Annotated in this window: 49 protein-coding genes and 1 pseudogene (2 of these 50 running past the window's edge); 38 read left to right on the top strand and 12 right to left on the bottom strand. The window is 64.9% G+C overall.

Annotated features, from left to right (window positions below; genetic code table 11):
- The 7 genes from ACIA76_RS20805 to ACIA76_RS20775 form a co-directional block, all read left to right on the top strand.
- Positions 1 to 22: the 3' end of a pyridoxal-phosphate dependent enzyme gene (locus ACIA76_RS20805; RefSeq protein WP_397153472.1), read on the top strand. Its footprint begins 1,415 nt before the window's first position; 22 of the gene's 1,437 nt are visible here — the last part of the coding sequence; its start codon lies off the left edge, out of view; the stop codon is at positions 20 to 22.
- Positions 23 to 51: 29 nt separating this feature from the next.
- Positions 52 to 1,242, top strand: a complete 1,191-nt coding sequence (locus ACIA76_RS20800; RefSeq protein WP_397153471.1) for a phophatidylserine decarboxylase associated domain-containing protein — start codon at positions 52 to 54, stop codon at positions 1,240 to 1,242.
- A gap of 75 nt (positions 1,243 to 1,317) precedes the next feature.
- Complete coding sequence (locus ACIA76_RS20795; RefSeq protein ID WP_397153470.1) at positions 1,318 to 2,046, top strand: hypothetical protein; 729 nt, start codon at positions 1,318 to 1,320, stop codon at positions 2,044 to 2,046.
- A 121-nt stretch (positions 2,047 to 2,167) separates the two neighbouring features.
- Positions 2,168 to 3,439, top strand: a complete 1,272-nt coding sequence (locus tag ACIA76_RS20790; protein WP_397153503.1) for an ATP-grasp domain-containing protein — start codon at positions 2,168 to 2,170, stop codon at positions 3,437 to 3,439.
- A 60-nt stretch (positions 3,440 to 3,499) separates the two neighbouring features.
- Positions 3,500 to 4,654, top strand: coding sequence for an MFS transporter (locus ACIA76_RS20785; RefSeq protein WP_397153469.1), 1,155 nt, complete (start codon positions 3,500 to 3,502; stop codon positions 4,652 to 4,654).
- Between the two features lie 122 nt (positions 4,655 to 4,776).
- Complete coding sequence (locus ACIA76_RS20780; protein WP_397153468.1) at positions 4,777 to 5,922, top strand: ParB N-terminal domain-containing protein; 1,146 nt, start codon at positions 4,777 to 4,779, stop codon at positions 5,920 to 5,922.
- Positions 5,828 to 6,118, top strand: coding sequence for a hypothetical protein (locus ACIA76_RS20775; protein ID WP_397153504.1), 291 nt, complete (start codon positions 5,828 to 5,830; stop codon positions 6,116 to 6,118). Before ACIA76_RS20780 ends, ACIA76_RS20775 begins: the two co-directional genes overlap by 95 nt.
- Here the strand turns inward: ACIA76_RS20775 and ACIA76_RS20770 are convergent.
- Positions 6,064 to 7,329: an ATP-grasp domain-containing protein gene (locus ACIA76_RS20770; protein WP_397153467.1), complete on the bottom strand. Its 1,266-nt coding sequence runs from the start codon at positions 7,327 to 7,329 to the stop codon at positions 6,064 to 6,066. The genes ACIA76_RS20775 and ACIA76_RS20770 overlap by 55 nt on opposite strands.
- An 89-nt stretch (positions 7,330 to 7,418) precedes the next feature.
- Positions 7,419 to 8,177 (bottom strand): iron-containing redox enzyme family protein, encoded by a 759-nt coding sequence (locus tag ACIA76_RS20765; protein ID WP_397153466.1) that lies wholly within the window; start codon positions 8,175 to 8,177, stop codon positions 7,419 to 7,421.
- Positions 8,178 to 8,806: 629 nt separating this feature from the next.
- On the opposite strand from ACIA76_RS20765, the gene ACIA76_RS20760 reads away from it, so the two are divergent.
- Genes ACIA76_RS20760 through ACIA76_RS20745 form a run of 4 tightly spaced genes read left to right on the top strand, consistent with a single transcriptional unit; the run spans position 8,807 to position 12,916 of the window.
- On the top strand, positions 8,807 to 9,985 hold the full coding sequence (locus ACIA76_RS20760; protein WP_397153465.1) for an MFS transporter: 1,179 nt from the start codon (positions 8,807 to 8,809) through the stop codon (positions 9,983 to 9,985).
- A gap of 39 nt (positions 9,986 to 10,024) precedes the next feature.
- The gene (locus ACIA76_RS20755; RefSeq protein ID WP_397153464.1) at positions 10,025 to 11,275 is read left to right on the top strand and encodes an ATP-grasp domain-containing protein; all 1,251 of its coding nucleotides are present in this window, start codon (positions 10,025 to 10,027) and stop codon (positions 11,273 to 11,275) included.
- Positions 11,276 to 11,309: 34 nt separating this feature from the next.
- On the top strand, positions 11,310 to 12,128 hold the full coding sequence (locus ACIA76_RS20750) for a class I SAM-dependent methyltransferase (protein WP_397153463.1): 819 nt from the start codon (positions 11,310 to 11,312) through the stop codon (positions 12,126 to 12,128).
- On the top strand, positions 12,125 to 12,916 hold the full coding sequence (locus tag ACIA76_RS20745) for a cysteine hydrolase family protein (protein ID WP_397153462.1): 792 nt from the start codon (positions 12,125 to 12,127) through the stop codon (positions 12,914 to 12,916). Before ACIA76_RS20750 ends, ACIA76_RS20745 begins: the two co-directional genes overlap by 4 nt.
- A 688-nt stretch (positions 12,917 to 13,604) precedes the next feature.
- Here ACIA76_RS20745 and ACIA76_RS20740 read toward each other — a convergent pair.
- The 4 genes and pseudogenes from ACIA76_RS20740 to ACIA76_RS20725 form a co-directional block, all read right to left on the bottom strand.
- Positions 13,605 to 14,834 (bottom strand): MFS transporter, encoded by a 1,230-nt coding sequence (locus tag ACIA76_RS20740; RefSeq protein ID WP_397153461.1) that lies wholly within the window; start codon positions 14,832 to 14,834, stop codon positions 13,605 to 13,607.
- On the bottom strand, positions 14,831 to 16,099 hold the full coding sequence (locus tag ACIA76_RS20735) for an acetyl-CoA carboxylase biotin carboxylase subunit family protein (RefSeq protein WP_397153460.1): 1,269 nt from the start codon (positions 16,097 to 16,099) through the stop codon (positions 14,831 to 14,833). Before ACIA76_RS20735 ends, ACIA76_RS20740 begins: the two co-directional genes overlap by 4 nt.
- 60 nt (positions 16,100 to 16,159) lie before the next feature.
- Positions 16,160 to 16,804, bottom strand: a pseudogene (locus ACIA76_RS20730) (transposase).
- Complete coding sequence (locus ACIA76_RS20725) at positions 16,708 to 17,190, bottom strand: DUF6444 domain-containing protein (protein ID WP_397153502.1); 483 nt, start codon at positions 17,188 to 17,190, stop codon at positions 16,708 to 16,710. The pseudogene ACIA76_RS20730 and the gene ACIA76_RS20725 overlap by 97 nt, the downstream one beginning before the upstream one ends.
- 382 nt (positions 17,191 to 17,572) lie before the next feature.
- On the opposite strand from ACIA76_RS20725, the gene ACIA76_RS20720 reads away from it, so the two are divergent.
- The 13 genes from ACIA76_RS20720 to ACIA76_RS20660 are packed head-to-tail and all read left to right on the top strand — an operon-like array spanning position 17,573 to position 31,382.
- The gene (locus ACIA76_RS20720) at positions 17,573 to 20,080 is read left to right on the top strand and encodes a dCTP deaminase domain-containing protein (RefSeq protein ID WP_397153459.1); all 2,508 of its coding nucleotides are present in this window, start codon (positions 17,573 to 17,575) and stop codon (positions 20,078 to 20,080) included.
- Complete coding sequence (locus tag ACIA76_RS20715; RefSeq protein WP_397153458.1) at positions 20,077 to 21,312, top strand: hypothetical protein; 1,236 nt, start codon at positions 20,077 to 20,079, stop codon at positions 21,310 to 21,312. The genes ACIA76_RS20720 and ACIA76_RS20715 overlap by 4 nt, the downstream gene beginning before the upstream one ends.
- Entirely contained in the window at positions 21,309 to 22,085 is a 777-nt protein-coding gene (locus tag ACIA76_RS20710; protein ID WP_397153457.1) for an HAD-IIA family hydrolase, read from the top strand. The genes ACIA76_RS20715 and ACIA76_RS20710 overlap by 4 nt, the downstream gene beginning before the upstream one ends.
- Complete coding sequence (locus tag ACIA76_RS20705; protein WP_397153456.1) at positions 22,082 to 23,770, top strand: alkaline phosphatase family protein; 1,689 nt, start codon at positions 22,082 to 22,084, stop codon at positions 23,768 to 23,770. The genes ACIA76_RS20710 and ACIA76_RS20705 overlap by 4 nt, the downstream gene beginning before the upstream one ends.
- Complete coding sequence (locus ACIA76_RS20700) at positions 23,755 to 24,855, top strand: DUF6001 family protein (RefSeq protein ID WP_397153455.1); 1,101 nt, start codon at positions 23,755 to 23,757, stop codon at positions 24,853 to 24,855. Before ACIA76_RS20705 ends, ACIA76_RS20700 begins: the two co-directional genes overlap by 16 nt.
- Positions 24,852 to 25,409 carry a DUF6031 family protein gene (locus ACIA76_RS20695; RefSeq protein ID WP_397153454.1) on the top strand — a complete coding sequence of 186 codons (558 nt, stop codon included), beginning with the start codon at positions 24,852 to 24,854 and terminating at the stop codon, positions 25,407 to 25,409. The genes ACIA76_RS20700 and ACIA76_RS20695 overlap by 4 nt, the downstream gene beginning before the upstream one ends.
- A gap of 2 nt (positions 25,410 to 25,411) precedes the next feature.
- Complete coding sequence (locus ACIA76_RS20690; protein ID WP_397153453.1) at positions 25,412 to 25,852, top strand: type II toxin-antitoxin system RatA family toxin; 441 nt, start codon at positions 25,412 to 25,414, stop codon at positions 25,850 to 25,852.
- Between the two features lie 47 nt (positions 25,853 to 25,899).
- The gene (locus ACIA76_RS20685) at positions 25,900 to 26,958 is read left to right on the top strand and encodes a hypothetical protein (protein ID WP_397153452.1); all 1,059 of its coding nucleotides are present in this window, start codon (positions 25,900 to 25,902) and stop codon (positions 26,956 to 26,958) included.
- The gene (locus ACIA76_RS20680) at positions 26,958 to 27,506 is read left to right on the top strand and encodes a hypothetical protein (protein WP_397153451.1); all 549 of its coding nucleotides are present in this window, start codon (positions 26,958 to 26,960) and stop codon (positions 27,504 to 27,506) included. The genes ACIA76_RS20685 and ACIA76_RS20680 overlap by 1 nt, the downstream gene beginning before the upstream one ends.
- The gene (locus tag ACIA76_RS20675) at positions 27,503 to 28,054 is read left to right on the top strand and encodes a dCTP deaminase domain-containing protein (RefSeq protein WP_397153450.1); all 552 of its coding nucleotides are present in this window, start codon (positions 27,503 to 27,505) and stop codon (positions 28,052 to 28,054) included. The genes ACIA76_RS20680 and ACIA76_RS20675 overlap by 4 nt, the downstream gene beginning before the upstream one ends.
- Before the next feature lie 7 nt (positions 28,055 to 28,061).
- A complete protein-coding gene (locus tag ACIA76_RS20670) occupies positions 28,062 to 29,366 on the top strand; it encodes a cation:proton antiporter (RefSeq protein ID WP_397153449.1) in 1,305 nt (434 codons plus the stop codon).
- Positions 29,366 to 30,616 (top strand): ATP-grasp domain-containing protein, encoded by a 1,251-nt coding sequence (locus ACIA76_RS20665; protein ID WP_397153448.1) that lies wholly within the window; start codon positions 29,366 to 29,368, stop codon positions 30,614 to 30,616. The genes ACIA76_RS20670 and ACIA76_RS20665 overlap by 1 nt, the downstream gene beginning before the upstream one ends.
- Positions 30,617 to 30,632: 16 nt before the next feature.
- Entirely contained in the window at positions 30,633 to 31,382 is a 750-nt protein-coding gene (locus tag ACIA76_RS20660; protein ID WP_397153447.1) for a metallophosphoesterase, read from the top strand.
- Positions 31,383 to 31,833: 451 nt separating this feature from the next.
- On the opposite strand, the gene ACIA76_RS20655 is transcribed toward ACIA76_RS20660, so the two are convergent.
- The gene (locus ACIA76_RS20655) at positions 31,834 to 32,025 is read right to left on the bottom strand and encodes a hypothetical protein (RefSeq protein WP_397153446.1); all 192 of its coding nucleotides are present in this window, start codon (positions 32,023 to 32,025) and stop codon (positions 31,834 to 31,836) included.
- Positions 32,026 to 32,074: 49 nt separating this feature from the next.
- Between ACIA76_RS20655 and ACIA76_RS20650 the strand changes: the two genes are divergently transcribed.
- From ACIA76_RS20650 to ACIA76_RS20640, 3 genes are all read left to right on the top strand, one after another.
- On the top strand, positions 32,075 to 32,338 hold the full coding sequence (locus tag ACIA76_RS20650; RefSeq protein ID WP_397153445.1) for a hypothetical protein: 264 nt from the start codon (positions 32,075 to 32,077) through the stop codon (positions 32,336 to 32,338).
- Positions 32,339 to 33,429: 1,091 nt separating this feature from the next.
- A complete protein-coding gene (locus ACIA76_RS20645) occupies positions 33,430 to 36,975 on the top strand; it encodes a hypothetical protein (protein WP_397153444.1) in 3,546 nt (1,181 codons plus the stop codon).
- Positions 36,976 to 37,032: 57 nt separating this feature from the next.
- Positions 37,033 to 38,358, top strand: a complete 1,326-nt coding sequence (locus ACIA76_RS20640; RefSeq protein ID WP_397153443.1) for a bifunctional folylpolyglutamate synthase/dihydrofolate synthase — start codon at positions 37,033 to 37,035, stop codon at positions 38,356 to 38,358.
- A 3-nt stretch (positions 38,359 to 38,361) separates the two neighbouring features.
- On the opposite strand, the gene ACIA76_RS20635 is transcribed toward ACIA76_RS20640, so the two are convergent.
- Positions 38,362 to 39,831: a benzaldehyde dehydrogenase gene (locus tag ACIA76_RS20635; protein ID WP_397153442.1), complete on the bottom strand. Its 1,470-nt coding sequence runs from the start codon at positions 39,829 to 39,831 to the stop codon at positions 38,362 to 38,364.
- 538 nt (positions 39,832 to 40,369) lie between these two features.
- Between ACIA76_RS20635 and ACIA76_RS20630 the strand changes: the two genes are divergently transcribed.
- On the top strand, positions 40,370 to 40,984 hold the full coding sequence (locus ACIA76_RS20630; RefSeq protein ID WP_397153441.1) for a TetR/AcrR family transcriptional regulator: 615 nt from the start codon (positions 40,370 to 40,372) through the stop codon (positions 40,982 to 40,984).
- A gap of 39 nt (positions 40,985 to 41,023) precedes the next feature.
- On the opposite strand, the gene ACIA76_RS20625 is transcribed toward ACIA76_RS20630, so the two are convergent.
- From ACIA76_RS20625 to ACIA76_RS20615, 3 genes are all read right to left on the bottom strand, one after another.
- A complete protein-coding gene (locus ACIA76_RS20625) occupies positions 41,024 to 41,965 on the bottom strand; it encodes an SDR family NAD(P)-dependent oxidoreductase (protein WP_397153440.1) in 942 nt (313 codons plus the stop codon).
- A 100-nt stretch (positions 41,966 to 42,065) separates the two neighbouring features.
- Positions 42,066 to 43,484, bottom strand: a complete 1,419-nt coding sequence (locus ACIA76_RS20620) for a cytochrome P450 (RefSeq protein WP_397153439.1) — start codon at positions 43,482 to 43,484, stop codon at positions 42,066 to 42,068.
- Complete coding sequence (locus ACIA76_RS20615; RefSeq protein ID WP_397153438.1) at positions 43,468 to 45,060, bottom strand: flavin-containing monooxygenase; 1,593 nt, start codon at positions 45,058 to 45,060, stop codon at positions 43,468 to 43,470. Before ACIA76_RS20615 ends, ACIA76_RS20620 begins: the two co-directional genes overlap by 17 nt.
- Positions 45,061 to 45,559: 499 nt before the next feature.
- On the opposite strand from ACIA76_RS20615, the gene ACIA76_RS20610 reads away from it, so the two are divergent.
- From ACIA76_RS20610 to ACIA76_RS20575, 8 genes are all read left to right on the top strand, one after another.
- Entirely contained in the window at positions 45,560 to 46,351 is a 792-nt protein-coding gene (locus ACIA76_RS20610) for an acyl-[acyl-carrier-protein] thioesterase (protein WP_397153437.1), read from the top strand.
- 209 nt (positions 46,352 to 46,560) lie between these two features.
- Positions 46,561 to 49,014 carry an FAD-dependent oxidoreductase gene (locus tag ACIA76_RS20605; protein WP_397153436.1) on the top strand — a complete coding sequence of 818 codons (2,454 nt, stop codon included), beginning with the start codon at positions 46,561 to 46,563 and terminating at the stop codon, positions 49,012 to 49,014.
- A 4-nt stretch (positions 49,015 to 49,018) separates the two neighbouring features.
- Complete coding sequence (gene solA / locus ACIA76_RS20600) at positions 49,019 to 50,167, top strand: N-methyl-L-tryptophan oxidase (RefSeq protein ID WP_397153435.1); 1,149 nt, start codon at positions 49,019 to 49,021, stop codon at positions 50,165 to 50,167.
- Positions 50,164 to 51,303: an aromatic ring-hydroxylating dioxygenase subunit alpha gene (locus tag ACIA76_RS20595; protein ID WP_397153434.1), complete on the top strand. Its 1,140-nt coding sequence runs from the start codon at positions 50,164 to 50,166 to the stop codon at positions 51,301 to 51,303. Before solA ends, ACIA76_RS20595 begins: the two co-directional genes overlap by 4 nt.
- Complete coding sequence (locus ACIA76_RS20590; protein WP_397153433.1) at positions 51,300 to 52,781, top strand: aldehyde dehydrogenase family protein; 1,482 nt, start codon at positions 51,300 to 51,302, stop codon at positions 52,779 to 52,781. Before ACIA76_RS20595 ends, ACIA76_RS20590 begins: the two co-directional genes overlap by 4 nt.
- Positions 52,782 to 52,812: 31 nt before the next feature.
- Positions 52,813 to 54,351, top strand: coding sequence for an APC family permease (locus ACIA76_RS20585; RefSeq protein WP_397153432.1), 1,539 nt, complete (start codon positions 52,813 to 52,815; stop codon positions 54,349 to 54,351).
- Positions 54,344 to 55,903 (top strand): GMC family oxidoreductase, encoded by a 1,560-nt coding sequence (locus ACIA76_RS20580; RefSeq protein WP_397153431.1) that lies wholly within the window; start codon positions 54,344 to 54,346, stop codon positions 55,901 to 55,903. The genes ACIA76_RS20585 and ACIA76_RS20580 overlap by 8 nt, the downstream gene beginning before the upstream one ends.
- A 12-nt stretch (positions 55,904 to 55,915) precedes the next feature.
- Positions 55,916 to 56,731 carry an IclR family transcriptional regulator gene (locus tag ACIA76_RS20575; RefSeq protein ID WP_397153430.1) on the top strand — a complete coding sequence of 272 codons (816 nt, stop codon included), beginning with the start codon at positions 55,916 to 55,918 and terminating at the stop codon, positions 56,729 to 56,731.
- A gap of 96 nt (positions 56,732 to 56,827) precedes the next feature.
- Here ACIA76_RS20575 and ACIA76_RS20570 read toward each other — a convergent pair whose 3' ends face one another.
- Positions 56,828 to 57,016, bottom strand: coding sequence for a hypothetical protein (locus tag ACIA76_RS20570; RefSeq protein WP_397153429.1), 189 nt, complete (start codon positions 57,014 to 57,016; stop codon positions 56,828 to 56,830).
- A 235-nt stretch (positions 57,017 to 57,251) separates the two neighbouring features.
- Here ACIA76_RS20570 and ACIA76_RS20565 point away from each other — a divergent pair, with 235 nt between their 5' ends.
- Together ACIA76_RS20565 and ACIA76_RS20560 are read left to right on the top strand one after the other, a co-directional pair.
- Positions 57,252 to 57,584: a hypothetical protein gene (locus ACIA76_RS20565; protein WP_397153428.1), complete on the top strand. Its 333-nt coding sequence runs from the start codon at positions 57,252 to 57,254 to the stop codon at positions 57,582 to 57,584.
- Positions 57,565 to 57,671, top strand: the start of a protein-coding gene (locus ACIA76_RS20560; RefSeq protein WP_397153427.1) for a DUF6879 family protein. 412 nt of this gene lie beyond the right edge of the window; the window shows 107 of its 519 coding nt (coding positions 1-107); its start codon is at positions 57,565 to 57,567; its stop codon lies off the right edge, out of view. The genes ACIA76_RS20565 and ACIA76_RS20560 overlap by 20 nt, the downstream gene beginning before the upstream one ends.

Raw genomic sequence — 57,671 nt, 5'->3', positions numbered from 1 at the left:
GTCGGAGGATCAATTCAGTTGAGGATTTCCGGACACCCACCACACCATCGAATGCAGATCGATTCATTTCTTGCCGATACAAGAGAAGAACTTCACGATGCGCGCACCGTCACAAGCCACTGGTCTGCACCTGTCCAGGCGCTTTCCGGCTTACTTCGACGTGACCCGATTGTTCGTATGTACGCGTTGGAGATGTTCCAGCAAGTACCGCGACAGCACCGCGTCGTTTCCAGCATCGCAGAACTACTAGAGGCTCTCGAGTTACTTTCCACTCGCGCACCCGAGTACAGCAGCGACCCTGAACGCGCCAATTTCTTTCCCGTCTCAACGCTATTCGTCTACATGATGGCTACACCGGCCGGCCAGGCGCTCTTCCGAAACCACGACTTCAATGACTGTCTACGGGGGATCCTCAAGAGCTGGTGCCTCTATCTTGACTCCCCGGAATCCAGGGATGTGCTCCACGAAAACGACAACGGATGGCTATGTGAGTCCTCCTGTGAGCGTCACAACCTGGACGAGTATCTCATTCCAGATGCCTCGGATCCACATTGGGGCTTCAAATCGTTCAACGATTTCTTCCATCGCCAGATCAGGCCGGAATGTCGCCCGATTGAGGAGCCTGGCAATTCGAGTGTCATAGTTTCGCCCAACGATGGAACGCTTTACAAGGTGGCACTAGGCGTCAAGAGCGCCGATCTATTTTGGATAAAGAGTCAGCCCTACTCCCTCCATGACATGCTTGCTGGAGATACGTCGGCCAATAAATTCGAGGGCGGGGCGGTGTTCCAAAGCTTCCTCGATGGACGAAACTACCACCGTTTCTGGTCCCCAATCTCTGGGACCGTCAGCAAGCTCAAAACAATCGAAGGGCTGATGTTCAGCAACGCCGAATCAATTGGCGAAGACTCGACCGCCGGTACGTACTCGCAGGGGTATATGTCGTGTGTCAATACCCGGACCTTGGTGTTTATTGAGAGTGACGATCCCGGTATAGGTACGGTCTGTCTAATTGCCGTCGGGATCTCGGAGGTGTCATCGATTTCGACATTTGTTGAAGTTGGACGGCACGTCGACAAGGGAGAGGAGTTGGGCTATTTCAGCTATGGCGGTAGTAGTGTCTGTCTGATCTTTAAGCCCGGCGCCATTCGAGAGTTCACCATAGATTCCGGTAAAGCCGGGACAGAGGTCGGCACCCGGGGGGTTGTTCTGCGGGCTGGCCAAAGAATTGCAGAACATTAGAGCGTGATACTCACGACCGGTATCAACCGAATATCACACTTCTGGATCAGGTCTCTGGAGAGATTGGGAATAGTTATGGCGAACGAGCGTGACTGGGCGACAGAGGTGAAGATGCGTCTAGCAGCTTATGATGTCGACCTACTGGGTACAGCGTTACGGAACAATGGTGTAGTTCAGTTAGACGAGTTCCTGCCGAGCGTGCTCGAGCAAGAACTTACCGAAGAAGCTGACCAGTTGCTGCGATTGCACGGCAGACGCGTGAATGCTCTCATTCCGTCTACATCAAATACACCAAGAAAGTACGTCAGCGTGTCTCGGGATAACATCTTCGATCACGCGCTCACAATCACACAGCTCTATCACGACGCGGAGCTGATCCGATTCTTAGCAGACCTGACAAAAAGCGACGTGATCACCTGCCCGTACGAGCCAGAACAAATCGTCGTCAACCGGATGAGCGAGACCGGAGACACCCATGGTTGGCACTGGGACGACTACAGCTACTCCCTCGTGTGCATTCTCGAGGCCCCGGAGCGGCAAAATGGGGCTCAGGTCGAGTACGTCGATGGAACGTCTTGGAACAAGGGTTCCGCCAACGTTCAGCAGTATTTGGACACCCTGACAGTCGAATCTCTCGATGTTGCGCCTGGTTCGGCGTACGTGCTCTTGGGGAAGCGGGTGATGCACCGAGTCGCCCCACTATTGCGTGCGGATACTAGGAAAATCGTCTGCTTCTCTTATGCTACCGAGGAGGAGCGCCACACCTCCGTGGACCACGGAAGCATGGAGGATATTTACGGTTGATTACTTGCCACTATTCTTACATTCGATATCCAGTCGGCAAATGCATTGCGCAGGCTGAACTCGTCATATGTGCCCTTGCTGTAAATCATCCAATCCCAAGAGGAGGCAGATCTTGCCCAATGTGAATGTCGCTGCGATAGTCGATCCGCTCTCAACTGGGGCCTTCTTGGCGGATGAGTTCGCGAGCCGCGGCTGGCGAGTAATCGCGGTGATGAGCACCCAAACAATCCCCGACGCCTTCGTTTCGAGCTTTCGTCCGAGCGACTTCGACGAAATAGTCATACACGAGGGGGACCTAGACAAGACGCTTGCAGTTTTGAGTTCGCATACCATCGTCGCAGTAGTGGCCGGCACAGAGCTGGGCGTGGAGCTCGCTGACGCCTTGTCGGAAGCACTGGGCTGTCCAGGGAATGGAACGGCGCTCAGTTCCGCAAGGCGTGACAAGTTTGAAATGGTCGAGCGAGTACGGGCCGCAGGTCTTCTGACCGCGAAAAGCATTGTGACGGACGACGTCGAGAAACTCGTATCGTGGGCGTCGGACAATGGACTGTCCTCCATTGTTGTCAAGCCCGTTGCAAGCGCAGGCTGTGACAGCGTCTCATTTTGCCACGACTCGCAGTCGATCAGAGACGCCTTCGCGATTATTCAAGGTAACGTTAATTCACTCGGAATGTACAACTCGACGGTCCTCGGCCAAGAGCTGCTGATCGGTGAGCAATATTTCGTAAACTCGATCAGTCGAAATGGACGCCATTACATTAGTGAGATCTGGCACGATCGGAGGCAGGCCCTCGATGATCGCAAGATCTTTGACTACGACGACTTGCTTCCTGCGGATGGCGACGTGCAACACGCACTCGTCTCCTATGTAAAGGACGTTCTAGACGCGCTTGGCATCGGTCACGGTCCAGCTCATACGGAACTGATGCTGACAGAAGCTGGGCCCGTGTTAATTGAAACGGCAGCACGAATGCAAGGCGCGATTATTCCGTCCGCTCACATCGCGGCCACTGGGCACAGTCAGGTCTCGCTTACTGTCGACAGTATCGTCGACCCAAGCGGTTTCGACGAGATGCTCGAGCGGCCCTATGCAGTAGAAAAGCATCTTCGTGTCGTTTGGATGCTGGCCCCGTTCGATGGAGAAATCGCCGAGGGTCCGGCACTCGCGGAACTATTGAGCTTGCCGACTGTAGTCGGCAGCGGACGAGAACTCCGTCCTGGCACCCCGGTTCGTCGGACCCTTGACTTGTTCACGACGGCCGGGTATCTATATCTCGCGGCGACGGCGATTGCGGATATCGAGAGAGACCTCCTGAGAATTAGGCAACTAGAGAGCGACGGCCTTTACCGGGAACGGGAACTTAAGATTGTCAATTCGGCAAATTCTCAATAGGCCAGGGTAAATCAATTGATCACAAGATCGGGCGCGTCCTCCACACGGGATCTCCGGACGTTGGTTTTTGGCCAGTCAGCTATCGGCACGGCAAGCTGGGCGGCCCTGATTGCCATCCAATCAGCAGCGTCATACAAGTTTAATGCCGATCCGCTCTACATGTCGGCCATTGCACTCGCATGGGCTTCTCCCACGCTGCTGTTCAGCCCGGTGATCGGGAGGGCGATCGACTCGTATGGGCCGCGCCGGGTTGCCTGTATTGCGGCCATTGCCAACATCGTCGTCTCTTGTGCGTTTGTGTTTGTCGCCTCACTGCCAGTCTTGTTTGCCGTTACTCTGCTTGCCGGGGGCGCCCGAGCCTTTGCGCAAACGGCTATCGATTCAATGCCCAGCCATCTGGCAGACGGAGTCGAGCCGGTTACGGCTAGTATTTGGCTTGGATTTGCAACGAGCATACCTGTCGTTGCGGGTCCGATTGTGGCCGCCTCCGCTCTCGCTGTGGTCGGGATATCGGGTATATTCCTAATAAATGTCGGAACCTACGCGCTCGGCTTAGTAATCATTCTTCGACTCCGTACTACGCGAATCACACTCTCGAGCCAGGGCTCTGACAACCGTTCTGCTCACACCGCTGGTTTTCGTGACGCATTGTTGGTGTTGGGTGTGACCCTTGCTGTATGGGCTTCCTACGGCGCGTTCAGTCCACTCGAAGTATTGTATGTGAGATTGGTTCTGAATGAGCCGGCGACCAGTTACGCAATAATCGACGTGTTCTTTGGTGCCGGCCTCATTCTCGCCACCTTGGTTATTCGGTGGAAGTCATGGCTTCTGTCGCAGGCCTATTTCTTGCAATTCTCGGTGGTCTTGGTGGGTATCACGGAGTGCATCTACATCGGCACGAACACCTTCGCAATTGCCATCGTGGGATCCACACTTTGGGGGATCGCCGTGGGACTCTTCGGGCCCGCGTGCAGGGTGTTGATCCTGCAACGCACACCTCGCTCGGAACATGGGCGCGCAATGGCGAGATGGCGCGCGGTACAGTCATTCGGCGGCCTGATCCCTCCTGTCGCATCCGGTGCAATCGCTAGTCGGGTCGGAATACAACCGACCTTGCTTGGTTTTGCGTCTGCGGTGGTGGTCGTAGGGCTGTTCGTGGCCGCGCTCGAACGTCGTCGCACGGGGTCTACTGCACGTACCGGTGATCGACAATGAGGGCTTCATTATAAGCATTACCTAGCCTATCCTGCCGCTGCTCGGAGGGAGCGAAGTAAACCGACAAGGGATATCCGACGCGTCACGAATTGTCGTGTGAGCACGGATCAGGGAGGTCGTTCATGGAAGAGGTTGCTGGAGCGGGGCTGGAATCGCTCGTAAATGGCGATCGGATGTTTGAGTCAATACCAGATATCGATCCGACCAAGGTTGTGCAGATCCCGATCGAGCAAGTTTGTGTACGGGATTCTCCCAGGGTCGCAGGGGAAGACGCTCTACATGTGCAGGCGTTGTCCGAGGTAGGCGGCCGTCTGCCGCCGATTCTCGTTCACCGGCAAACGATGACCGTTGTCGATGGTGTTCATCGACTTCGCGCGGCGCAGCGTATCGGGGCCAAAGTAATCGATGCGGTGTATTTTGACGGCGATGCGCGAGAGACATTCGTGGCAGCAGTCCGTATGAACAGCACGCATGGGCTGCCGTTGTCACTGCCTGATCGGAAGGCAGCGGCTGCACGGATACTGTGTGACTACCCCGAGTGGTCGAACCGGAGAGTGGCCGTGGTCGCCGGGTTGTCCGACAAGACGATCGCGGTCATCCGGAGGGGGATCAGTGCGGAAAATCCGCACCGACCCAAGGAGCGGATGGGCCGTGACGGTGTCATGTATCCGACCGGGGTGGGAGAGAGACGTCGCCTTGCGTTGGCGTTCTTGGATGCGAATCCCGAGGCATCGGCGAAAGAGGTGGCATCGGCTACAGGTGCTTCGCTCGCGACCGCCAAGAGGGCGCAGCGCGCCGTTCGTGATGGTTGCGCGACCGTGGCTGGGCGACGCAAGGGATCCAACACGACAGTCGGAGAGGACGGTGTTCATCGCACCGCGCCGCCCGATAGCCATGGCAAGCTGAAGGATCCGGGCATCATTATCCAGAGACTGCGCGCGGATCCATCGTTGCGTTTCACCGAAAACGGGCGCAGGTTGCTGCGGATGCTGGATATTGTCCCGGTAGAGCCGACGATATGGAAGTCGATCGTGGACAGTCTTCCGATCCATTGTGCGCTCGGGGTTGTGGAATTGGCGCGGCAGCATTCACAGAACTGGCAGAACCTTGCAGACTCATTAGCGCAGCGGGCAGATTCGGGGCGTGTTAGTGGAGCGACCACTCATCGTGTCCATGGTGCTCAAGTCGACCGACCCCGAGTACCACCTCATCGACGAGACCGGCCAGATGTCCTACGCCAAGACCCGGGACTGGCTAGCCGACGTTAGCGGCCTGACCGCCGAGATCCCCGACGACGGCTGGCACGACATCGCCAGCGCCTTCCGGCAGGACACGCTGGCCGCCTCAAGTGTGTACGCCGCCGCGCTGCGCGCCGACAGCCCCGTGCTGGACGTCCCGGACCGTATCGATCAGCCCAGCATGCTGAGGTATAGCTCGTCCTCCAGCCGCCGAAGTTCCTCGTAGTCGCGGACGACGGCCTGTTCGTCGTCGTCGGCGAGATACAGGTTGCCGGGGCAGACGGCAAGGCTGGTGGTGCGGGTGAGACTGGTGGCCGTGTCCAGGGTGCTGTCCATGCTTATCAACGTGGGCAGCGCCAGGATGCGGTCCCACACTGGCGGGTTCACTACAGGCCCCTCGTATCGGGAGAGCAAGTACACGTGCCGGGCGCGGCGGGGGATGCGAACCTGGTGCGTGACGGCGTGCAAGAACGCGTCCGGGTCGAGATAGGCGGCCGGTAGCAGGGAGCTCTGGCTATGGCCGAGCAGTTCCTGCACCGTGGCCGGGTTGCAGGCGCCTTCGATGCGCGAGCTCGTCTCGATCAAGACCGGGCCGGTGGGGCGCAGCATGATCTCGCTGTGCGCCGCTCCGTTGCGTGTGCCCACAGCGTCGAGGACCGCCGCGCAATAGTCGGACAGCGCGGCGTGTCGCGGGTCGGACGGCGGCACAAGTTCGGAGTACACGCAGATCGCTGTGGCATCGACCATTTGCCGCAGCATCCGCCACACCTCGGTGATATGGTGCCGACCGCGCGAGCTCACCGAGTTCACTGTGTACTCCACGCCATCCACGGCGATGTTTTCCTGGACCAGGACCTCGTTGTTGACCCGGCCGAACAGATCTACGCTGCCCAGCAGCTCCGTCGTCGCCGCGCGTAGGCCGCTCTCGGAGTCGACAAACCGTACGCCGTCGGCCGCGGTGCTGGCCAGCGGCTTCACCACCGCAGTCGGGGCGTCGAGATCGCGATAGAACTTCACGGCGCTGTCCACGTCGGACACCTGCTCGCCCTCGATCGCGGCCAGCCCGTGCTCGCGCAGTCGTGTGGCCATCGCAAACTTGTCCCGTCGAGCGAGGCCAAGCGCCGGGTCGTTGCCGGGCAGCTGCAGGTAGTGCCCGGAGAGCCGGTCCGCGAGCAGCACTCCGGACTCGCCGCCCGGCACGATGCATAACGGGCGAAATCGCCGTAGTCCGTCGAGGACGGTGTCGATGCCGTCGGCCTCGTCCAGCACCGCCACGAAGTCGTTCGGGCGCAGAGAATCCCGCCACCACGCCGTCGGGCTCTCAGCGCTGAGCACGCAGACGCAGCTGTAGCCCAGGCCGTTGAACAGCTGCGGCAGCTTGATGCCCGCTCGCAGCGGATCAACGAGCACAACAACCTGCTTGGGTACCGCGGCCATTGTCGTCATCTCTTTCGTTTGGGAGCGTGTGCCATTGGCGGGTTCCGGCGGTGTCGTGGAACCCGCCTTGGCGAGGGGATTTGGTCGCCCTAGGCGACGGACAGGGCCTCGTAGAGACCGTCCCAGTATTCCGCGAGCAGGTCCAAGTAGCTGGTGTAGCCATGCTCGAGCAGGTCGACCTGTTCTTGCGTTTGGCACATCTGGGCGGCAGTAGATACCGAGTGGATCTTGTGCTCCTTCTCGGTTGCGCCGATGTGCAGGTAGAAGTATTCCGAGTTGATGTGGAAGTCTTCGAGCGAGTAGTGGTCCATGTAGTTGCGCATGCCTTCGTACACGTTCACCAGTTGCGGGTAGGCGTGCCACTCCTGGGCGAGCAGCGCTCCACAGCCGACCTCGGGTCGTTCGTCGCCGAACAGTGCCAGTCCCTCGCGCACCAGCTTGCGTGTCTGCGGCAGCACAGTGGGGCTGATGTCGTCGAAGGTCACGGTCCGGCCGTGCAGCCTGGACAGCAGGTCCTCCAACATGTTGCGCAGTAGTACGGCATGCACCTTGCCGGCGTCGCCGTGTCCCAGTTCGTCGCTGAGGTTCTCGATCGTCTCGGCACGGGCGCGCTCGTCGGTGAGCCGGAGGAAGAGCGTTGCCAGGCGGTCTGCGGTCGGTGCGACGTGCTCGTAGAAGTTGCGGGCGAACAACTCGACATCGGCCACGGGCAGCGCGCCGGTGCGCCAGGTCCGGTAGAAGCGATTGTTGAGGGCGGTGTGGTCGTAGCAGCTCTCGGCGATGGCCGCGATGCGCTGGTGCGCGTGCTCGACGGTTATGAGCACGCGCTCTTCCAGCAATTCCGACATTGTGACTCCTCCGATACGTAGTTCTGACCGCGCCCAGTGGCATCTACCGCAGCAGGCCTGGCGCGGTGTTCGACTGTTACAGGAATAGGTATTTTGGTCGTGGGCGCGCCAAGATGTCGGCTCGATTCGGATTCGAGTAACACGAATTCACAACCTCTTGGCCCATCACAGCCCTCCCCCTGATGAGCGGCGCTGCGAAATCATCACCCATGCGCAGTATCCGTGTCAAGGTTTGTGCGTCGTATCAATAAATGGGAATACAGCTCTTGTTGCGGGTGGCGGAGTGCCTCGGCAAGGTTGCGTTTCAGCAGGTGAGCGGTAGTTCGACAGGTTGGCTGAAGTCGCGGGAATGATGGTGCAGAGCGGCGGCGATATTGGAGTGGCCGGCGAACCGGAGCGCAACCCATCACCGCAGATAAACGCCCTAGGCCGGACAACACCGGGGCACTGGTCAGGGGTGAACCCCTGATGGTGCGGTGGCGTCATAGGCACGCCGTGAGGTAATTTTCGAGAGATGCTCGGTCATTCCCGGCTGCGGTATGCGCCGATATTCCGCTCGACCATCCAGGATTTCTCAACGTAATTCGACCTGACCGACTGATTCCGTGTTCTAAAGGGAGGGGACGCCAATGCGACGCTACTGGCGCGTGCTGAGGATCGGAGGCGTCAGACCCACGCTGCTGTTCGGCCTGTTCGCCAAGTTCCCAATGATCGCGATCCCGATCGTGATGACACTGCACGTCTCGCTGGGGCTCGGCCGGAGCCTCGCCGAGGCTGGCCTGGCCACTGGCGGCTGGCTGTTGGGCGTGACTGTCGGCTCCCCGTTGCAGGGCTGGACCATCGACCGCTGGGGCGTCCGCCGCGTTCTGCTGGTCAGCGCCTGCGCCCAGACGGTGTTCTGGGCCATGGCCGGTACCCTCAACTACCAGCTGCTCGTGCTATTTGCTGCAGTGTCCGGCCTGCTGTTGGTACCCGGTTCCACGCCGATCCGGCTCGTGCTGACCGCCGTGGTGCCCGAGGGGGATCGGCAGGCAGCGTTCGCCATCGACTCGATGCTGACCGAGCTGTCGTACATGGCAGGTCCGGCGCTCGGCGTGCTGCTCGCCACTCAGTTCTCCACGCAGATCGCCACCCGAGCTGTCGGCTGCAGCCTCGTGCTCGGCTTGGTGCTGCTCGCGGTCGCTGCCTCTGGAACGGCGCCAGCGCCAGCACCCGGTGGTACCCCGCGCGGCCGGATGGGCTTCGGAATGATCGCAGCGCTGTCGTGCGCGTTCATTGCGGGCACGCTGACGTCGGGTTTCGAAGTATCGGTCGTCGGCCTCATGAATTCACATCACGCCGTCCACTGGGTCGGCCTGGTGATTTTGGCATGTGGCGGGTACGCCCTGCTCGGTGGCCTCATTTTTGGGGCATTGCGCGTGACCTTTCCCGCGTGGCTGGTCACTGCGTTGCTCGGCGTGGTGACGATACCGATCGGGCTCGTTCCTGACTGGCGATTTCTGTTGCTCGCAGTCGGGCCGGCCGCCGCGTTGTCGGCCGCCGCGTTCATCGCCACCGCCAATACCGTCAGCCAAGCGGCGCCGCCAGATAGGAGGGGCCGGACGATCGGGTTGTACGGCACCGCGCTGTTCGGCGGAAACGCGGCGGGCGCACCCTTGGCCGGCGCGGCCAATACCGTCGGCGGCGCGGAGGCTGGCTTTGCCGTCGTCGGCGTCCTCGCAGTCCTTGTCGCGCTGGCCGCTTCCCGTGCTCACCGGCCCCCATCAGCCGCCGATCCCACTGTTGTAGCCGCTATCGCTGGTGAGTAAATCCATCAGTAGACAGAGTATTTCCCCTGGAAGGTGCCAATGTCAGCCTCACCGCTCGTGGTCATCGTGGACTCCTACGCCCCGACCGCAGTGCTCGTTCGCGAATTCCACAAGGCGGGCGCCGCTCTGGTGCGCGTGCAGAGCACACCCGAGGTGCCGCGGTTCTATCGGGCGCCGTTCGACCTCGATTATTACGTGGACAATATTGTCCACGACGGTGATTTCGCCGAAACCGCACGCCGCGTGGCCGCCCACGACCCGATGGCGATCGTCGCCGGTGGTGAGATCGGAGTCGAATTCGCCGACACGCTGGCAGCCGAACTTGGCCTGCCCGGCAACGGTGTCGAGCTCAGCTCCGCGCGACGCGACAAGTACATCATGATCGAGACGATCAAGCGCGCCGGGGTCGCGGGCGCGCGCCAGAAACGCATCGACTCCGAGGCTGAACTGGTCGACTGGCACGAATCGATCGGCGGCCGCATCGTGGTCAAACCACTGCGTAGCGGTGCCGGGGACAGTGTGTTCTTCTGTGACACACCAGCGGAATCCGCCACCGCGTTCGCCAAGATCGTCAATTATCAGAACGTATACTCTCAGTTGAACATTGGCGCCGTGGCACAGGAGTATCTGCGCGGCACCGAATACATGGTGAACACGGTCAGCAGGGACGGTCGTCACCGCGTCTGCGAGATCTGGCGCACGGCACGGATTTCTGCCAACGGGGTGATGGACCTTTCCGAGACCGCGTACCTGATGCCGCGCCGCGGACCGGTGCAGGACCGCATTGCCGCCTACACCTTCGAGGTGCTCGACGCACTGGGCATCGCGTACGGACCGGCCCATGTCGAGGTCAAGATGACCGCAGACGGGCCGATGCTTGTCGAGGCCGGAGCACGCATCTCCGGTGCGAATCTGCCGCACTACGCACAGGTTGCGCACGGTCGGTCTCAATTGGACTGGGCCGTGGAGGCGTACCTGAACCCGGACCGCTATCTTGCGTCCTATCAGGACGACTTCGACGAGCCGTCGTTCTGTGCGTTCGTCGGCCTGATCAGTCCTGTGAGCGGTGTACTCAGGGGATACCGGCACTTGGATGCCTTGCGCGAGCTGGAGAGCTTCCACGAGATGCGCGTCTTTGTGCAGACCGGCGGGAGCATCGTGCCCACCGTGGATGACGTGACCTATCCTGCCGCCGTCATTCTCATGCACGAGTCGGAGGAGACGGTCCTGCGCGACGCCGGGACCATCCGATACCTCGACGGCCCCGACTTCTACGACTTGCTGCCGTGAAGCTGTTCCTACCCAAGCCATACCGGAGGTGTCTATGTCGTCAGTTCACAGCGAACTCGCACGTGACTGGATTAAGCGCTGGGATCGCCAGCAGGAGAGTTTCCTGCCGGAGCGGGACGCTCAGTTCGAAGCGCTGATCGACGCCGTCGAGCTGACATGTGGCCAGCATGGTCCGCTCGTCGTCGATCTGGGCTGTGGGCCGGGCTCGGTCGGTTCTCGGCTTATCGACCGCATTCCGGGCGCAACCGTCGTCGGCATAGACGCCGACCCGTTGCTGCTCGAACTCGGCCGCGCCGCACACGCCGACCTGCCAGGCCTGCGCTTGGTCGACGCCGACCTGAACGCCCCTGACTGGCCCGACGCCCTCGGCCTGGACCGTCCCGCCGACGCGATCGTGAGCATCACGGCGCTGCACTGGTTGGATCCGGCGGCCCTGGCCGAGGTGTACGTGCACGCCCTACGTCTGCTGCGCCCTGCGGGGCTGCTGGTCAACTGTGACGAGTTGGAGCGTGACGGTCGTACATCGCCCGCGTTGACTCGGCTTGATCGCGCGATGCTCGAGCGCCAGGCACAGCGCCGGTTCCGTGACGGCAACGATGAGGGCTGGGGTGACTGGTGGGAGCACGTGCTGGCGGACCCGCACTTCGCCGACGCCGTCGCTGAACGCAAGCGGCGCGGCTTCGTCGGCGAAAAGCACGGCTGCCCGTCCGGTTTGCTGTCCGTCCACGTCGACGCCCTACACGCCGCCGGCTTCGTAGAGGTCGGCACGGTGTGGCAACGCGGCGAGGTAAAACTGCTCTGCGCCGTCGCCGGTCCGCTGCAGGAGGCTGAGCCGAGGGGGAGCCACGGATGATGACGCACCTAGGCCCGACACCGCGCAACAGCTGGCTGGTCAGCGCCAGGGAGGTGGATCTGCGTCGGCCAGTATCGCGGCCGCTGCCGGCGACCTTCGAGGCGCAGCCGCAGCGGCTTACCGTGGACTTGGCCCGCACCGCCCTGCTCGTGATCGACATGCAGAACGACTTCTGTCATCCGGGCGGCTGGTTGGCCTCTATCGGCCTGGACGTCTCCGGTGTCGGGCCGGTCGTCGACGCGATCGCCAGCCTGCTGCCGCCGCTGCGCGCAGCAGGAGTGCCGGTGATTTGGTTGAACTGGGGGAGCCGTCCGGACCGCGCCAACCTTCCGCCGAACGTCCTGCATGCCTATGACATCGCCGCAACAGGCCGTGGCATCGGCGCACCACTGGCTGGTTCCGGCTCGCCCGCGCTGCAGGCCTGCTCATGGTCGGCCCAGGTGGTCGCTGGGCTCGCACCGGCGGACGCCGACGTCCACGTCGCCAAGCACCGGATGAGTGGCTTCTTCGATACGCCGCTGGACTCGATCCTGCGCAATCTGTGCGTGGACACCGTGCTGTTCACCGGGGTGAACGCGGACCAGTGCGTGCTCGCCACGCTTACCGACGCAGCCTGTCTCGGCTACGACGCGGTGCTGCTCGAGGACGCGGTCGGGACCACGTCGCCAGAGTTCTGCATGCAGGCAACGGTGTATAACGTCCGCCACTGCTTCGGCTTCACCGCCTCCGCACAGAGCCTGCTGTCCGCCCTTCCGGCGGAAACCGGACAGCCCGCTTCGGTGCCGTAGCTGCCGCTTTTGTTCCTCAATACCATCTGGGATCCTATGTGTAGGTGTCGACCCGCGCATCCTCGCCGAGGATGGTTTCGGTGGGGATGCGCTCAGCCAAGACTTTTGTTCGCGTCATTCTTTCTGCAAAGAAATATCCAATCCATCATTCGTTGAACAAATGAAACTATCCGAGCGGCGCTGTTCATGGCGGTTGTGCGAGGTTCGGGTGTGATCACGGGTTCTCCTCCGGGTCGGCGCGTACTGGAGAACTCCGGAAGAACACAGCGAAGTTGACAAGCTCACGAATAACAAAAGGTGTCGATTCGCCGCCGGCGGGATAGGGCGTGCATGCCTGCGTCCGCGATCTGATGCACATCGGAGACCAGCCGCAGCCGGGATTGGCCGAGTTCGCACGACGCGCCGGCATAGAGGCCTAGCAGGAGATCGCGTCCGACGCAGGACAATTCGCGGCGAAGCCGTTCGCCTTCTGGTCCTTCGACATATCTCACGTCGTTCGTGAAGTTCTATTGTCGGCCTGGATGTTTGCTGGACTGATGCTGACTTTGTGGACGCATGCACTCAGGTTGTCGAGCCATCAGGTCGTCGAACGGTGCGCATCCAGCTTTCCTGGACTTTCGCTCTTATCGCAGATCGAGGCAACGCCACTACCCAAGTTTCGATCCACTGCGATCACGCTGAGTGAAGATCACCGGCGGTCGGGGGCGACCCTGGTGCCAAACCAACCCGGCAGCAAGGCCAGAATAGAGGCGAGACCGCAGACCAGCCAAACCTGGCTGCCCATGCCGGTCCACAATGCGACGCCAATGATGGGTCCGAGCGCCGATCCCACTCCGAACATCGCGTGCGCGGCGGCGATGTAGCGACCGCGCAGGTGCTCGGGACCGGCCTGCGCGGGGTAGGCGAACATTGTGGGTCCCTCGATGATCTCGGCCAGTGACCAGATCAGCGTTCCGATGGCAAACACGGCCAGCCCGCCGGGCAGGGCGTAGAGCGCGAGGCCTGCGCCCAGCATGGTGAATCCGACTGCGAGTACCCTGCGCACCGGCCAGTGCTGCACGACCTTGGTCATCAGTAGTTCGAAGGTGACCACCACGACACCGTTGATCGTGACCATCACTCCGTACCAGAACACTTCCAGGCCTGCCTGCCGCATGGCCAGTGGCAGCGTGCTGAGGTATTGCACGTAGACTGCGGCGTTGATGAGCATCGCGACCAGGTACGCGACATACCGGCGATCGGCGAGGACCGCGAGGTATCCGCGGCCGGAGGTGGTGTCCTGCGTTTGCTCGTTCGTCGTTCCGGTCGCCGCGCCCGCCCGCGCGGGCAGGGCACACAGGGCGATCACCGCGTATCCGACCGACGTCGCCGCCTCTCCCCAGAACAGCAGCTCGTAGGACATCGACAGCAGCGCGGCACCCAGTAGAGGGGCTAGCGTGGTGCCGATATTGAATGCTAGGCGGTACAGCGCGAAGACCATGACTTGACGATTGGCGGGAATTAGCTCGGCTAGCAGTGTCGCCGACGCAGGTCGGTAGAGTTGGCTGATCGCACCGACGATGACGACCGTGGCGAGTAAGGCCGGGTAATTGGTCAGGTAAAGCAGGCAGAGTAAGAGCGCGGCGGTGCCCGCCATGCCACTGACGATGGTCCAGCGTGGCCCCATGCGGTCGGTGAACATCCCGCCGGCGAGCACGCCGAGCACTGAGCCCGCGCCATAGGCGCCGAGCGCGAGGCCGGCCTGTACTTCTGAGAATCCTCGCACGGTCAGGAAGAGCACTAGGAAAACCTGTAGGAATGCGCCCAGCTTGTTCACCAGCACGCCGAGCAGCAACGCTCGGACTGCGGGCGGCGCTTCCCGCATGGTGACGAGGATTCCGCTGGCCTGGGCCGACTCTTCGGTGCTCGCCGCGCTCATCGTTGTGCTCCCGCGTGCGCGATGCGGACTGTCAGCGTCGTCGCAATCTGGTCGAGTGCCTGTATGCAGGCTTGTGGAGTATCGGCGACGACGGTGGCGAAGGCGATCCGCCCGGACACCAGACCGTTGGGCGGCGGCGACACGACACTGCCGGGCTCGGCCAGCGGCACGACCTGGTCGGTTTGCGGGGGCAAGGTGCCTGCGTCGAATTCCACCGACTCGATCACGGTGTCGTCGTGTTCGGGGTAGAAGAACCTCACCCCACCCACCTTCGCGCGTTGCGCGGTGGTGCCAGGCTTCCGACCGCAGGCCACGTCGGCCGCCGCGAGGCTGGGGTCGATACCCGAGGCGAGCATGCCCAGGTAGGGGATCAGGTCGCCGCCGAGTCTGCCGTTGACCTCGATTACCTTGAGTCCCTGCGGGGTGAGCTTGAACTCCGCGTGGGTCCAGCCGCTGGTGAAACCGAGCGCGGCGTGGGTGTCGTGCAGCACCTTCAGGGCGTCGGGGTCGGCGAGCACGGGATCGGCGTTGCTCACCCGGTGGCCGATCTCCTCGAAGTACGGGGCGAAGCCGATTTCCTTGTGCGCGACGAAGAGCGGTTCGACGCGCCCCTGGAACACGACCGAGTCGATGCTGATCTCCGGCGCGTCCAGGTACTCCTCGACCAGCACTGCTTGGGGGTAGCGGGGCGCGTGCGGCACGGTTGCCTCGTCGGCGAAGGTGAATCGTGCGGCGAGCTCGCCGGCGTCGCGCACAAGCACCACACCGTAGCTCGCCGCGGCCGCCCGTGGTTTGAGCACGACGGGGTAACCGATCTTCTCGGCCGCTGCCAAGGCTTCGTCTACCGTGCCGACCACCGCGAAGGCCGGCTGCGGCACGCCAGCGGCGGCCAATGCGAGTCTGGTCTGGTGCTTGTCCCGGCAGCGCAGCACGGTCTGTGATCCCGTTCCCGGTAGGCCGAGGTCCTCAGCGACGAGCGCGGCTTGCAGAATCCGCGCTTCGTCCCAGCTGAGCACGCCAGACACCGGCAGTTGCGCGGCGAGGTCCCGGGCAGCGATGATCAGCACGTCGGCATCGGTGCTTGGGACGACCGTCCAGCCAGTCAGGTAGGGCTGCTCCCAGGTTGGCGCGGCGGTGTTGAGCAGGTGTATGCGGTACCGGGCGGCCATCGACGCGAACACGTACTCGCGGTAGCGCTGCGGTCCAGTGGCGATCACGAGCAGCAGTGGCCGTTCGGCCGGCTCCGCCCCCTGCGTCTGTACCATCTGATTCTTTCCCTTTCAATGCCAGAACTATTCCCCACAACGCTGGAGGAGTGGACCCGCCTAAGTACGTCTAATCGGGCGGCAAGTCGACATCGCCCCCGGGAGTAGTGCAGGACTGTAGCGGCTGTTGCCTTCCGTAATCAAGGGGATCCACCAGGTGGACATCCACGCGGTCTGAATATGCATGCATTCATGCAATGCTGGAAGACTTCGGTGGTAACCATTCAGGATGGTGCTGGGGACCCCGGGGTTTCCGCTGATGGCACCGCATAGGGCGTGGGTCGCGTCCGCGTAATCGGTGCCGTCGTAGGCGGCCAAGGCGTCGTGTACGACGATCCCGGTGAAGAACGGCAGGACCGCGAACTCGTCGACCGCTTTCCGGCCCCGCGAACGATGCAGGAAATAGGCGGTCAGCATCTTTGTGGAGGCGACATGGATTCACCACTTGTCCCCGTTGACGTTGATCGAGGTCTCATCGACATGCAGCAGATACAAACTGATCAACCGAGCGCGGATCGCAGCATCGGCGTCGGCGAGAACCTCACCGGCGGCGGCTGTCGCCGAGCTGATCCACCCCGTCGGTACCCTCGCCCCGATTACGTCGGCGATCAATTCCGCCGCCCGCGCAACCGGAACATGCTGATATACAACGAGATAGGTCGCCAACGCCCGCAGCCGTGGCCCGTAAGAGATCGGGGTGGCCACTCCCGCCAGGCGGGTGCGTCGGTGACATGCCCACACCTACATCGCCGTGAATGCGGGCAATGCTCAACGATCCGAACCGAGGTGATCTCGGGCAGGTCGCAGACCTGCCGGGCGATCACCTTCACCGTCTGCGCAGCGGCAAGATTGCCACCGCACCCACCGCACTCCGGCGGCACATGATCACGCCTGTCGTCAGGATCGCCGGCGCGTCGCCGCGTGAAACCCCTTGCGCCGGATTGCTTTCCAGGCTTACGCCGCTCGGCACGAGATGGGCAGCGCTGCAACTGATCTCCCGACGGAGGGCGAGAGGAATTCTTCGAGTTCTGCCCCAACTGCCGCTTCAACTCCACGATCTGGGCTCTCGCCTCGGCGAGCTCGGCCCGCATCTCCTCGATCAGCCGATCCCGCTCGGCCAACGCCAAGAGCAACTGCTCGACAGCCGGCATGGGCACATGCGTCAGACACCACGCAAGCTGACCAGTAGTCACGCCTCCAGTCAAGCCGCCACATCGACCAAACAGCCAGTCACACAACCTGATTGACTATCTTCAGTGAGCTGGGTCACACAGTCTTGGTGGCCGAGTTACGTGATGTTAGCGTTCAGCTTCGATTCACATAAACGGGGGGATCGTGTTCACCTCCGCGTGCAGCGATCGAGAGGGGAGCGGTGCCTTCCGTGTGCCGCTGACATGCTTTTCCCCAAGGCTGCGGCGCGGCGGATGATGCTGCGCAAACGCCCTGAACGAGTGGCTTTACAAGGGGGGCTACATGATCTTGACTGGTAGTGAGATTGAAAGAGAATGGACCAACGGACGCATTACCATCGCTCCGTTCGTACCAGAACAAGTGAATCCGAACAGCTACAACTTTCGGCTCGGCGATACTTTGCGCGTCTATCGGGACGTGTCGCTCGACGCGCGCAATCACAACGAGTTCGACGAGATTCACATTCCGGAAGAGGGCTACGTACTCGAACCGGGCAGACTGTACCTCGCACATACAATAGAAGTGCTGGGGAGTGATCACTATGCCCCGACCTTCGCTGCGCGCTCCTCGGTTGCTCGGCTGGGTATGTTTATTAATCTGTCGGCAAGCCTGGGTGACATCGGCTATAAGGGCCAGTGGACGCTCCAGCTCTACACGCTCAACCGGGTCCGGGTGTACGCCGGGATCAACATCGGCCAGATGATGTGGTGGCGGCCGCAGGGCGAGGTCGTGCTCTACGACGGCAAATACCAAGGCTCGACCGGGCCGCGTTCTAGCGACATCCACGTCGACTTCGACAAGCAGATCGCTCGGCAGCGTTTCCCCGGTCTGGGCGCGACCGCGGATGCTGGCGAGGTCGGGCCGAAGTTCGCCGCACTTGCTCAGAGCAGCCGCCAGTTCCAGGTGCCGCCTGCATTCTGCGTGCCCGCGGGGGAACTGGCCGATGCCATGACCGTCGAGCGGCGCGACGCGCTTGCCGACGCGTTCGCCGACCTGCGTGCCACCGTCGGTGCGTTCTTCACCGAGTCGGCCGCCCGCATCCACCAGCTCGGTGGTGCGGTGCGGGTGCCTGACCAGGCACGTGCGCTGCTGCGAACGCGGATGGTCGAGGTGTTCGGCGCCGCCACCGGACAGCGGTTCGCCGTGCGTTCCTCGGGTCTTGCGGAGGACACCGTGGGCAGCAGCCTGGCCGGCATCCACCACAGCGTGCTCGACGTTGAGGGGCTGGACGGGGTGGTGACCGCCATCGAGCAGTGCTGGGCCTCCTACTACCAGACGCCTGCGGTCGCGGCCCGGGTCAGGGCCGGCGATTTCGACTCCACTCCCCGGCTCGCGGTGATCGTGCAGGCGATGGTCCAGCCGCGGCTGGCGGGAGTGGCCTTCACGGGGTTGACCCCCGATGATCGTGAGCAGGTCGCGCTGGAATACGTAGAGGGCCTTGCCGACCAGCTCGTCGCTGGAATCGCCGTGCCGCGCACGGCGACCTCGGATGCTCTGTCGCAGGCCCCGGAGTCTGACCGGGCAGTACTGGCTGAGGTCGTCGCGATGGTTGGTGCCTTGCGCGAACTGCGGGAGCAGCACGTCGATGTCGAGTGGGCCGCCGACGACACCGGGGTACACCTGATCCAGGTCCGCCCGCTGACGGCGAGCGCCGACCAGCCGCGCGGCTCGGCCACGCCGGTCGCGGGGGCCTACCGCCTCTACTTTGACGACCTGCCCGCTGACGTCCACCTTGGTGAGGTTGCGGGCGTGTACGCCGGTTATATCGCGAAGCGGGCACCGGCATACCGGATGGCCGAGGCCAACGATGTCGCCACCGGCGCGGGCTGGGTGCTGCAGTTCAACGGCCGCGGCCTGCACGACGAGCGGTCCGCAGCACACCTGCGGGACACACTGGCCACCGGTGAATCCCGCGAGTGCGTACTCGACCTCGGTGACACGCTGCGCCAGATCGTACTGCCCAAACACGACGTGCTGTCCAAACTGGCCGAGGTCACGGGCGCCGCAGAGGAGGACTCGACGCTGCGCGCCGCAGTCGTACGTGACTTCATTCGGGGCGAGCTCGGCGTGATATCCCGGCGTGCCGGTGCCGGTGCCGGGTTGGTCGTGGAGTACACCCCAGAAGGGCTGATGGCGCTCAACCGGGGAACGGCGGGCGGGCACACCGTCGTGGTCTCCGATCTGAGTCAGGCGCTGGACGCGCCCGGTAACGTTACCGCCGACGACGGAGCGGCCTTGCTGCTGCCGCATCTTGCCGAGTTGGCACGGCTCACTACGGCCATGCAGAGTGAGCATGGCGAGGTCACCCTGGAGTGGGTGTACTCGGCGGGCCGACTGTACTTCGTGGACTACTCAGTCCTCGGCGCGGACGAGGTCACCATGACCACGGCCGGTGCCGTGCAGATCTCCCCTGGTACCGCACGCGGCCCCCTGCTGCGGCTGAACGAGGACGAGATGCTGCGCAGGCTCTCCATCGGACCCGCGGTGAGCATCGACCGCTCGACCGACGTCGCCGAGTACGACGGGCTCGCGCACATCCTGGAGAAGGTGGCCGCATCGACCCAACCGCCGATCATCCACGTGAGCAGGCCCTACGCCGTGCTGTCCATTCTCATTGGACAGGTGGCCGGATTCGTATTCGATCAGGGGTCGACGCTTGGCCACCTGGCCATCCTGCTGCGGGAGGCCCGGGTGCCCGCGGTGGCCACGCCGGGCGTCACCGGCAGCGGCGAAGCACTTATCAGCGACGGCACCGTTGTACTGACCGGCAACCGGGAGGATCGAGCGTGAGTACCGACACCATCGACTGGTCGTCCTGGCTGGTAGTGGGTGGCCTGCACCATCTCAACGCCACCTCGGTCCCCGGCCCGGCGGATCCGCTGGTGCTCGTGCCCCTGGCTGAACCAGTCGATCGATACTTCCCAGGCAACACCGTCGTAGTGACCTGGGATGAGCTTGGGAAGGTCGAGCTGCGTGCGCGGACAGCGGGCGGCGGGCCGGTCACGACTGCCACGGCACACGGCGGCGAACTGTTCCCGGCCATGCAACCGGGTGCCGCGCTGCGCGACCTGATCGCCGATGTGTCCACCCAGGACAGTGCGAGCGCACCGATCGTGCCGCTGTTCCACCTCAGCGTTCGCCCTGTCGAGGGCGGCCACGAGGTGCACGTGCACACCCAGATCAGGTTCCTAGCCGAAGACGCCTGCTTTATCCGAATCACCGCGCAGCCCATCATCGTCGCCGATGTCGAGGGGCTGGGCTGGCTACCGTCGGCCATCGCGTTGCACGCCGAGCAGTCGGTGTTCCTCAACAACCATCAGCGCTACTACCGCAAGTGCTTTGCTGGCAAGGAACTGGAGTACAAGTACACCCTCACGCCCCCGGCGGACATCTGGACGCTGACCACCGAGCTGTACCGGCGGCTGCGGGCGGGTGACCTGCCCGGCTACCTGATGGAGTACCGCGACGAGTTCCAGGCGTGGGACTACGCCAACCATCTGTTTCAGGTGACCGACCCAGAGCCCGACCGCGGGTACGTCTCGTTCATCCCCACGACCGACGGCAAGAACCTGGTCAAACGCAAGTGGTTCGCTCGAGACTCATTCGAGCGCAGGGAAAGCCACACTTACGGAGTGCAGCCGGCCGACGGGTTCGCCGGTTACGTCCGCGACGAGCTCGGTGTGTCGGCGACCAGACTGCCGGCGTTTCGCCGGGTGCGCTACGACGTCAACTTCGAGTCCGCCCGAACTGGCCACGTCTACGGCATCTTCTTCGACCACGTCAGCCTGTTCGACGCCCCGGATGTGGTTCTCAACCAGTGCGAGCTGGAGTACCTGCGCAGCCGAACGGCCGTCGAACCGGACGAGCAGGCCGTGCTCGATGAGCTCGCCGTGATTGCAGGTTGGTTGGAGGTGTTCCTGCGGGAGCAGGGACTCACCGACGAGCGCGGCTACTACTCCAAGATGAGCTTCCTGCTCGACGCTGTTGCCGCCCGCCCCGAGCTGGCCGAGGACATCCGATGACCCAGCCTGGGGCCTTGCTGCTCGACCTGGAAGGCACCCTGTACCAGCACGGAAGCCCGTTGCCCAGCGCGGCCGACACGGTCCGCTCACTGCGAGGGCTGGGCTGGCGGGTGCGGTTCTTGACCAACGTCGACTCGCGGCCACCGGCCGCCGTCGCGGATGAGCTGACCGGGATCGGGCTCGACGTGCCGGTTGCCGACCTGTTCACGCCGGTGTCCGCGGCGAAGGTGCTGTTCGCCGCGGACACCGGTGCCAGGGTCCTGCCGCTGGTGTCCACCGTGCTGCGCCCGGAGTTCGCCGCGCCAGACAACACGGAGGCCTACACGCACGTGCTGGTTGGCGACTGCCGTGACGTGCTGGACTACCCAGCGTTGGACCGGGCCTTCCGAGCCATCCGCGGCGGGGCGGAGCTGGTCGCTCTGCACCGCGGCCGGTACTTCAAGCGGCCTGACGGTGATCACCTCGACACCGGGGCGGTAGTCGCCGCCCTGGAGTACGCCGCGGGTGTGCGGGCGCGGGTACTCGGCAAACCCTCGGCCGATTTCTTCCAGTTGGCCGCCGCGTCACTGGGGTGCGGGCCGGCCGACTGCGTGGTGGTCGGGGATGACGCGACGACCGATATCGCGGGTGGTCGCGCCGTAGGCGCGCGCACCGTCCAGGTGCGCACCGGCAAGTACGCCGACCAGACTGCGGAAGGGCTGGCCGGGGGCGCCGACGCCACGATCGACTCGATCGCCGACCTGCCCGCGCTGCTGGCTGGTGATGCGCTATGACCGTCTATTGGGTGGTTTGGGACGCCGCAGCACACTGGATCGTCGACCGGCTCGACCGGCAGGGCATGCTCCCCGCCGTACGCAGGTTGCGTGGTGGCGGTGTGCGCGCCGCAGCCATGCCACCTGCCCCTAACTGCCAGACGCCGCCCTCGCTTGCCACCCTATTCACCGGCGCCTGGTCGCAGGAACACGAGGTCACCGGGTTCACCGTGCCGGACCTCGACAGCCTCACAGGCCACCGATCAGGGTTCGCACCCGGCTTCCCCGCCCGCCTGCCGGTATGGCGGACGCTCACCGAGCACGGAATGCGCAGCGCCTTCGTGCACGCTCCATGGGTGTTTGGTGAAGATGGTGCTGTCGGTTCCGGTGTGGACGGTGCGATCGAGGCCTACAGCAACAGGTTGGCTCGCCATGATGTGCTGCCCCTTGGCGAGCCGGGCCGCCTGCGATGGGGAGTCGGCCCCTACGAGGTACTGGTGGACATCTCAGCGCACGATGTACGGCTGTACATCGGCGACATCGAGCACGAGCTGACCGTCGAGCGCGGCTGGGTGCCCGTCGAGCTACCCGGTGGTGCCGGGTTCTGGGTCCGCCACCTGGCGACTGCACAGGGCCGTGCCCTCGTGCGTACTGGGGCGTGGGCCGCACGGACCGGCGGTACCGACAGCCGCTTGGTGCAGGCACTAGCCAGGACACCGGTGTTCGCGGGCGAAGGGGTGGGCCCGCTCTACCGGACGGGGCTGTTCGGCCCTCGGCTGGTCGAGGGCGGCGACGGCACGGCCGAGGAGATCTTCCTGTCCTCAGTGGACTGTGTGGTGCAGTCCTTCGGTGCGGCGACCGACGCGGTGCTCTCGTGCCACGATGCCGACCTCGTCGTCATCTACCTGCCGTGGACCGATGACGTCGGGCACGAACTTGCCGGCTGGTGCGACGAGCAGAGTGCGGCCTACCGTCCGGATATCGCCGAGCAGGCCTGGACACATCTGAGCAGTTGCTACCGCCAGGCCGACGCCGTGCTCGGCATGGTGCTCGACCGGGCGGGCGAGACGGACACTGTCCTGCTCTGTGCCGACCACGGCATGGTGGGCAGCAGCCACCTCGTACACATCAATGAGCAGCTTGTCCTTGCCGGGCTGGCGGCACGCACACCATCCGGGGCGCTGGACCCGCAGAGGTCCCAGGTGGTCTATCACCCGGCCAACAACGGCTCGCTTCGCGTCAACCACGAACTCCTGCCCGGTGGCGTGGTACCTGCCGAGCGCGTCGGTGACACCATGCGTGACGCTATGGCCGCCCTGCGGGAGATCACCGCGCCGGAGGGCACTCGGGTGGTGACCGGTTTCCTCGACGCGCACGCCCAGCCGGTGACCGAGCAGAACGCGGGTGCACTCACCTACGTCGTGCTCGCCGACAACTACCAGCCCAGTGCAGACTGCGACGGCGGTGCGGTAGTCCGCCCGCTAGCCAAGAGCGGCGCGCACGTAGTCAACACCGGCGACCCCCGGTTGCACGCTGCCTTCGCCGCCGCGGGACCGGGCATCCCAGCTGATCTAGACCTCGGCGTTGTCGAGAACACCCTCGGGGCTCAGCTTGTCTTGCACCAGCTCGGAGCGGGCGAACGTCCCACCCTCGCCGCGCCTTCCCTCAAGTCGAACGGAGGACGACCACGATGGGCGACGCACTAAGCCGCCTGCTGAACGTTGCACCCGAGGAGCTGGTCGCCACCCGGCATCGCGCGGTCCACACCTTCCTCACCAGCCGCGGGCTGGGTGCGGCCGCCCTGGCGGAGTTGATGCGCGAGCGCGTCGGCGCTGGTGAACTGCTACTCACCAGCTCGCCGGTGCAGGGCTTGGCCAACGCCACCAGCGATCTGGACTTCATTCGGATCCAGCAGGACTCCATTGACGGTCCGCGGATCTCCACGAAGATTTTCGAGCAGGGGCACCACCTCGAGGTCGTGTCGTTCTCGGCCACTGAGCTCGAGCGCAACCTCGATGAGCTCGCGGTCCTGGCCAGCAGGCCGCCCGCTGCGGTGGTTGCCGGTTTCCGCGGGTGGGACAAACGATTCGAGCCGCGCCGCAAACAGACCGAGCGGATAGTCAACGGAATCACCCTTGATGGGACAGCGCCCTACCTCGAGCACCTGCCCGCACTAGCACTGGTGTGGTCGCGCGCTGCTCTGCAGAACGCAGTCGAGCAGACAGTCCACCTGTGCCTTGCCGAAGCGGCCGGCGAGCTGCGGGGCCGGGTCGGCTACGCGTACAACGTGCTGCTGCACCTGATGGACGCTGTGCTGTCGCTGCACGGTGAGGTCTACACCACCCGCAAGTGGTATCTGCTGCGCTGGACCAGGTTCACCCCGGGTGATGGCTGGCACGACGACGCCTACCGCAGCGCGGCGCGGACGCTCGAGCGGTTGCGCATCGGGCTGCGGGCTGCCGTCGCTGCGGGCGCCGAGCTGCGCCTTGCCGAGGACTACGTGGCGCTGACCACCGAAGTGGCTGCCGTCACTGGTGCGGCTGGCCGGATCACTGTGCAGCCGCAGTTGCCGGTCGACGCACACGTGCACTCGTTCCTGCCTGGGGCAGGGGTCCTTGTGTGTGGGGACACCGCCCTGCCCGTGCCGGACGGGACGGTGCTGCCCACCGGCGAAATCTCCTTGACCGACCTGACCACGATCGACCAGGCCACGGCGAGCATCCTGCTGCGCGCACTACGTGCCGGGATCGCCACGGTCGCTGTGGCTTACCACGAGGGGGACAACCGATGAGCGCTCAGAAGGGCACTCGCGGTGCCTCGGTGGCGGTCTACCCGGCGCTGCGCGCCGGCCACGGCAGGGCGACCGCCCCCGCTGTCGAGATCTGGCTGCAAGTGGCCTGGCTGATGCTCGCCGAGGGCCGCGCGTACATCGAGGACTTGGAGGGCGGCACCAGTCAGCCCCATATGCAGCAGGCCGCCAAGCTGCGGATGCTCGAGCAGTTGGTGGACATCGACAACCGGCTCGCCGGCCGGTCACCGGTCGCCGACGCGCATTGTCTCGCGCTCGCGTTGGAGTACGGGATGCAAGACCTGATGGACGCCTCCGGCGTCGAGCTCGCCGAGATCTTCGGGCTCGATGAAGACTTCGGCGGCCCCGCCTGCCAGGTCGAGGACATCATCGTGCTGTGGGAACGACTGCTCGCCGGGTTCCCCGGCGAGCTACCCGACCGGCTCATCGCGCAAGGCCAGCGCGACATGCTGCGCACTCTGCAGGACTGGGCCCGGCTGGCGCGGGCGACAGGACTGAACGTCGGCCTCTTGACGCCCTTTATGAAGGACGCATGAACATGGCAACACAGGAGGAGTCCCCCATGCCGTCGGTCACCGCACAGATCGTGGCCGCCCAGATCACGCCCGCCCGGCTGTGGGACGTGCTCACCGACAGTGCACGCTTTCCCCACGTCATCGACCACGTGCTTGACGTGTCCGGCACACCGGACGGTCACGAGAACTGGACCGTCCTGCTCAACGGCAGCAAGGTGAGCTGGGTGCAGCGCACCACGCTGCACTCCCAGCAGCAGCTGGCCTTTGAACAAGTCACCGGCGACCTCGCCGAGCTGCACGGCACGTGGGACCTACTTCCCACCGATGGCAATACGACGCTGCGCTTGCGGATCGAGTTCCACCTGGGTATCGACGGGCTCGCCCCACTGCTCAACCCGATCTGGGTGCAGTCCTTTCAGGCATACGCAGACGCCATGGTGCGCGCGGTCGCAGGCGCGGCATAAGCCCCACGTAGGCAGCGACCGAACCAACGATCAGATACGGATTTCGCGTGATCCAACACCTCAACTTTCTCAATACAACCGTGCGGTTTGACGTGGCAGCCGACGCGCTTCCCGCGTTCACGCCGGTCCAGCATTTCTTCCGCCACCTCCTGCACGACGACCCTGCCGGCGAGCCCACGTTCCGGATCGAGATACGCGCCTACTACCCGGACATCGACGTCGAGCCCGCGGTGTGGTCCGCCGAGCAACAGGTCATCCGGCGCAGCAACGCCGCCGAGTTCAACTTCGACGCGCACGTGGTCGACGAGGGCGACCGCAGGCGCTACATCAACCGGGCGACCCTGCTGGATACCCCCCGCGACGCGCGCCAGGACAACCGGTTCGAGCTGGCGATCACCGGGGCGTCCACGGTTCAGGTCCTCGACCTCGTGCGGGACCTGGTGATCCGCAACGAAGAGTCTCTGGGCACCGTGGTGCTGCACGCCTCGGGTGTGTGCGACGATGACGGCAACGCGCTCGCCATTGCCGGCCCGAAGGGAGCAGGCAAGACCACCACACTGTTATCGGCGCTGCGCCAACCCGGCTGGTCCTACTTCACCGGCGACAAGCTGTTCTGCCAACTGGTCGAAGGCGGCGTCGAGGTGTATCCCTGGCGCGACTACCCCTACGTCGGGGTCGGCACGATCCTGGCCGACGACAAGCTCGCCACGCTGGTCCGTGACAGCGCCGACCCACAGGTCGACCACCGACCACCAACCGACAAGATCCTGCTCGACCCCGACACCTTCGAGTCGTGGCTAGGCAGCGAGTTCTCCGCGGCACCCAAGCGCCTGGCCGCCTTCCTCCTGCCAGAGGTCAGGCCGGGCGAACCCCTGCGCACCTGGCGACTCACCGACACCAACGAGCGGTGGGCCCAGCTCAACAAGATCATCGACAAGCAGGCGGACACCACGTTCTTCACCTGGCAGTCCTACCTCGTCCCGGACTACGCGAACTTCTACGCCACGCTCTCGCGGCTGCCCGGCCACATTGCCGGCACCCCGATGATCCGGCTGCGCGGCACCTTGGACGTCGACCCGTCCGCGCTGCTTGAAGGCGGTGCCTGATGAGTAAGACGTTACGGGTCGCGGTAATCGGCCTGGCCGGATGCGGGAAGTCGACCTGCGCGTCGCTGATCGAGGAGTTCGCGGCGGCGCGCGGCCTGCGCTACGGCCGAGTCAAGCTCGCACAGCCACTGTATGAACTGCAGTCCCAGGTGTATCGCGTGGCCCGGGTGCCAATCGCCGATGGCGCGCAGGACCAGATCCTGATGGAGGCGTTGGCCACCGCGCTGCGCCGGATCCGGCCCGAGTCGCTCGCCGAGGACTTCCTCGACCGGCTCGACCGGACTGACGCCGACATCGTGGTCAACGATGACCTGCGGGATCCGTACATCGACGCTGTCGCGCTGCGTGCCCGCAGCTTCCGAGTGATCAGGGTGACCGCAGACCAGGACGTGCGCGCCACCCGGCTGGCCGGACGTGGCGACCCGACCCGAACCGACGGCTCGACCGCGCAACTTGACCTAATCGAGCCGGACGTGGTGATCGACAACAGTGCAGAGCTGGACGCCTACCGCCGCACCGTTCATGACCTACTGGGGAGCTGGCTGTGATTCTCACCGGACCTGACATCCACCGCGAAGTGCTCGCTGGCCGGATCCGCATCGACGACTTTGACACCACTCGGCTTGAACCCAACAGCTACGGCTTCCGGCTCGCCTCGGACATCCTCTACTACGACCAGGACATCATCGACTGCCGCACCCCGGCGAGCACCCACCGCGTCGTCATGGGCGAGGACGGCATGGTGCTGGAACCCGGCCGGTTCTACCTCGGCGGCACGATGGAGACCATGGGCAGTCCCTACCACGCGGCCACTCTCTACGCCTGCCGGTCGGTGTCCACCCTCGGGATTTGGATCCAGTTCTCAGCCCCACTCGGCCACAGCGGCGCGCTCTTCCCGTGGACGCTGGAGATCACGGTCGCCGCACCGGTCCGGGTGTATCCCGGCATGGTCATCGGCAAGCTCGCGTTCTGGTCGATGCAGGGCGAACCCACGCCCTACGCCGGAAAGTACGTCGGATCCGCTTCCGCGGTGGCCTCGCGGCTGAGCCTCGACGCCCGACCGGAACCGCTGGACCATCAGCTGGTCGGGAGCTGACGACCTCGTGCAAGATATCGACCTCTTCCGGATGTTCGCTGGGCTGGGACTACTGCTGGTAAGCGCGCATCTGGTCGGCCGGTTGTTCAGCCGCCTGCGCCAGCCCGTGGTGATCGGCGAGATCGTGGGCGGCCTGCTGCTGGGCCCGACCGTGCTGGGGGCGGCAGCCCCCGGCGTCACCGGCTGGCTGTTCCCACCGGGGGGACCGGCAGGGGCCGCGACCGGCGTGGTGTATCAGTTCGGGCTCCTGCTGCTGATGTTCCTGGCCGGCACGCAGATGCGCACCATGCTTGACGTGCGTGAGCTCCGTCCAGTCGTGGTCATCTCGGTGACAGGGATCGTCATCCCCTTCCTGCTCGGTCTGGGATTCGCGTGGGTGACCAATCCCGCGTCGATCATCGGGCGCGCGGACAGCCAGCCCGCGCTTACCTTGGTGATCGCCATCGCGATCGCCGTCACCAGCATCCCGGTGATCTCTCGGATCATGCTGGACCTGGGGATACTGCAGACCAGCTTCGCCCGGATCGTGCTGGCGGTCGCCGTGCTGGAGGACGTCGTTCTCAATGTGGTGATCGCGATAGCGCTGGGCCTGGCCCAACATGGCAAACCGGTGGTGTTCGGCCTGCAGGCACTGCTCGGCATCGACGGCCAGGCCGGGGCGATTGCCTATCACGCCGTCACTCCCGTGTTGTTCTTCGTGCTCGCATTCCTCTGCACGCGCTGGCTTCGCGGCCCCTCGGGCCGTCCGCTCGTGCAAGGCATGGCGCAAGGCATGGCCCTCCTGTTGGGTATGTCGGCGCTGTGTGTGTTCCTGGGCGTCGTGCCGATCTTCGGGGCGTTCGTGGTCGGGCTGTCGTCCGCGCCGACCGAGGATGGCACCGAGAGACCGCCGGTCGCAGCGATCCGGAAGTTCGCGACCGCGTTTTTCATCCCGATCTACTTCGCGGTGATCGGGCTCAAGCTGGACCTGGTCCACCACCTCGATGCGCTGTTCACACTGTGCTTCATCGGGTTCGCTTGCGTGATCAAGGCGGCCAGCGTGTACATGGGCGCACGCATCGCAGGTAGTCCGCCGCCGCGCTCGGCAGCCCTCGCCGCAGCGCTGAACGCAAGAGGGGGGCCTGGCATCGTGCTCGCGGGTATCGCGCTGGACGCAGGGATCGTCAACGCGACGTTTTTCACCACGTTGTTGCTTACCGCGGTGGTCACCTCGCTGCTGGCCGGCTCATGGCTGGAAGCCGCTGTCACACGCAGCGTGCTCCCCCGAGACGAGACCACCGTGCCGGTGCCGGCCCGAGGAAAGGATAGCTGATGGTCACCAACCCCACCGTCGCGATCGTGGACGCGTACTCCACCGCACGCTACTTCGCCCCGCTGCTAGCGGATCGCGGATACCGGTGCGTGCATGTGCAGAGCACCCCGAAGGTCCCGACGGTATACGCGCCGTCCTTCCACGGTGAGGACTTCGCCGCGCACGTGGTGCACACGGGTTCGCATGCAGAGACTGTCTCAGCGGTGGCCGCGTACACACCCGTCGCCTTGTTCGCCGGCATCGAGAGCGGAGTCGAACTGGCCGACGAGCTCAGCCACCGGCTCGGGCTGCGCTCCAACGGCACCCAGCACAGCAGCGCGCGCCGTAACAAGTTCCAGATGGTCGAGACGGTGAAGGCCGCAGGTATCCCAGGTACAGCACAGGTCCTGGCCGCCGACCAGGACACCCTCCTCGCCTGGTACGCCGAATTCGGCGCGAGTCGGGTGGTGATCAAGCCCGTGAGCAGCGCGGGCAATGACGGAGTGTTCTTCTGCGAGTCCGAGGCCGACGTACTCAACGCCTTCGGCAAGCTCGTCGACACCGACAGCGCGCTGGACCTGCGCAACAACGCCGTACTCGCGCAGGAGTACCTGCTGGGTGTCGAGTACTACGTGAACACGGTGAGTCTCGAGGGCACGCACTACGTTTGCGACATCCACTCCACCCGGCACCTCAACGTCAATGGGGTGCGCGACCTGCTTGGCGGCTCACACCTACTGCCCCGCAGAGGAAGCGAACAGGACCAACTCGTCGCCTACACATTCCGGGTTCTCGACGCCCTAGGGGTGCGCAATGGACCCGCGCACACCGAACTCAAGCTCACCGAGCATGGACCGCGGCTGGTAGAGACCGGGGCGCGTATCTGTGGGGCGGACCTGCCAGTGCTGGTGGACGCCGCAATCGGGGAGAGCCAGCTGGAGTGGACCTTAGACGCCTATATACAGCTGGACCGGTTCGCCGAACGATGCGGGCAGGACTACCGGATCCAACGGCACGCGGTGTGCGTCAACATGATTTCACCGCGTTCGGGCACCCTCACCAGATATCCGACTTTGCCCGAACTTCAGGCGTTGGAGAGCTACCACGACGTGCTGATGCGGGTGCGCCCCGGCGACCCGATCACGCAGACTACCAACGACTTCTCCTACCCGATGCTGGTCCACCTACTCAACGAATCGCCCGCAGCTCTGCTCCGGGACTACGCGACCGCCCGCTACCTGGACGGCGACGGGTTCTATGACATCGCCTGAGCTTGGGAGGAATGCTGTGTTCGTCCTCGCGCATCTGAGCGACCTGCACCTGGATGGCAGCATCCGCAACGCCAGCCGGGCGGAGCGCGCCCTGCGGCATCTCGCTGATCTCCCACGGGCAGCGGACGCGGTGCTGATCACCGGCGACATCACCGAGGCAGGTGATCCACAGGACTACCTCGATGCCAACAGTGCCGTGACGAAGTTGCGCGAGCGCAGTCCGGTGTTGTTCTGTCCCGGCAACCACGACGCTCGTGGGCCCTTCGCCCGTGAGCTACTTGGACTGGCCACTCCTACCGACGGCCCAGTCAATCAGACCCACACCGTCGCTGGTGTCAGCTTCGTCCTCGCCGATTCCACAGTGCCCGGCAAGTCCGAGGGCAGGTTCGGCGAGCAGACCCTTGACTGGCTCGACGAAACCCTCACCGCCGCCGCAGACCAGCCAGTGTTCCTCGCCATGCACCATCCGCCAGTCCCACTAGGCATCCCGTACATGGACCGGATCCGCCTGCAGGACGCCGACGCCTTCGCGACGGTGCTCGCCCTCCACCAGAATGTGGCCGCCATCCTCTGCGGCCACGCGCATACCGCAGCAGCTGCCGACTTCCATGGCGTCCCTGTCCGGGTGGCTCCCGGCGTCAAGTCAACCGCGATGATGCCGTGGGAGCAGCCGGAGGGAAAAGTAACGAATCTCGATCTCCCCATCGCCCTGGCCTATCATCTCTACACCGACACCACCCTCACCACCCACTACCGTTCGCTGTAGGGCGGACGGACGACAGTCCGGGCCGCAGCCTTGTCACTGGTTCGCGGCGGTCGGAGATCTGGTGGTCGGGTGATTCGGCTCGAGCGTAGCGGTGCACTATCTTACGGTCGAGATTCAATTTGTGTGGCAGGTGCCTGCGGTCGGCGACCTGGATCGCGTTGGGTGCGCCGCAGCGGCCCAGTGGACCTGCTCGACGACCGCACCTCGGACCACCTGGCTGGCCGCACACCCCGAAATCGTGGTCATGTGCCGCGACCGCGGCGGGCATTCTTTGCATCGGCCACGCGACTGTGCACGAGGTGGGAACGGGATCCCTTGTTTCAACTCGGACGAGCCAACGGTCCGCCTGAATCCGCCGCATCGTCGCATACAAACCGGGGGTCGTACGACCGGACGTTCGAGGGTGTCGAGTATCTGGGTTTCGCGCTGTGCTCGTGGTGTCGGGTTGTGGTCATTTGATGGCGGCGATGATGCGGCTGCGCCCGTATTGCCAGATCTGTCCGACGTCGCGGAATCCGGCGTCGCGTAGCAGGTTCAGGTGTAGGTCGTAGCGTGGTTCGTGGTTGTCGGGACGGTTCCAGGTTCGGGTGCCGCGCTCGGCTACCGCGTGGGCCAGTTCGGGGTCGGCCTCGATACTGTCCACCAGGAGGTCCAGTCATCGACGTTGTGGTGGCTGGCGCGTTCGATTTTCCGTGGGTGGTGATCGCGCGGTCGAGGTGGTCGATACCGGGGCTGGCGGCAATCATGTCGTCGCCGTTGAGGAGCAGGCCGTCGGGTCGCATCAGCGCGGCGGCTTGGGCGTAGACCTGTGCGAGACTGTCGGGGCGCAGCCAATGCAGGGCGGTGGTGCTGACGATCGCGTACGCGGCGTCGGCCAGGGCGAGCAGCACGGGATCGGCGTCCACGCCGATGATCCGGGTACGAGGCAATCGCTCACGGACGCGGGCGCTCAATGAACCGGGGCCGCAGGCCAGGTCGATCACGACCGGGTCCGGTTGATCGACGCAGGATGCAATCGCGTCCGTGATCACCGTGAACACACCGGTGCACGGCAGCTGCGATTTGCCCGGTGGAATCTGTCGTTCTGGAAACGCTCACCGATCTGACGCCATGGTTACCGATCTCGCTCCGCGCCTTACCAACCGACTCGCCCAGGCTACGAGTGCCATATTCTGTGTATCCTTCACCTTCGACATCGACCTCACCAATCTGCCTGATGTCTTACCCAGTTCCGCTGCGTTGCAAGACCCTCCACCAGATCGCCTGCGAAAAGCGTCTGGCGAATAAGGATTTGCGTGCGAAAGTAGTTGGCATGGCTACGTAACGGGTCGTTGGTGGGCGCCCCCGGTCGGCAGACCGATCTCTCCCCTCCGTATTCAGATCGGTACACCGCCCGTAGGGCCACCACGAAGGAGTCGCCAGCAAATGCCACCGAGTGTTCGACATTTCGCTGTCGAGGTTCCATGTGATCCCGAGGGCATAGACCGACGGGCATGGCTGCTCTGCTTCGGCGACGCTGCCGGAGCGCGACTCGGACACTAGGATCATCGAGGGCCGGTGACGTGGCAACCAGCATCGCCGCGCTTCGCCTGAAGAACGCTGCTGGACGGTTGTTTTGGATGTTTCGAGAACGAACGAGGGGTGTTGTACGCCGGTGGACACGGACTCAGCCGTCACGGCATCGGGAGCTGGCCCGAGGGAGGTCCTTGCCGAGTCCTTCGGTCAGTTGTATGCGGCGGCCGGTGAGCCGCCTCTGGCGCGAATTACCGCTGAGGTCTCGAATATTCAGCGTCGTAGATATCACGGTACGGTCCCCCTCAAAGTCACGGTTCCCCGGATCAGTGAGTGGCGCAATGGTCGTCGAGTTCCCGCTCGATTCGATGGTTTCCAGCTGGTTCTGGAGGTGCTCATAAGGACCGCGCGCGAGAGAGGAACCACGCCACCGCGGCCCGGAATGTACGACATCCAGTGGTGGCGCACACTCTGGGAGCAGGCCCGCTCCAATGCTTCGTCGGCCGAAGACAACGGTGCATCTGTTGATGCTGCCGTGGCGACGCATTCGGTGTGCCCTTATCTGGGCCTGGCGCCCTATGAAATCGACGACAGCGACAGGTTTTTCGGCCGGGACAAACACATTGCCGAACTGGTCGCCGCCACGGTGAACGCCGTGCGCCAAGTGACTGATAACGCAATTGTCAGCTTGATCGCACCCTCGGGCGCGGGTAAATCCTCCTTGCTGCGTGCCGGCTTGATCCCTGCGACGCAGCGCGGCGCCCTGCGGCTCGGGCCCGACGAAACATGGTCGACGGTGTTGGTGGTGCCGGGAAGAAACCCGCTCCGGGCGCTGGAAAAGCAACTCATCGATGTCACCGGCCGAGTACTGATCGTCGTCGATCAACTCGAGGAGATCTTCACGCTCTGCACGGACGAGGATGAGCGCGCCGCATTCATCGCCCGGTTGGCGGCCCTGTCGGCTCCGACGCCTGGCGAGAACACCGCGAGATGTGCTGTGGTGGTGGGCATCCGGGCCGACTTCTATTCGCATTGCCTCGGATATCCCGAACTCGCGGATTCGGTCCAGCGCCGGGCCATGGTTCTGCGACCGATGAATCTCGGTGAGCTTCGTGAGGTCATCCTGTCGCCCGCACGGTCGGTGGGTTTGCGGCTGGAGCCAGCGCTGGTCGATGTCATCCTGCACGACTTCGGTGTCGTCGCCGGGAGGAAGCTGTCGTCTGCGGCGCCCGCCTCCATGCCGCTGCTGTCCCACGTCCTGGCCGCGACGTGGCGTCAGCGAGAGAACGGCGTGCGGCTCACCGTGAAGGGGTACCGGGCCGCCGGTGGCACCTCCGGAGCGGTGACGGTCACGGGTGAGCAGGCGTGGGCGCGGCTCGACGACACCGGCAAGCGAGTGGCGGAAGACCTTCTGCTGAGGTTGGTGCGCATCGGCGACGACGCCGCCGACACTCGTCGCAGGGTCGCCATCGATGAGTTGGTCGCTCACTCCAGCGACGAAGCGGCGGCTCGAGCGGCGGTGGAGGTGTTCGCCGAAGCACGCCTTGTGACGGTCGACGCGGAAATGGTCGAGTTCACCCATGAGGCCGTGATCACCTGCTGGGACCGATTACGGAAACTGATCGATGCTGATCGTTCGGGAAATATCGTCCGTCAGCGTCTCGAGGAGACCGCCAAGGAGTGGGACGCCGCCGGGCGCGATCGACACCTGTTGTATTCGGGTCACCGCCTGGGACAGGCCCTGGAGTGGAGCAGTTCGATCGGCTCCCGGCAGAATCTGGCGGGATTGGGGCGAGAGTTCCTGACCGCTTCGGACCGGCAACGCCGACGGCTGGCTCGAATCAAGGCGGCCGCCGTCGCCGCGCTGGTGATTCTGATGGTTATCGCGACGACTTCGGCGACCTACGCGATTCGGCAGGCCCAGGTCTCGGCACAGCAGCGCGACAACGCGGTATTCACCTCGCTGCTGGCGCAGATCGACGGCGTCCGGGCCACCGACCCGACCCTGGCGGCACAGCTGATCCTGGTCGCCAATCGCCTGCGTCCGGGAGATCCGGAGGTTTATTCACGACTGCTGGCCAGCCAAAACTATCCGATGGCCGCATCTCTGCCCGGACACACCAGTTCCGTCTTCATGATTGCCCACAGTCCGACCGGGGGAGTACTCGCCTCCGCGAGCAATGACAGCACCGTGCGGTTGTGGGATACCACTGATCCCGATCACCTACGTCTGCTGGGTGCTCCATTGCCGATGCCGCCGGGGTGGGTCAGTTCCGTGGCCTTCTCGAAGGACGGCAGATTCTTGGCCACCGGCGGCGAGAGCGGCTCGGTCTCCCTGTGGGATGTGTCCGGCACTGGTAGACCACGGCTGGTGAGCGAACCGTTCGATGCGGGCTGTGGTTCGATCTTCACCATCGCGTTCCACCCTCGTGTGCCGGTCATGGCGTTCGCCTGTCATGACGCGACTATTCGTCTGTGGAACGTCAGCGCCCATCCGACGCTCGCTCGCACCATCTCCGGCCCTCGAAACGCGGTGCGTACCCTCGGGTTCAGCCCGAATGGTCACCTCTTGGCAGCGGGCGGCAACGACACCACGGTCAGCCTGTGGGATGTGACCGACCCTACCGCGCCCGCTCCGCTCGGGACACCGTTGGCCGGATTCACCGACATCAGCCACTCGGTCGCGTTCAGCCCGGACAGTCGCCTCTTAGCCGTAGGAAGCGACGACCACTCCGTAAGACTCTGGGACGTAACGACTCCCACCGCGCCGGTTGCGCTCGGTGCACCTCTGACCGACCACACCGGTCCGGTCTGGTCGGTGGCGTTCAATCCGGATGGCAGCCAGCTGGCGGTCGGGAGTTGGGACGGAACGATCAGCATCTGGAGCCTGGCCAACCCCGCGGCACCGGTTCCGGTCACCGAAGCGCTGGCCGACAACAGCGGCGTCAACAGCGTCTCCTTCGATCCGGTTCGAGGCACGCTGGCCTCCGGCAATCGAGATGGGATAGTGCGGCTTTGGTCACTCTCCAAAGCCCGCATCGGAGGCCAATATTCGGGAATCGCGATGACGGCGATCAGCACGGACGGATCGCATCTCGCTCTGAAATCTCGCGAAGCCGGTGTGGTGAAATGGGACTCGCACGATGGCGCGACCGCATGGAAGCGTAGTCGATACGCGATTCCGGGAAACAGTCCGATCCTCACCATGGCCGTCAATTCGCACGGATCCATCCTGGCGGAAGCCGCATCCGGCAGTGGCAGCATCATCGTCTGGGACCTCTCCGGCGAGACACAGCCCAGTAAACCCCGTGCCATCCTGCCGAACAGCACCAGATACGGCACCAGTTTGGCGTTCGACAACAGCGGGCTGCACCTGGTCGCGGGCGCGACCGACCAGTCGATGACCATCTGGGACCTGAGCAATCTGGACCGTCCGGCCCCCCTCGGTCGGGTGGTCGTCGACACCATCGCCGGGATCAATGCGGCGGTTTTCGGTACCGACGACCGGGTATTAGCCGTCGGTACCGCCGATGGGCGAGTGTGGCTGTGGGACGTCAGTGACCCCACACAACCTCGGAGACTGGCCGATCCACTGGTGGCCGGCTCCGCGGTGAGTACACTCGCACTGGGCGGGCGGGGCCGCATGCTTGCCGTCGGCACTCGGGACGGCACGATTCAACTCTTCGATGTCACCGATGCGGCTCATCCGTGGCGGACATCTTCGCTGGCCTCAACAGGAGCTCCGTCGGAAATCGCCTCTGTCGCAATCGGTCCGGATGGCCGGACCTTGGCGGTGGCAAGCAACAATGCCGGAATCCAGCTGTGGGACGTCACCAACCCCTCCGCCAGCAGTCCGATAGGAGAATCCATCGCGCCGCCGCAACCGACACGGTGGAATCTGCAATTTACACCCGACGGCCACATGCTGCATGCGGTGGCCCAGAACGGATCCGTCTATTCCTGGGATTTGGACGCCCAGACGACGGTATCAAGTATCTGCGCCGCGACCCGGACCACCCTGACCCGGCAATGGTGGGAGCATCACCTTCCGTCGGTGCCTTTTCGGTCGAATGTGTGCTAATGATCTCTTGCTCGGGGATGGCTGTCTCGGATGATTCCCACCCTATAGTCCTGTGACATGGCGACTGAAACTGATTGGTACCGGGAGCTTCTCGACATCGAACAGGAACTGCTGTCCCGCGTCCCGGAATCCGCGCCGCAGCCGAGCCTCGATCGAGTCCGGGCGCTCGCCGATCTGATGGGCGGTACCCACCGGGCCTATCCCGTCATCCACCTGACCGGGACGAATGGAAAGACCTCCACCAGCCGAATCATCGAGGCGATCCTTCGTGCCCACGGGTTGACGACGGGGACGTTCACGAGCCCACATCTGCAGTCGCTGGTCGAACGCGTCAGCATCGACGGCCGACCGCTGTCCGCGGAGCGTTTCGTGCGCACCTACCGAAAGGTGAAACCCTTCATCGACGAGGTCGATCGAACGCAATCGCTCACGATGTCGTATTTCGAGGCGTTCATCGGCGTGGTGTTCGCCGCGCTCGCCGAGGCGCGCATCGATGTGGGCGTTATCGAAGTAGGACTGGGCGGAGCATGGGATGCGACGAATATCGTGGATTCGGCCGTCGCGGTGATCACCCCGATCGACCTGGATCATCAGAAATTCCTGGGTTCCACCACCGCCGAGATAGCCCGGGAGAAGGCCGGAATCATCAAGCCCGGCAGCGCCGCCGTGATTGCCCGGCAGACCAACGAGGTGCGACCCGTCCTGACCGCGCGGGTGACCGAGGTCGGCGCAACGGCCTGGTGGGAGGGCGAGGACTTCGCGGTCATAGCCCGCACCCCCACTGATTTCGGTCAGGTCCTCGATCTGAAAATGCCCTCCGGCACCATCTTTCGGGATTTGGAGCTGCCCTTGCACGGCGCGCACCAAGCCCAGAACGCCGCCGTCGCCTTGGCCGCCGCCGAAGCCTTCCTCGGGCCGAACCGCGCCCTCGATCCCGAACACGTGACCGCCGGGATCGCCGCCGCCACCTCACCCGGCCGGTTGGAGGTCGTCGGCTCGCACCCGCTGACGGTGATCGATGCCGCGCACAATCCAGCCGGGGCACACACCACGGCGCGCGCGCTCGGCGAGGCATTTCCCGGGATCCGCTTCGTCGGTGTCGTCTCCATCCTGGGTGATAAGGACGCTGCCGGAATCCTGCGTGAACTGGAGCCGGTGCTGGACACAGTCATCGTTACCGCCAACACCAGCCCGCGCGCGCTGCCCGCCGCTCGGCTCGCTGCCATCGCCTCGGACGTCTTCGGTCCCGAGCGCGTCCGTACCGAAGCCACGGTGGAGAGCGCGATCGCTGCTGCGCGGCAAGGAGTTTCCGCACCCAGCGGCGGTGTTCTGATCACCGGGTCGATCGTGACGGCCGGCGAAGCCAGGACGCTATTGTCCTGATGATCAGAACGGATAGGTGGCGGGACTGCGGCGCATCGTGATCCACCGGGTTTCGGTGAAGGCCTCGAGATTCGCCGCGATGCCGCCGAACCGGCTACCGGTGCCCGACGCGCCGAACCCGCCGAACGGAGCGACCGACTCACCACTGACGGTCTGGTCGTTGATGTGCACCATCCCGGTGGGGATCGACTCGGCGATCGCGAGACCCCGAGCGGCATCGGCGGTGACGATACCGAGGCTGAGGCCGTAGTCATCGCCGGCCGCGAGCCGCACCGCATCGTCCACGGTGCCGAACGACAGCACAGGCGCGACCGGGCCGAAGACCTCCCGCGCGTAGGCGGGCATCGTTTCCACGATGTGGGTGAGCACGGTCGGTCGGTAGAACAGCTCGCGATAGCTGCCGCCCGCAACCAGTTTCGCGCCCGCATCGACGGTGGACATCACGAGCCGGTGGATCTTGTCGCGTTGGCCGGCATCGATGACCGGTCCGAGGGCGACTCGTTCGGTGGCCGGGTCACCGACCGGGAGGGCGTCGGCCTTGGCGGCCAGCCGCTCGACATACTCGTCGACGAGGCTCTCGTGCACCAGATGACGGCCGGTCGCCATGCAGATCTGGCCCGAGTGCAGGAACGACCCCCACGCGCCCAGGCCGACGGCCGCGTCGAGATCGGCATCGTCCAGAACGATCAGTGCCGAATTGCCACCGAGTTCCAGGTGCGCTCGCTTGAGATGACGGGCGGCCAATTCACCGACCCGGCGACCGGCGGCCGTCGACCCGGTGAACGAGATGACGGGCACCCGTGGATCGGTCACCAGCGCCTCGCCGATATCGACGGCACCCGGCAGCACATGCAGCAGACCCTCGGGAAGCCCCGCCTCCTCGAAGATTCGGGCCAGCGCCACACCGCCGCACACCGCCGTGCGCGGATCGGGCTTGAGGATCACGGCATTGCCCAGAGCGAGGGCCGGGGCGACCGAGCGGATCGCCAGCGTAAGCGGGAAGTTGAACGGCGCGATCACCCCCACCAGCCCGACCGGCACCCGGCGGGTCATCGACAGCCGGTCGTACTCGGTGGGCAGGACCTGCCCCGGCGGCGTCGACGCCAGCGCGGCCGCCTCGAAACACTCCTGCGCCGCCGCATTGGTCTCCACCGCCGCCTTGCCGGGAACCGACCCCGCCTCGCGGATCAGCCAGTGCTCCACATCGGCCGCGTGCTGCTGGAACAGGTCCCCTGCTCGACGCAGAACCGCGGCACGTTCGTTGAAAGGCTGTGCGGCCCAGGCACGCTGGCTCGATACCGCCGACCGGGCGGCGGTATCAATGTCCTGGACACCGGCTGCGCCGATCCGGCCGATCTCGCTTCCAGTGGCCGGTTCGATCACCGGCGCCGTCACGGTGGCGTCGCGCCACCCATTGCCGAATACCTTGCCTGTCCAGATCGTCGGATCGAGCAGGTCTGTGCGTGCGGGCATGATGCCGATCTTTGCAGATGGAAGTTGATCGAGGTGAATGAACAGCAGTGGTGACGTTCAGGGGTGGCGAATGACCGCTCCAGGATATGTGTGAATTGCGGGCGCGGCAGCATTGCGCTCTGCCCGTCTTCGATGTCCGCGTATTCGTAGGCCGAATCGCCTGCATTCCCGGTCGGGAATCGCTTCAGCGGAATCCGTTGCGGCCCAGGCGCGAAGGGGATGCGCCTGGGCCGAACAGTCTGACGGTTTACCTATCAGATTATTGGATCGTACGCTTCCGCAACGATTTCCGGGGTTTGAGGTCTCGAGTCCACGGCCAGCCGGATGCGACCCAAGTCCTCCGCGTCACGAGGCCCTGGGCGTGATGCCCAGGGAGATCGGCGCCTCCGAGGCGTGCTCCGATACCCGAGGTGAAACGACGTCGTAGGTAATCAAGCCGTGACCCGACCGGACATGTTGTCAGCGGAAGGCGCTGCGATAGGCGCGGGGGCCGCGCTGCAGTTGCCCAGATTGAACAGATCTCGATAGAGTTGTTCAAATGCGCGAGGCGGTGGACCAGTTGGGTCGATCGGTATCCCCTGCTCTCCTGAGGGCTACCGCTGCGACGTTGCAGCGGTTGGGGCCCAAGCAGTTCAACCTCACCGCGGTCGCCGAGGCGGCCGGTGTGTCACGTGGCACCGTCCACAACGCATTGGGCAACCGGGACGCCGCGATCAAAACCGCGCTGGACTATGTGGCGTCGGTGTTCATCGAGATGATGGCCGGTGAGGTGCGTCGGCACGCGACACTCGCCGATCAGGCCGCCGCCGCGGCGGTGCTGATCTGTTCTCATCGGCAACGCTCGGGCGCGATCGCTCCGGGTGGTCTCAGCGAATCGGTACTGCTGTTGCTGCTGCGCAATAGCGGTGACGACCTGATGAAACGATCCATCGAGCTGTGGAAACCGCTGGTGCGCGCTGCCCAGGAGCGCGGTGAGGTCCGCGCGGGCGTGGAACCGGCCGGAGCCGCCGAATGGATCGTGCGGATGCTGCTCAGCTTCGAATTGTTGCCGCCCATGCGAGTGAATCTGGACAATCCCCGCGCGGTCCGCCGATTCGTCTCGGAATACATCGTCGCGGGTCTCGTGGACAATCCAACGACTTCGCCCCGCTGAGCGTATTCCTGCTCAGCGGGGCGGAAATGAGATAACCGTTCAGCCTTCTGCGCCGCAGAGCTTCTCGGACAGCTCCCACAGCGCTGCCGCACGGGCCTCGTCGAGCGCGTACGGCGCCGCGTCGTCGCGGATACGGCAGTTCGCGAGATATACCGAACCGACATCGGCGAGTTCGGGGCTCACGGCCGCCCACACCTGGGTCGCGGCTCCCTGATCGGGCATCGCGATCTTCGGACCGGTGGTCTTGGGACGGGTGTCGGTCTGCGGGGCGGTGCGCTTGGCGCGACGGGGCAGATACTCGCGCAGTGTGGTCACGTCCTCGGCGGTCATGTGCCGGGCGAGCGATGTCGCGACCATCCCGGGATGCACCGCATACGCCCGCACGCCGCGGTCACGCAGCCGCCGATCCAGCTCGACCATGTGCAGAATGTTGGCTGTCTTCGCGGCACCATAGGCGAGGAACTTGTCGTATTCGCGCTCGTGCCAGTTGATGTCGCCCAGATCGACGTCGCTGATGTAGTGGCCGTCGGAGGACAGGATGACGATCCGGGCACCGGCGGCGAGCTGAGGGATAAGCAGTCGAGTGAGTTCGAAATGGCCGAGATGGTTTGTGCCGACCTGGATCTCGAAGCCGTCGGCGGTCTTGCTGAACGGCGTGAACATCACCCCGGCGTTGTTCATCAGCACGTGGATCCGCGGGGTGATGTCGCCGATCGTGGCCGCCGCTCGCCGCACACTCGCCAGTGACGTCAAATCCAATGCGACCGTGGTGATCCGCGCGCCGGGTACCTCCGTGCCGATCCACTCCTGTGTCGCGACCAGGGCCCCGGCATCGCGGGCGGCCAGCACGACATGGGCCCCCGCGGCGGCCAGCGCCCGCGCCGATTCTCGCCCCAGACCGGATGACGCGCCGGTGATTACACATGTCTTACCGTTGAGGTCGACACCGTCGACGACCTCCATGGCGGTGTCGAGGGTCATCCACGCCCACCGTTCGCGCGAGTGCCCGACGGCACGATCACCTTGTGAGACATCTTCTTTCACCTCTCTGGAGTGTGTGGGTTGTGGGCCCGACGATTCGTCAGGCGTTGAGCCGCATCGGAATGTGGGCGTAGCCGCGGAATGTCGTATTCGGCCCGAGCGTCGGTGTCCCGGCCGGCGTCATATCGGGGAACCGATCGAACAGCTTGCGAAGCGCGATCTCGCTCTCCATGCGGGCCAGCGGGGCGCCGATGCAGAAGTGCGCGCCCGAGCCGAATCCCAAATGGTCCCTGGCGTTTTCGCGGGTGATGTCGAACCGGGTCGGATCGGGGAAGACATCGGGATCGCGGCTCGCACCCGCCAGCATCACAGCGACCATCCGCCCTCGCGGAATCGGCACACCGGCGACTTCGGTGTCGTGGGCGGGATAGCGCACGGTGAACTGCACCGGCGCATCGATGCGCAGCACCTCTTCGAGAGCGTTGCGCCAGCGATCGGGCTCGGCGTGCAGCAGCTCGAGCTGATCGCGGTCGCCGAGTAACCGCACCGTGGCGGCGCCGATCAGGATCACCGTGGTCTCGAATCCGGCGAACAGCAGCAGCCCCGCGACCGAGACCAGCTCGGCCTCGCTGAGCCCGCCGCCCGGGTCGGCGGACTTCTCGGCGTCGGAGGCCGACACGATGCGGCTGAGCAGGTTGTTGCCCGGATTGCGGCGCAGCGTCTCGAAGTGCTGCAATAGCCAGCCGTTCATCTCTCGCAGCGTCGTGGAGATGTCGCGGTAGGTCCGGTAGGGGACACCCCAGTCCGCGGCGGGCAGGATGCGCTCGCCCCAGCCGAGGAAGGTGCTCTGCAATTCCTTTGGGACGCCGAGGATCTCGGCGATCGTCAGTACCGGCAGCGTGCCGGCGTACTCGGTCACGATGTCGACGGCGGTCCCGTCGTGATGCCGACGCTCCAGCTCGTCGAGCAGATCCGTCGCGAGCTGCTCGATCCGGGTTCGCAATGCCTCGATGGCCTTGGGCGTGAACGCCTGGCTCGCGATGCGTCGTAGCCGCAGATGGTCGGCGCCGTTGTTCATCAGCATGGAGGGCCGGTCGGTCAACCCGCCGACAGCGGCGTTGTCGCGCGACCACTCGTACAAGGCCTGCATCGGGCGCGGCATCAGTTCCTCGGGCACGCCGGATCGGAACTCGTCGCCGCGCAGCAACCGCATCGCGACGCCGTGGCGCGCGGTCGCCATGACATAACGTCCGGGCACCACGGGTCCCGCCGTACGCACGAGGTCGTAGTAGTCGAACGGGTTGGCCTTCAGCGCCGGGTCGGTGTTCAGGCGGGCGAACATATCGCCGGTGCGGGCGCCGACTTTCAACGCGACGCCGGGCACGCCCTGCCGGACACCCCAGCGGACCGCGGTGCGTACGTCGTGGCCGCTGGGGAGGTGCAGGCGGCGTGCCGCGGCGGTGAGGTGTGCGAACCGCTCTGCCAATGTCGAATCCGTGGTGTCACGCAGTATGGTCATGTGCCAGTTCGCTTTCCGGGGTCGCCAGCGGCATCTGTCGGCGGGGTGTGCCGGTGAAGGAGTAGTCCGACAGCGGTGAGCGCCGGGAGAACCGATTCATCTGACCGACCGTCTGTGGACGGTAGTACCGGGCCTCACCCTTGGAGTTGACGAAATACGTATGCATCGGTGGCTGGCATTCGGTGGTGTAGAGGCGAACTGCCTTGCCCTGGTGATGCATTCGCCGTACCCACCGGGCGAAGGCGGTGCCGGTCACTTCGGCGACGGGATGTCCTCGCCGCCGCGATTCGCCGATGATACGAACCGCGTGCCGGGCGGTGGCCTCCACATAGACCTGCCAGGACTGGCCCTGATTGCCCTCGGGCGCCACCAGCACCCACCTGTTGGGCAAACCCGGCATCGCGCAGCCGCCGTACGTGCGCATCTCGTGGGTCCGGTAGTAGGTGCCCAGATCGAATCCGTCGCGTCCTACCACCGCGCCCACCCGGTAGTACTCGGGGTCGGTGAACATCTCGTAACCCGTAGCGGCGACCAGCAGATCGGCCTCGCGGTGCGTGCCGTCCTCGGTCTGGATTCCGGTCTCGGTGATCCGCGCGATGGGTGAGGTCACCAGTGTCACCGCACCGGATCCGACCGATTGCAGGAAGTTGCTCGACATCACCGGTCGGCGGGCCATGACACCGTATGGCGGCATGAGTTTCTCGCGTGTCGTCTCATCGTCGATCGTGTCCCGCAAGACCTTCCGGTACCAGCGCCGCGCCATCATGTCGTAGCCGGGAATCGCCCTGCGCAGCACCGATTCCGGCAGCGCGGGCAGGATGTGGAACAGTCCGAACAAGACGACGTTCATGAACCCGACCGTCATCGCGTTGATCCCGGCGAGCGTCAACCGGTGGTCCAGGAAGCGCTGGGCACGCGCCGACAACCGCGGGTTGGGCTTGGGAATCATCCACGAGGGCGTGCGCTGATAACTGTGTACCGACCCGGCGAGCCCGGCCACGGCGGGCGCGATCTGTGCCCCGCTCGACCCGGTGCCGATGACCGCCACCCTCTTGCCCGAGTAGTCGTACGAATGGTCCCAGTGGTTGGGACGCAACACTTTTCCCTTGAAATCGGCGAATCCCGGTATGTCGGTGCCCGGCTTGGGGTTGATGTACCCGCCGACCGCGCTGATGACGTAGCGGGCGCGCACCGGATCGCGCCCCGCGATGGTGAGTTCCCACTGCGCCCGGTCGGCATCCCAGCGCTCGGCGATGACCTCGTGGTGTGCTCGAAAGTAGGGGCGCAGACCGAGTTCGTCCACGACGCGCAGGTTGTATCGGTGGATCTCCGGTCCATCGGCGAACAGCTTGCTCCACCGTCCGGTCCTGGCGAAGCTGAACTGGTAGAGCAGTGTGGGGATATCCACCTCGAGCCCGGGATACGTGTTGTCACGCCATGATCCGCCGAAATCGTCGGCGCGGTCCAGGATCACGAAGTCGTCGATACCGGCCTCGAGCAGATAGTGCGCGGCCGCTATCCCTCCGGGCCCCGCTCCGATAACGGCCACTTCGCATTCGGTCACGTTGGGAGACATCGTCATTCACCTGTTTGCTTTCCGGGTCGCGTCAGTGCTGAATCCGCTCATCGTGTGTGCGTGATGAAGGGCCCGGATGGTCTGTGCGGATCCGGTCCGATCGCGGTGAGCGCGCTTGCACATTGAACAAATTATGTCAGTGTGTTCAAGCTGTCAACGACGAGTGCCGTTGTGCGCGCGGCCGCTGTCCACCCACCCGGCGTTACCGTGGTTCGTATGCCGCCTAACCCCGTCCGGATGTGTTGGTCGTGCTGACCGACGGGCAGACGCCGTGGCCGACGAGTCGGCCGGGGTGCCGGACGGTGGTCGGGCTGTTCCGTCGGGAGAGCTCGTGGAGTGAAGACGATCCCGATTACGTCCCGGACCGGCCTCCGGAATGGGCGCGGGTGGTCGATATCGGATGACATGTGGAGTTTCGTGGTGGGCGTCGCGCCGTGTCGGGCGGGAGTGGTTGTGGTCTGGTCGGTACGCTCTCGCATGACCTGGGAGAGGAGCCTTCATGAGTGCTGCCGCGGCCGTCGATCGGTTGGCAGACATCGTATTTCCGTTGCCGTCCTGCCTGGATTTGAGCCGGGCGTTTCATGAGGAATGGCCGGTGCGGCTGGGGGACACCGATGGTGACCTACGGCTGCGGCTCGATGCGGTGGCGCGGTATCTGCAGGACATCGGGTACGACCATTTGACGGTGGTCGACGAGGGGGATCTGCATCCCGGCTGGATCGTGCGCCGCACGGTCATCGACGTCGTGCGGCCGATCGAATTCGGTGACCGGGTGCATCTGCGGCGGTGGCCGTCGGCGGTGTCGAATCGGTGGTGCAACATGCGCATCAGGGTCGACAGCGAGAATGGTGGCCTGATCGAGTCGGAGATGTTTCTCATCCACGTCGATATCGAAGCCGGGCGTCCGGCCCGGATGAGCGACCGCTTCATGGCGCCGATGCTCGCCGCGACCACCGAACACCGGCTGCGCTGGCGGGCCGCATTGCGCGAGTGCGCCGCTGCCGACGCCGAGGTGTGGCCGTTTCCGTTGCGGGTGACCGACGTCGACCGCTATGGGCATGTCAACAATGCCGTGCACTGGGAAGCGGTGGAGGAGGTGCTCGCGCGGTTTCCGGATGCGCAGACACTGCCGTATCGGGTGATCGTGGAGCATGTCGGGCCGGTGATGGCTGGTGACGATGTCACGATCCGCGCGTGGCGGCGCGATGCCGCGCTGCATATGCAGCTCGAAGTCGACGGCAGCGCAAGGACATTGGCGCGCATCGAGTCGCCGACGGTCGCGACGGACTGAGCAGCGGACATCGGCGCGGGACCCGCGAGTTGCGTGATACGCAACATCAGTGGCAGTAGCTGACGGTGTGCGCCTGGTCGGGCCCACCGTCAATCCCGTCTCTCATTGGGGCAGTTGAGTTTTCGGTGGTTGACAGTCCAGTCTGACAGCGGGACCATCTGTTGCGTAATACGAATCCGTTGTGATTCGAGCAACACCGGAGGCGCATCGTGGCCCACCCCAAGATCGTCATCATCGGAGCCGGGATAGTCGGGACATCTCTGGCCGAGGAAATCACCGCGCGCGGCTGGACCGATCTCACCGTGCTCGATCGCGGACCGCTCTTCGCCACCGGCGGATCATCTTCGCACGCACCGGGTTTGGTATTCCAGACCAATCCGTCGAAGACCATGACCGAATTCGCGCGATACACCACCGAGAAGTTCACGGCGCTCGACCATCCGCAGGGCTGGGCCTTCGCGTCCCTCGGCGGGCTGGAGGTGGCGACCACGCCCGAGCGCTGGCGTGACCTGCATCGTAAGGCGGGGTGGGCGCAGTCGTGGGGCATCCGGGGCCGGCTGCTCGGACCGGCCGAATGCGCCGCGCTGCATCCGCTGATCGATCGGGAGCGGATTCTCGGCGGATTCCACACGCCGTCGGACGGATTGGCGAATGCGGTGCGGGCCGCGGCGGCGCAGGCCCGGCTGGCCACCGCGCGCGGCGCGCGATTCCGCGGACATCAGGACGTGCTCGAGATCGTGGAGCGCGGTGGCCGGGTGGCGGGCGTGCGGACGTCCGAGGGCTTCGTAGCCGCGGATATCGTGGTCTGCGCGGCCGGATTCTGGGGCGCCGAATTGGCGAAGAAGGTCGGTCTGGTGGTGCCGCTGGTGCCGATGGCGCATCAGTACGCGCGGAGCGGGCCGATCGCCGCGCTCGCGGGCCGCAATTCCGAACTCGGCGAGGCGAGCCTGCCGATTCTGCGGCATCAGGATCAGGATTTGTACTTCCGCGAGCATGTCGACCGGATCGGGATCGGTTACTACGGGCACCGTCCGATGCCGGTCGATATGGCCGATCTCGCGGCGGCCACCGTCGGCGAGGCGATGCCCTCGATGCTGCCGTTCACCGAGGAAGATTTCGCTCCCGCCTGGCGAGAATCCGCGGAACTGCTTCCGGCGCTGCGGGATTCGAAGGTGGAGGAGGGCTTCAACGGCATCTTCTCGTTCACCCCGGACGGGTTGTCCGTCCTGGGCGAGCACCGGGACCTTCCCGGATTCTGGGTGGCCGAGGCCGTCTGGGTCACCCATTCGGCGGGAGTGGCCAGGGCGACCGCGCAGTGGATCGTCGACGGTGTGCCGGGCATCGATGTGCACGAATGCGATCTGTACCGGTTCGAGGATGTCGCACGGAGCGCGCGCTTCGTCCAGGAGACCAGCACCCAGGCATTCGTCGAGGTCTACGACATCATTCATCCGCATCAGTACCGCACCGCGCTGCGCGGATTGCGGACCAGCCCGTTCCATTCCCGTCACCGGGAGCTGGGCGCCTACTTCTTCGAAGGTGGCGGCTGGGAACGCCCTGCCTGGTACGAGGCCAATGCCGCACTGGGGCAACGGCTTCGCGATGAGGGCGTGCCGTTCCCGGAGCGCGACGACTGGTCGGGGAGGTTCTGGTCGCCGATCTCCATCGCCGAGGCCCGCTGGACCAGACAGCGGGTCGCCCTGTACGACATGACGCCGCTGACCCGCTACGAGCTGGCCGGTCCGGGTGCGCTGGAACTGCTGCGGCGTCTCACCACCAACAAGTTGGACCGCAGCGTCGGCTCGGTGACCTACACGCTGATGCTCGACGAGAACGGCGGTATCCGTAGCGATCTCACCGTGGCCCGATTGGCGGAGCACCGTTTCCAGGTGGGCGCCAACGGCCCACTCGATTTCGACCGGTTCTCCAGGCAGCTGCCCCGCGACGGGTCGGTGACACTGCGCGACATCACGGGCGGAACCTGCTGTGTGGGCGTGTGGGGACCGGCGGCGCGGGAACTGGTGCAGCCGTTGTGCCCCGACGACCTCTCACACCGGGCGTTCAAGTACTTTCGCGCGCTGCGGACCCACCTCGGCGCGATCCCGGTGACCATGCTGCGCGTCTCCTACGTCGGCGAGCTCGGCTGGGAGATCTATGCGAGTGCCGAATACGGTGGCGCGCTCTGGGATCTGCTGTGGGAGGCGGGTCGTCCGCACGAGGCGATCGCGGCGGGCCGGATCGCGTTCAACAGCCTGCGTATCGAAAAGGGTTACCGCGCTTGGGGAACCGATATGACCGCCGAACATCTGCCCGGCGCGGCGGGTCTCGACTTCGCGGTGCGCGAGGATGAGACGGACTTCGTCGGCAAGGACGCGCTGGAGCAGGCCGGGCCGCCCTCGAAGATATTGCGCAGCATCGTCTTCGACGATCCGGCGGCGGTGGCGCTCGGTAAGGAGCCGGTATTCGTCGAGGGCGCCTGCGTCGGCTATGTGACCAGCGCGGCCTATTCGGCCACCATCGGTCGCGGCATCGCCTACGCGTGGCTGCCCGCGACCGCGGGACCCGGTGCCCGCGTCGAGGTCGATTACCTCGGCACCCGGCACACCGCCGCGGTGCATGCCGAGCCCGTGGTCGATCCCGAGATGTCCCTGATCAGGAGGTAGCGATATGGCCACGGCGGCAACCGGATACGACGTCATCGTGATCGGACTCGGGGGTATGGGCAGTGCCGCGGCCTATCACCTCGCCGCACGCGGTCAGCGCGTGCTCGGTGTGGACAGGTTCGCGCCCGCGCACGACCGGGGGTCGAGCCACGGCGGCTCGCGGATCATCAGGCAGTCCTACTTCGAGGATCCCGGCTACGTGCCGCTCCTGCTGCGCTCCTACGGACTGTGGGAGCAGTTGGCCGCCGACAGCGGCCGGGAGGTCTTCCGCCTCACCGGTGGCCTGTACCTCGGTCCGCCGGACTGCACGACGGTCGCGGGAAGTCTGCGGGCGAGCCGAGAATGGTCGCTGCCGCACGAGGTGCTGGACGCGGCCGAGATCCGGCGGCGCTTCCCGAATCTCGATCCGGATCCCGGTCATATCGGGATCTACGAGGCCAAGGGCGGCTTCGCCCGGCCGGAATCGACCGTGCGGGCGCATATCGAACTCGCGCTGCGGGCCGGGGCGACGTTGACCTTCGGAGAGCAGGTGCACGGCTGGTCCGAGGACGGCGACGGTGTCACTGTCACGACCGCGCGCGCCACCTACCGGGCAGACCAGCTGGTGATCTGCCCGGGCGCCTGGGCGCCACAGTTGCTGTCGCAGTTCGGGATTCCGATCACCGTCGAGCGGAACGTGCTGTACTGGCTCGATCCGATCGGCGGGACAACGGCATTCGAGGATCAGCCGATCTTCATCGCCGAGAACGAGACCGGCGCACAGATGTACGGATTCCCGGCGATCGACGGCCCGGCCGGTGGGGTGAAGACCGCGTTCTTCCGCCAGGGTATCGAGTGCACGCCCGAAACCATCGACCGCGTCGTGCATCCGCAGGAGATCGCCGAGATGCGCGCGCGTGTGCGCGAACTCGTCCCGGCCCTCGACGGTCCGGCCGTGCACACGGCTACCTGCATGTACTCCAACACCCCCGACCACCATTTCGTCGTCGCCCGCCACCCCGATGCGGCCCGCGTGACGATCGCCTGCGGATTCTCCGGCCACGGCTTCAAGTTCGTGCCGGTGGTGGGGGAGATCCTGGCCGACCTGGCCATCGAGGCGAAAACCGCCCATCCCATCGCCCTTTTCGACCCGCGAAGGCTGGTGACCGCATGACGACCACGGACCCCCCGCCACTGATCCCCACCCTCGGTGGCAACTGGTACGTCGACGACCGCGTCTTCGCGGCCGAGCAGGAGCGCATCTTCGAGCGAATGTGGTTCTGTGCGGTGCGATCCGGCGATCTCGCCGATCCCGGCCGATTCCGGCGGGTGCGGGTCGGCCGGGAAAGCGTACTGATCGTGCGCGGCCGCGACGGCGAACTGCGAGCGTTCCTGAATATCTGCCGCCATCGCGGGGCGATGCTGTGCACCGAGGACGAGGGCGAGGTGCGGCGCACCCTGCGGTGTCCGTATCACGCCTGGACCTACGGACTCGACGGCAAGCTCGTCGCGGCGCCGAATCTGGGTGCGCTGCGCACCGCGTCGGGCGAGGCGATCGACCGGGTGGCCTATGGCCTGGTGCCGGTCGCACTGCGCGAGTGGCTCGGATACGCGTGGGTATGTCTGGCCGCCGAGCCACCGTCGTTCGAGGGCGATGTGGTGAGCGCGGTCACGGCGCGGCTCGGCGATCCCACGGTCATCGGCACCTACGGGATCGAGGGACTCGCAGTGGGCCACCGAGTGGTCTACAGTGTCGCAGCGAACTGGAAGCTAATTGTGGAGAACTTCATGGAGTGCTACCACTGCGCGACCATCCATCCGGAGCTCACCGACGTGCTCCCGGAGTTCGCGCATGGACTGGCGGCGCAGATGTTCGTCGGACACGGTGCCGAATTCGGCACGGACATAGCGGGTTTCACCATCGACGGTGCGGCGGGTTTCGATCCGCTGCCGGGCATCCGCGCCGAACAGGATCGCCGCTACTACGCGATCACGATCCGGCCGCAGGTGTTCGTGAATCTGGTGCCCGACCACGTCATCATCCACCGGATGTACCCGCTCGCGGTGGACCGCACCGTCGTGGAATGCGACTGGCTCTACACCGAGGATGTGGTAGACCGGGAACAGGACGTATCTCGCTCGGCCGAGCTGTTCCATCGGGTGAATCAGCAGGATTTCGCGGCCTGCGAGCGCACGCAGCCCACCATGTCCTCACGGGCCTACCGCGACGGTGGTGTGCTGGTACCCGCCGAACACCACATCGCGGAGTTCCATGAATGGGTCTCCCATCGTTTGGAAGAGGTTGGATGAACGGCGACCCGGACCTACTCATCAGCGGCGCATGGCAGCATGCGGCGGACGGCGGAACCCGCCGGATCATCGATCCGGCCGACGGCTCCGTCGCGGCGATCGTGGACGAGGCCACACCGCAGGACGCGCGCCGCGCCGTCGCCGCGGCGCGGGCGGCCTTCGACGACGGAGCCTGGCCCGCCACACCGATCACCGAACGCGCGGCGCTGCTGCTGCGGATCGCCGATCTGCTGGTCCGCGACAAGGAGGAGCTGGCCCGGCTGGAGACGGTCGATACCGGAAAGACGTTGGCGGAGAGCCGGATCGATATCGACGATGTCGTCTCGGTATTCCGTTACTACGCCAATCTCGCTGCCACACAGGCGGATCGGCTGATCGATGTGGGCGACCCCGCGGTGCTCAGCCGCGTGGTGCGCGAGCCGATCGGCGTGTGCGTGCTGATCGCTCCGTGGAACTATCCACTGCTTCAGATGTCCTGGAAGGTGGCGCCGGCGCTGGCCGCGGGCTGCACCATGGTGGCCAAGCCGAGCGAGGTCACCCCGCTGACCACCATCGCGTTCGCGCGCCTGGTGGTCGAGGCGGGTGTGCCCGACGGTGTACTCAATCTGGTGCAGGGCGGCGGAGCGGTGCTCGGCGAGGCCCTCACCGCGAATCCGGATGTCGACTTCATCTCCTTCACCGGCGGATTGGCGACCGGGCGGACCATCACCCGGTCCGCGGCCGACAATCTCACCAAGGTCGCCACCGAGCTCGGCGGCAAGAACCCCCATATCGTCTTCGCCGACGCCGACTGGGTCAGTTCCGTCGACCAGGTGCTCACCGGCGTATTCCTGCACTCCGGTCAGGTGTGTTCCGCGGGAACGCGACTCATCGTCGAGGAGTCCATCGCCGACGACTTCGTGGCCGAATTGGCGAGCCGGGCCGAGCGGATCCGGGTCGGCCCCGGCTTCGACCCGACGAGCGAGACCGGCCCGCTGGTCTCGCAGGAACATCGCGCGAAGGTGGAAGGGTATGTGGCGCTGGGTATTTCGGAGGGCGCCAAGCTGGTGACCGGTGGCGTCCGGCCGAGTGATCCGGAACTGGCGGCGGGCAGCTACTTCCTGCCGACCATCTTCGATCGCTGCGATCGGTCCATGCGGATCGTCCGGGAGGAGACCTTCGGCCCGATTCTGACGGTGGAGCGATTCACCACCGAGGCGGAGGCGATCCGGCTCGGCAACGACACCGAATACGGCCTGGCGGCCGGGGTGCGTACCTCCGATGCGGCGCGCGGCGAGCGGATGGTGCGCGCGCTGCGGCACGGCACGGTGTGGCTCAACGACTTCGGGTACTACACGGCCGCCGCGGAATGGGGCGGATTCAAGCGATCGGGGAACGGTCGCGAACTCGGCCCGACCGGTCTCGCGGAATATCAAGAGATCAAACATATTTGGCACAACACGGCACCCAAGCCAGCGGAGTGGTTCAAGGGCAGCTAGACGTTCCCTCCGCGAAAGGCACGGTGGCGCAATGGTAGGCGAAGAACGCAATGGGTCCGATGGCAACGGGATGGCGGAGTTCGGCTATCGCGAAACCCTCGATCGCAGCATCGGGAAGTTCGCCAGCTTCGCGGCGGGCGTCAGTTATATCTCGATCCTGACCGGCACATTCCAGCTGTTCTACTTCGGATTCGGCACCGCCGGGCCCGGATATCTGTGGTCGTGGCCGCTGGTATTCATCGGGCAGCTGGCGGTGGCGCTGTGTTTCATGGAGCTGGCCGCACGATATCCGGTGGCCGGTTCGGTCTACAACTGGTCGAAGTCGTTGGGCAGCAGAATCATCGGCTGGTCGTCGGGGTGGCTGATGCTCACCGCGTCGATCGTGACGCTGTCCGCGGTGGTGCTGGCGCTGCAGCTGAACCTGCCGCGGCTGTGGAGTGGATTCCAGCTGATCGGTGACGGCAGCGGACAATACGATTTCGCCACCAATGCGGTGGTCCTGGGCACCATCATGATCATCTTCACCACGGTGGTGAACGCCTTCGGCGTCCGACTGATGTCCATGATCAACAGCGCCGGGGTGTTCATCGAGCTGATCGCCGCGGTGCTGATCGCGATCATCCTGGCGGCCAACGCCACTCGCGGTCCGCAGGTGTTCTTCTCCACCCACGGCTACGGCGCGGGTGAGTCGGGTGGCTATCTGGGCGCGTTCCTGGTGGCCTCGCTCGCCTCCGGCTATGTGATGTACGGCTTCGATACCGCGAGTTCGCTGGGGGAGGAGACGGTGGAGCCGCGGCGTACGGCGCCCCGGGCGATCCTGCGGGCCGTGCTCGCCTCCTTCGTGATCGGCGGCGCCATCCTGGTTTTCGCGGTGATGGCCGCACCCGACCTGTCGGATCCGAAGATCGGCAGCAACGACGGGGGTCTGCAATACATCGTGCAACAGGTGATGTGGGGCCCGCTCGGGCGAATCTTCTTGTGCTGCATCGTGATAGCGGTGACGGTGTGCTCGCTGGCCGTGCACACCGCCGCGATCCGGCTGGCCTTCGCCATGGCCCGCGACAACGCGCTTCCGTTCGGGGAGAAGCTGGCTCGGGTCAATACCAGGACCCAGGCCCCGGTGGTGCCGGCCGTGACGATCGGCGTGCTGTCCGCGCTGATCCTGCTGATCAACATCGGCCAGCCGAAGATCTTCACGGTGCTGACCTCCATCGCGATCATCATGATCTACCTGGCGTATCTGATGGTTACCGGGCCGATGCTGGGCAAACGGCTGCGCGGGCAGTGGCCGCCACGGGAATTGGCGGAGGGTGGCTACTTCACCATGGGCCGGTGGGGCTTGCTGGTGAATATCGTCGCGGTCGTGTGGGGCGTCGGTATGGCGGTCAACCTGGCCTGGCCGCGGACCGCGATATACGGCACGCCTTGGTACAACACCTGGGGGGCATTCGTCTACATCGGCCTGATCCTCGGCGTCGGGCTGCTGTGGTACCTGCTGAAGGGCAGGCGCGATATCGGCACACTGGCCTCACATGCGGCCGTCGACACGGAGGTGAAAAACATTGTCTGACAGCACATTCGACTACGTGATCGCCGGAGGTGGCACGGCCGGGTGCGTGCTGGCCGCGCGCCTGTCCGAGGATCCGGGCGTCACGGTGTGCCTGGTGGAGGCGGGGCCCTCGGATGTCGGCGACGACAACATCCTGCGGCTGGACCGATGGATGCATCTGCTGGATTCCGGTTACGACTGGGACTATCCGGTCGAACCGCAGGAGCGTGGCAACAGCTTCATGCGGCACGCCCGGGCGAAGGTGCTCGGCGGATGTTCCTCGCACAACTCGTGTATCGCCTTCTGGCCGCCCGCCGAGGGGCTGGACGAGTGGGCGGCGATGGGGGCGAAGGGGTGGGGCGCGGCCGAGGTTCTCCCTTATGTGACGCGCCTCGAAAACAACAGCGCCCCAGGCGATCAGCACGGCCGCGGCGGTCCCGTGCGGCTGCGGGATGTCCCGCCGCGCGATCCCTGCGGTGTCGCGGTGCTGGAGGCCGCGGCGCTGGCCGGGCTGCCCACGGTCCAGTTCAATCGGGGCACCACGGTCCGCAACGGCGCCGGATGGTTCCAGATCAACGCCGACGAGGACAACACCAGAATGTCCACCTCGCATGCGTATCTGCATCCGATCCTCGGCTCGCGACCGAATCTCGAGGTGCGGACCGGCTGCTGGGTCAACGAGATCCTGTTCGACGAGGCGCGGGCCGCTACCGGCGTGCGGTATCAGCGGCCGGACCTCACCGGCTACGACACGGTGTCGGCCCGACGCGAGGTGATCGTCACCGCAGGGGCCATCGATACCCCGAAGTTGTTGATGCTCTCCGGGATCGGGCCCGCGGAGCATCTGCGTGAGATCGGTGTGCCGGTGCGGGTGGACGCGCCCGGTGTCGGCGCGAACCTCGACGATCACGTCGAGGGGCTGGTGTTCTGGGAGGCCGCACGGCCGATGGTGACCACCTCGACACAGTGGTGGGAGATCGGAGTGTTCGCCACGACCGACGACGCGCTGGCGCTGCCGGACGTGATGATGCATTACGGCAGCGTGCCGTTCGATATGAATACCCTGCGGCACGGCTATCCGACCACGGACAACGGATTCTGCCTGACCCCCAATGTGACTCAGGGTCGTTCGCGGGGCACGGTCCGGTTGCGCAGCCGCGATTTCCGGGACCGGCCGAAGGTCGATCCGCGGTACTTCACCGATCCGGACGGCCACGACGAGCGGGTGATGCTCGCCGGAATCCGGTTGGCGCGCAGGATCGCCGAACAGGCTCCATTGCGTGGATGGACGGCCCGCGAACTGGCCCCGGGGCCGGAGGCGGTGACCGATGACGAACTGCTGCACTATGTTCGGGCCACACACAACACTGTCTACCACCCGGCGGCCACCGCGCGGATGGGCGCGGCCGACGACCCGATGGCAGTGCTGGACCCCGAACTGCGGGTGAAGGGCGTCGAGCGGCTGCGGGTGGTCGACGCGTCCGCCATGCCGAAACTGCCTGCGGTGAACCCGAATATCACGGTGATGGCGATGGCGGAGAAGTGCGCGGATCTCATCCGGAGATCCGCCTAGAATGACGTCGTCATGGCGAAACGGGAACCCGAGGGCGGCGGGCGGACGGCCGCGGTGCAGTCGGTCGACCGCGCGCTGCACGTCCTGGAGATCATCGCGAAACTGGGCCAGGGCGGTGTCACGGAGATCGCCACCGAATTGGGTGTGCACAAATCTACCGTGTCGCGATTGATCGCCGTACTGGAATCGCGGGGATACGTCGAGCAGGTATCCGACCGCGGCAAGTACCGCCTCGGCTTCTCCCTCGTTCGGCTGGCCGGATCCACCAGTGCGCGACCCGATCTCGTCGGTCCCGGCCAGGACGCGTGCACCACACTGGCGGCCGAAACGGGCGAGACCACGAATATCGCTGTGCTGGACGGTAATCGGATCATCAACATCGTCGAGGCGATCGGCCCGCGTTCGATCGCGTTGCGCTCCTGGGTCGGTCAGAGCTGCCCGGCGCACGCCACCTCCAGCGGCAAGGTGCTGTTGGCGGCGCTGGAGCCCGCGGCGGTGCGCGAGCTGGTGGGGGTCCACCCGGCGGCCTACACCGCCGACACGATCACCGAGTTCATCGATCTGGCCGCGCAGTTGGCCGAGGTGCGGGCCAGCGGATGGGCCAGCGTGCGTGAGGAACTGGAGGTCGGATTGAACGCGGTGGCGGCGCCCGTCTACGACCACACCGGCACTACCGTTGCGGCACTGAGCGTTTCGGGTCCGTCCTATCGGCTGGGGCCGGAACGGTTCGCGGAGATGGCCGCGTTGACGATGGCCGGCGCGGCGGCGATCAGCCGCCGGCTGGGTTACCTCGGCTACGGTCGCGTCGATCCCGGATCGCTTGCCTGAGTCTTTTGGGGATGCGGCGAACGTCGAACGCCGCGATGACGAACACGGTCAACGGGATTCCGGCCGCGACCGCCAGGCCGCCCCAGTCGTACAGGCTCACGATGCCGCCGTATCGGTGTCGTCATCGGTTGCGGGTATCGGGCGAAGTTCGAGCGCGGTCGAGTCGCTGCGGCCGCGCAGTTCGAGATGAACCCCTGGACCATTCTCGGCGTCGTCTCCGTAGTCGTAGACCTCCAGCACACCGCCATCGAACGCGAAAAGCCTTGTCTCCCTGCGCCTGTCCATCTCCGGCCCCTGTTCCGTCGTCGGTGGGGACTACTCGGAGCCGGGAATCTGGTTCCAACCGGGCTCGACCGGCCCCGAGCGTCGAATCTGACGCTACGAAGAGGTCACTGGATCGGTCTACGAGTATGCTCAAGAATGCTCGTATCACCGTATTGGCCTACCAAACCCGATGCAGCTGAGGGATGATCGTCAGTGCAGGAGCATAGATCTGCATGAATCGATTGGAGGCACGATCATGTTGTTACGGCTACTTGGTCAAGGCGGCTCCGAAGGGGGTAACTGCCCCAGTGTCTACGCCACCGACCTGGACAGTTACGTCATTCAGGGTTGGAAGACCGGCCGACCGGACGTCGTCGAAATCCCGCATCTCCTAACGGGTTTCGCCGAGTCCGATACGTTCTTCGGTGCGGATATGAGCGACACCGGCCGGGGTACTTTCACCCTTTCCGGTCGACCGATCGCCGAGGCTGAGACCCTGAATCAGATGACCTTGGCGGACAACGAAACAGCTATCGAGGTACCGAAGCGAGAGAGGACTTTCTACGGCCATGTTGCTACGGCAGAATGACGAGCCGGACCTATGGCCCACGCTGTTTCGAGAGCTGCGGCACAGCGCGTTTCATCTCGAGGTTCAAGACGTTTACCACGTCCCGAG

The organism is Nocardia sp. NPDC051570 (assembly GCF_044454005.1).
Lineage (GTDB): Bacteria > Actinomycetota > Actinomycetes > Mycobacteriales > Mycobacteriaceae > Nocardia.
The sequence above is the reverse complement of the archived record's forward strand: the minus strand, read 5'-3'. Positions and strand labels throughout refer to the sequence as shown.

Coding starts and splice junctions, on each gene's coding strand:
- ACIA76_RS20695 (WP_397153454.1), top strand. CDS start 24,852: ATGAGCGCTCAGAAGGGCACTCGCGGTGCCTCGGTGGCGGTCTACCCG.
- ACIA76_RS20625 (WP_397153440.1), bottom strand. CDS start 41,965: ATGACCCTCGACACCGCCATGGAGGTCGTCGACGGTGTCGACCTCAAC.
- ACIA76_RS20725 (WP_397153502.1), bottom strand. CDS start 17,190: ATGCGGGCCGAGCTCGCCGAGGCGAGAGCCCAGATCGTGGAGTTGAAG.
- ACIA76_RS20710 (WP_397153457.1), top strand. CDS start 21,309: ATGACCCAGCCTGGGGCCTTGCTGCTCGACCTGGAAGGCACCCTGTAC.
- ACIA76_RS20585 (WP_397153432.1), top strand. CDS start 52,813: ATGGTAGGCGAAGAACGCAATGGGTCCGATGGCAACGGGATGGCGGAG.
- ACIA76_RS20565 (WP_397153428.1), top strand. CDS start 57,252: ATGTTGTTACGGCTACTTGGTCAAGGCGGCTCCGAAGGGGGTAACTGC.
- ACIA76_RS20615 (WP_397153438.1), bottom strand. CDS start 45,060: ATGTCTCCCAACGTGACCGAATGCGAAGTGGCCGTTATCGGAGCGGGG.
- ACIA76_RS20665 (WP_397153448.1), top strand. CDS start 29,366: ATGGTCACCAACCCCACCGTCGCGATCGTGGACGCGTACTCCACCGCA.
- ACIA76_RS20700 (WP_397153455.1), top strand. CDS start 23,755: ATGGGCGACGCACTAAGCCGCCTGCTGAACGTTGCACCCGAGGAGCTG.
- ACIA76_RS20610 (WP_397153437.1), top strand. CDS start 45,560: ATGAGTGCTGCCGCGGCCGTCGATCGGTTGGCAGACATCGTATTTCCG.
- ACIA76_RS20690 (WP_397153453.1), top strand. CDS start 25,412: ATGGCAACACAGGAGGAGTCCCCCATGCCGTCGGTCACCGCACAGATC.
- ACIA76_RS20765 (WP_397153466.1), bottom strand. CDS start 8,177: ATGTCGGAATTGCTGGAAGAGCGCGTGCTCATAACCGTCGAGCACGCG.
- ACIA76_RS20740 (WP_397153461.1), bottom strand. CDS start 14,834: ATGAGCGCGGCGAGCACCGAAGAGTCGGCCCAGGCCAGCGGAATCCTC.
- ACIA76_RS20630 (WP_397153441.1), top strand. CDS start 40,370: ATGCGCGAGGCGGTGGACCAGTTGGGTCGATCGGTATCCCCTGCTCTC.
- solA (WP_397153435.1), top strand. CDS start 49,019: ATGGCCACGGCGGCAACCGGATACGACGTCATCGTGATCGGACTCGGG.
- ACIA76_RS20800 (WP_397153471.1), top strand. CDS start 52: ATGCAGATCGATTCATTTCTTGCCGATACAAGAGAAGAACTTCACGAT.
- ACIA76_RS20595 (WP_397153434.1), top strand. CDS start 50,164: ATGACGACCACGGACCCCCCGCCACTGATCCCCACCCTCGGTGGCAAC.
- ACIA76_RS20770 (WP_397153467.1), bottom strand. CDS start 7,329: ATGGCCGCGGTACCCAAGCAGGTTGTTGTGCTCGTTGATCCGCTGCGA.
- ACIA76_RS20575 (WP_397153430.1), top strand. CDS start 55,916: ATGGCGAAACGGGAACCCGAGGGCGGCGGGCGGACGGCCGCGGTGCAG.
- ACIA76_RS20750 (WP_397153463.1), top strand. CDS start 11,310: ATGTCGTCAGTTCACAGCGAACTCGCACGTGACTGGATTAAGCGCTGG.
- ACIA76_RS20745 (WP_397153462.1), top strand. CDS start 12,125: ATGATGACGCACCTAGGCCCGACACCGCGCAACAGCTGGCTGGTCAGC.
- ACIA76_RS20720 (WP_397153459.1), top strand. CDS start 17,573: ATGATCTTGACTGGTAGTGAGATTGAAAGAGAATGGACCAACGGACGC.
- ACIA76_RS20680 (WP_397153451.1), top strand. CDS start 26,958: ATGAGTAAGACGTTACGGGTCGCGGTAATCGGCCTGGCCGGATGCGGG.
- ACIA76_RS20640 (WP_397153443.1), top strand. CDS start 37,033: ATGGCGACTGAAACTGATTGGTACCGGGAGCTTCTCGACATCGAACAG.
- ACIA76_RS20620 (WP_397153439.1), bottom strand. CDS start 43,484: ATGACCATACTGCGTGACACCACGGATTCGACATTGGCAGAGCGGTTC.
- ACIA76_RS20780 (WP_397153468.1), top strand. CDS start 4,777: ATGGAAGAGGTTGCTGGAGCGGGGCTGGAATCGCTCGTAAATGGCGAT.
- ACIA76_RS20635 (WP_397153442.1), bottom strand. CDS start 39,831: ATGCCCGCACGCACAGACCTGCTCGATCCGACGATCTGGACAGGCAAG.
- ACIA76_RS20795 (WP_397153470.1), top strand. CDS start 1,318: ATGGCGAACGAGCGTGACTGGGCGACAGAGGTGAAGATGCGTCTAGCA.
- ACIA76_RS20590 (WP_397153433.1), top strand. CDS start 51,300: ATGAACGGCGACCCGGACCTACTCATCAGCGGCGCATGGCAGCATGCG.
- ACIA76_RS20570 (WP_397153429.1), bottom strand. CDS start 57,016: ATGGACAGGCGCAGGGAGACAAGGCTTTTCGCGTTCGATGGCGGTGTG.
- ACIA76_RS20735 (WP_397153460.1), bottom strand. CDS start 16,099: ATGGTACAGACGCAGGGGGCGGAGCCGGCCGAACGGCCACTGCTGCTC.
- ACIA76_RS20775 (WP_397153504.1), top strand. CDS start 5,828: ATGGTGCTCAAGTCGACCGACCCCGAGTACCACCTCATCGACGAGACC.
- ACIA76_RS20705 (WP_397153456.1), top strand. CDS start 22,082: ATGACCGTCTATTGGGTGGTTTGGGACGCCGCAGCACACTGGATCGTC.
- ACIA76_RS20755 (WP_397153464.1), top strand. CDS start 10,025: ATGTCAGCCTCACCGCTCGTGGTCATCGTGGACTCCTACGCCCCGACC.
- ACIA76_RS20760 (WP_397153465.1), top strand. CDS start 8,807: ATGCGACGCTACTGGCGCGTGCTGAGGATCGGAGGCGTCAGACCCACG.